Origin of the sequence: Pseudomonas sp. RIT623 (genome assembly GCF_004519305.1) — a bacterium.
Classification (GTDB): Bacteria; Pseudomonadota; Gammaproteobacteria; order Pseudomonadales; family Pseudomonadaceae; genus Aquipseudomonas.
The window spans coordinates 170162-218107 of sequence record NZ_SOZA01000003.1; the positions used below are offsets into that span (position 1 = coordinate 170162).

The 47946-nt window shown below is 66.1% G+C and carries 37 protein-coding genes, 2 pseudogenes and 2 riboswitches (1 of these 41 running past the window's edge); of the genes and pseudogenes, 17 read left to right on the forward strand and 22 right to left on the reverse strand.

Annotated features, from left to right (window positions below; translation table 11 throughout):
* The 3 genes in view from E3U47_RS04095 to cobW are tightly spaced (at most 3 nt apart) and all read right to left on the reverse strand, a layout consistent with a single transcriptional unit that may run on beyond the window.
* Positions 1 to 945, reverse strand: partial view of an ATP-binding protein gene (locus tag E3U47_RS04095; protein WP_134689732.1) — the 5' portion only. 54 nt of this gene lie to the left of the window's left edge; only the first 945 of its 999 coding nucleotides appear in the window; its start codon is at positions 943 to 945; its stop codon lies beyond the left edge, outside the window.
* A 2-nt stretch (positions 946 to 947) separates the two neighbouring features.
* Positions 948 to 4709: a cobaltochelatase subunit CobN gene (gene cobN / locus E3U47_RS04100; protein WP_134689733.1), complete on the reverse strand. Its 3762-nt coding sequence runs from the start codon at positions 4707 to 4709 to the stop codon at positions 948 to 950.
* Positions 4710 to 4712: 3 nt separating this feature from the next.
* Positions 4713 to 5780: a cobalamin biosynthesis protein CobW gene (cobW, locus tag E3U47_RS04105; protein WP_134689734.1), complete on the reverse strand. Its 1068-nt coding sequence runs from the start codon at positions 5778 to 5780 to the stop codon at positions 4713 to 4715.
* Between the two features lie 99 nt (positions 5781 to 5879).
* A riboswitch (cobalamin riboswitch) is annotated at positions 5880 to 6079 on the reverse strand.
* Positions 6080 to 6139: 60 nt separating this feature from the next.
* A riboswitch (cobalamin riboswitch) is annotated at positions 6140 to 6299 on the forward strand.
* A 101-nt stretch (positions 6300 to 6400) separates the two neighbouring features.
* Here cobW and E3U47_RS04110 point away from each other — a divergent pair.
* From E3U47_RS04110 to E3U47_RS04140, 7 genes are all read left to right on the forward strand, one after another.
* Entirely contained in the window at positions 6401 to 6586 is a 186-nt protein-coding gene (locus E3U47_RS04110) for a CbtB-domain containing protein (protein WP_134689735.1), read from the forward strand.
* A gap of 10 nt (positions 6587 to 6596) precedes the next feature.
* Positions 6597 to 7292 (forward strand): CbtA family protein, encoded by a 696-nt coding sequence (locus E3U47_RS04115; RefSeq protein WP_134689736.1) that lies wholly within the window; start codon positions 6597 to 6599, stop codon positions 7290 to 7292.
* Positions 7292 to 7702: a cobalamin biosynthesis protein gene (locus E3U47_RS04120; RefSeq protein WP_134689737.1), complete on the forward strand. Its 411-nt coding sequence runs from the start codon at positions 7292 to 7294 to the stop codon at positions 7700 to 7702. Before E3U47_RS04115 ends, E3U47_RS04120 begins: the two co-directional genes overlap by 1 nt.
* A 28-nt stretch (positions 7703 to 7730) precedes the next feature.
* Positions 7731 to 8483 (forward strand): precorrin-4 C(11)-methyltransferase, encoded by a 753-nt coding sequence (gene cobM, locus E3U47_RS04125; protein ID WP_134689738.1) that lies wholly within the window; start codon positions 7731 to 7733, stop codon positions 8481 to 8483.
* A gap of 64 nt (positions 8484 to 8547) precedes the next feature.
* The gene (locus tag E3U47_RS04130; protein ID WP_134689739.1) at positions 8548 to 8790 is read left to right on the forward strand and encodes a DUF1272 domain-containing protein; all 243 of its coding nucleotides are present in this window, start codon (positions 8548 to 8550) and stop codon (positions 8788 to 8790) included.
* Between the two features lie 173 nt (positions 8791 to 8963).
* Positions 8964 to 9578 (forward strand): response regulator transcription factor, encoded by a 615-nt coding sequence (locus E3U47_RS04135; protein WP_134689740.1) that lies wholly within the window; start codon positions 8964 to 8966, stop codon positions 9576 to 9578.
* A gap of 3 nt (positions 9579 to 9581) precedes the next feature.
* Entirely contained in the window at positions 9582 to 12860 is a 3279-nt protein-coding gene (locus E3U47_RS04140; RefSeq protein ID WP_134689741.1) for a transporter substrate-binding domain-containing protein, read from the forward strand.
* On the opposite strand, the gene E3U47_RS25380 is transcribed toward E3U47_RS04140, so the two are convergent.
* The 3 genes and pseudogenes from E3U47_RS25380 to E3U47_RS04150 all read right to left on the reverse strand — a co-directional run bounded on the left by E3U47_RS25380 (position 12835) and on the right by E3U47_RS04150 (position 15432).
* Positions 12835 to 13290: a methyl-accepting chemotaxis protein gene (locus tag E3U47_RS25380; RefSeq protein WP_372239474.1), complete on the reverse strand. Its 456-nt coding sequence runs from the start codon at positions 13288 to 13290 to the stop codon at positions 12835 to 12837. The genes E3U47_RS04140 and E3U47_RS25380 overlap by 26 nt on opposite strands.
* 81 nt (positions 13291 to 13371) lie before the next feature.
* Positions 13372 to 14193 (reverse strand): annotated as a pseudogene (locus E3U47_RS25385) (PAS domain-containing protein); the annotation flags it as partial.
* A 219-nt stretch (positions 14194 to 14412) separates the two neighbouring features.
* Positions 14413 to 15432: a LacI family DNA-binding transcriptional regulator gene (locus tag E3U47_RS04150; RefSeq protein ID WP_134689743.1), complete on the reverse strand. Its 1020-nt coding sequence runs from the start codon at positions 15430 to 15432 to the stop codon at positions 14413 to 14415.
* 208 nt (positions 15433 to 15640) lie between these two features.
* Here E3U47_RS04150 and E3U47_RS04155 point away from each other — a divergent pair, with 208 nt between their 5' ends.
* From E3U47_RS04155 to E3U47_RS04165, 3 genes are all read left to right on the forward strand, one after another.
* On the forward strand, positions 15641 to 16180 hold the full coding sequence (locus tag E3U47_RS04155) for a gluconokinase (RefSeq protein WP_134689744.1): 540 nt from the start codon (positions 15641 to 15643) through the stop codon (positions 16178 to 16180).
* 115 nt (positions 16181 to 16295) lie between these two features.
* Positions 16296 to 17648, forward strand: coding sequence for a GntP family permease (locus E3U47_RS04160; protein WP_062574186.1), 1353 nt, complete (start codon positions 16296 to 16298; stop codon positions 17646 to 17648).
* A gap of 106 nt (positions 17649 to 17754) precedes the next feature.
* Complete coding sequence (locus tag E3U47_RS04165; RefSeq protein WP_134689745.1) at positions 17755 to 18054, forward strand: hypothetical protein; 300 nt, start codon at positions 17755 to 17757, stop codon at positions 18052 to 18054.
* 138 nt (positions 18055 to 18192) lie between these two features.
* Here the strand turns inward: E3U47_RS04165 and E3U47_RS04170 are convergent, their stop codons facing one another.
* The 4 genes from E3U47_RS04170 to E3U47_RS04185 form a co-directional block, all read right to left on the reverse strand.
* Positions 18193 to 19620, reverse strand: coding sequence for a sigma-54 dependent transcriptional regulator (locus E3U47_RS04170; RefSeq protein ID WP_134689746.1), 1428 nt, complete (start codon positions 19618 to 19620; stop codon positions 18193 to 18195).
* Entirely contained in the window at positions 19589 to 21082 is a 1494-nt protein-coding gene (locus tag E3U47_RS04175; RefSeq protein WP_134689747.1) for a HAMP domain-containing sensor histidine kinase, read from the reverse strand. Before E3U47_RS04175 ends, E3U47_RS04170 begins: the two co-directional genes overlap by 32 nt.
* Before the next feature lie 278 nt (positions 21083 to 21360).
* Positions 21361 to 22797, reverse strand: coding sequence for an ATP-binding protein (locus E3U47_RS04180; RefSeq protein WP_134689748.1), 1437 nt, complete (start codon positions 22795 to 22797; stop codon positions 21361 to 21363).
* 106 nt (positions 22798 to 22903) lie between these two features.
* Positions 22904 to 23512 (reverse strand): lytic transglycosylase domain-containing protein, encoded by a 609-nt coding sequence (locus E3U47_RS04185; RefSeq protein WP_134689749.1) that lies wholly within the window; start codon positions 23510 to 23512, stop codon positions 22904 to 22906.
* A gap of 185 nt (positions 23513 to 23697) precedes the next feature.
* Between E3U47_RS04185 and gspG the strand changes: the two genes are divergently transcribed.
* From gspG to E3U47_RS04200, 3 genes are all read left to right on the forward strand, one after another.
* Positions 23698 to 24123, forward strand: a complete 426-nt coding sequence (gene gspG / locus E3U47_RS04190; protein ID WP_134689750.1) for a type II secretion system major pseudopilin GspG — start codon at positions 23698 to 23700, stop codon at positions 24121 to 24123.
* A gap of 11 nt (positions 24124 to 24134) precedes the next feature.
* Entirely contained in the window at positions 24135 to 25313 is a 1179-nt protein-coding gene (locus E3U47_RS04195; RefSeq protein WP_134689751.1) for a type II secretion system F family protein, read from the forward strand.
* Between the two features lie 67 nt (positions 25314 to 25380).
* Positions 25381 to 26535, forward strand: coding sequence for a diguanylate cyclase (locus E3U47_RS04200; protein WP_167659434.1), 1155 nt, complete (start codon positions 25381 to 25383; stop codon positions 26533 to 26535).
* Positions 26536 to 26550: 15 nt separating this feature from the next.
* Here E3U47_RS04200 and xerC read toward each other — a convergent pair whose 3' ends face one another.
* Positions 26551 to 27396, reverse strand: a complete 846-nt coding sequence (gene xerC, locus E3U47_RS04205) for a tyrosine recombinase XerC (protein ID WP_372239475.1) — start codon at positions 27394 to 27396, stop codon at positions 26551 to 26553.
* Between the two features lie 282 nt (positions 27397 to 27678).
* On the opposite strand from xerC, the gene E3U47_RS04210 reads away from it, so the two are divergent.
* Both E3U47_RS04210 and E3U47_RS04215 read left to right on the forward strand, forming a co-directional pair.
* Positions 27679 to 28860: an NnrS family protein gene (locus E3U47_RS04210; protein ID WP_134689753.1), complete on the forward strand. Its 1182-nt coding sequence runs from the start codon at positions 27679 to 27681 to the stop codon at positions 28858 to 28860.
* A gap of 113 nt (positions 28861 to 28973) precedes the next feature.
* On the forward strand, positions 28974 to 29621 hold the full coding sequence (locus tag E3U47_RS04215) for a DUF1345 domain-containing protein (protein WP_134689754.1): 648 nt from the start codon (positions 28974 to 28976) through the stop codon (positions 29619 to 29621).
* Here the strand turns inward: E3U47_RS04215 and E3U47_RS04220 are convergent.
* Positions 29547 to 30776, reverse strand: a complete 1230-nt coding sequence (locus E3U47_RS04220; protein ID WP_134689755.1) for a pyridoxal phosphate-dependent aminotransferase — start codon at positions 30774 to 30776, stop codon at positions 29547 to 29549. The two genes, E3U47_RS04215 and E3U47_RS04220, sit on opposite strands and share 75 nt — an antisense overlap.
* A 297-nt stretch (positions 30777 to 31073) precedes the next feature.
* Here E3U47_RS04220 and E3U47_RS04225 point away from each other — a divergent pair, with 297 nt between their 5' ends.
* Positions 31074 to 31337: a DUF1652 domain-containing protein gene (locus E3U47_RS04225; protein WP_134689756.1), complete on the forward strand. Its 264-nt coding sequence runs from the start codon at positions 31074 to 31076 to the stop codon at positions 31335 to 31337.
* On the opposite strand, the gene E3U47_RS04230 is transcribed toward E3U47_RS04225, so the two are convergent.
* Positions 31334 to 33421 carry a bifunctional diguanylate cyclase/phosphodiesterase gene (locus tag E3U47_RS04230; protein WP_134689757.1) on the reverse strand — a complete coding sequence of 696 codons (2088 nt, stop codon included), beginning with the start codon at positions 33419 to 33421 and terminating at the stop codon, positions 31334 to 31336. The genes E3U47_RS04225 and E3U47_RS04230 overlap by 4 nt on opposite strands.
* 286 nt (positions 33422 to 33707) lie before the next feature.
* Between E3U47_RS04230 and E3U47_RS04235 the strand changes: the two genes are divergently transcribed.
* Positions 33708 to 33989 (forward strand): hypothetical protein, encoded by a 282-nt coding sequence (locus E3U47_RS04235; RefSeq protein WP_134689758.1) that lies wholly within the window; start codon positions 33708 to 33710, stop codon positions 33987 to 33989.
* Position 33990: 1 nt separating this feature from the next.
* On the opposite strand, the pseudogene E3U47_RS04240 reads toward E3U47_RS04235, so the two are convergent.
* The 9 genes and pseudogenes from E3U47_RS04240 to E3U47_RS04280 form a co-directional block, all read right to left on the reverse strand.
* Positions 33991 to 34083 (reverse strand): annotated as a pseudogene (locus tag E3U47_RS04240) (alpha/beta hydrolase); the annotation flags it as partial.
* Between the two features lie 114 nt (positions 34084 to 34197).
* Positions 34198 to 35013: an ABC transporter substrate-binding protein gene (locus tag E3U47_RS04245; RefSeq protein ID WP_134689759.1), complete on the reverse strand. Its 816-nt coding sequence runs from the start codon at positions 35011 to 35013 to the stop codon at positions 34198 to 34200.
* 240 nt (positions 35014 to 35253) lie between these two features.
* Positions 35254 to 36738 carry an efflux transporter outer membrane subunit gene (locus E3U47_RS04250; RefSeq protein WP_134689760.1) on the reverse strand — a complete coding sequence of 495 codons (1485 nt, stop codon included), beginning with the start codon at positions 36736 to 36738 and terminating at the stop codon, positions 35254 to 35256.
* A complete protein-coding gene (locus tag E3U47_RS04255; RefSeq protein WP_134689761.1) occupies positions 36735 to 39845 on the reverse strand; it encodes a multidrug efflux RND transporter permease subunit in 3111 nt (1036 codons plus the stop codon). The genes E3U47_RS04250 and E3U47_RS04255 overlap by 4 nt, the downstream gene beginning before the upstream one ends.
* Positions 39842 to 42940 (reverse strand): MdtB/MuxB family multidrug efflux RND transporter permease subunit, encoded by a 3099-nt coding sequence (locus tag E3U47_RS04260; protein WP_134689762.1) that lies wholly within the window; start codon positions 42938 to 42940, stop codon positions 39842 to 39844. Before E3U47_RS04260 ends, E3U47_RS04255 begins: the two co-directional genes overlap by 4 nt.
* Positions 42937 to 44208, reverse strand: a complete 1272-nt coding sequence (locus E3U47_RS04265; RefSeq protein WP_134689763.1) for an MdtA/MuxA family multidrug efflux RND transporter periplasmic adaptor subunit — start codon at positions 44206 to 44208, stop codon at positions 42937 to 42939. Before E3U47_RS04265 ends, E3U47_RS04260 begins: the two co-directional genes overlap by 4 nt.
* 215 nt (positions 44209 to 44423) lie before the next feature.
* The gene (gene tpx, locus E3U47_RS04270; RefSeq protein WP_134689764.1) at positions 44424 to 44924 is read right to left on the reverse strand and encodes a thiol peroxidase; all 501 of its coding nucleotides are present in this window, start codon (positions 44922 to 44924) and stop codon (positions 44424 to 44426) included.
* A gap of 166 nt (positions 44925 to 45090) precedes the next feature.
* Positions 45091 to 46371, reverse strand: a complete 1281-nt coding sequence (locus tag E3U47_RS04275; protein WP_134689765.1) for a serine/threonine transporter — start codon at positions 46369 to 46371, stop codon at positions 45091 to 45093.
* A gap of 240 nt (positions 46372 to 46611) precedes the next feature.
* On the reverse strand, positions 46612 to 47808 hold the full coding sequence (locus tag E3U47_RS04280) for an amino acid aminotransferase (RefSeq protein WP_134689766.1): 1197 nt from the start codon (positions 47806 to 47808) through the stop codon (positions 46612 to 46614).
* Positions 47809 to 47946 lie beyond the last annotated feature (138 nt).

A 47946-nucleotide genomic window follows, 5' to 3' on the forward strand; every position in this document is an offset into this window, starting at 1 on the left:
CTGGGGTGGCAATGCGCCCCAGTCGCCCTGCCCGCCCTGGGCATCTTGCCCAGGCGCTGGCCCACCGGTTGCGGGGGGCGGTGCCTCTGCAGCATCGCCGCGGCGACGATGGCGCAAGGCGAATTCGGCAACCGCCTCGACGTCCGCCTCCTCGATCGCCTGGTTGCCGCGCCAGGCGGCATGGGCCCGGGCGGCGCGCAGCCAGACCAGGTCGGCACGCAGGCCATCGACTCCGGCGGCGAAACAGCGCTCGGTGATCCAGGCCAGGGCCTGGTCGTCCAGGGCGATGCCGGCCAGGCGCTCGCGGGCAACCTGGCAACGGTCGCGCAAGGCCGCTTGCGCGTCGGCCCATTGGCCACGGAATGCTTCAGGGTCGCTGTCGAATGCCAGGCGCCGGCGAATGATCTGCTGGCGCGCCTCGGGCGCCGGCAGGCCGTCCAGGGCGACATTCAAGCCGAAGCGGTCGAGCAGTTGCGGGCGCAACTCCCCCTCTTCCGGGTTCATCGTGCCGATCAGCACGAAGCGCGCCGCATGACGGTGGGAGATGCCGTCGCGCTCGATACGGTTGGTTCCGCTGGCCGCCACGTCCAGCAGCAGGTCGACCAGCGGATCGGGCAGCAGGTTGACCTCGTCCACATACAGCACGCCGCCGTCGGCATGGGCCAGCACGCCAGGCGAGAAACGCGCCTGGCCCTGGCCTAGGGCGGCATCCAGATCGAGGCTGCCGACCAGGCGCTCCTCGGTCGCCCCCAGGGGCAGGGTCACGAACGGGCCATCACCCAACAGGTCGGCCAGGCCACGGGCCAGGGTGCTCTTGGCCATGCCGCGCGGGCCCTCGATCAGCACGCCGCCGATCTTCGGGTCGATGGCGGACAGGCACAGGGCCAGCTTGAGGTCGTCGGCGCCGACAACCGCTGCCAGCGGGAATTGCACGGGTTCACTCATTTTCAGCTGTCTTCCTCGCCATCGAGCAGCTGTTGCTCGAGGCTGTCGCGGTAATCGCCCGGTTCCTGCCACAAACCACGCTGCTGGGCTTCCAGCAGGCGTTCGGTAAGGTCGCGCAGGGCCTCGGGGTTGTGCTCGCGCAGAAACGCACGGGTCGCCGGGTCGAGCACATAGGCGTCGGCCAGGCCTTGGTAATGGTGGTCGTCGATCAGGTGCGTGGTGGCGTCGAAGGCGAACAGGTTATCGACCGTCGCCGCCAGTTCGAAGGCACCTTTATAGCCGTGCCGCTTGGCGCCGTCGATCCACTTGGGGTTGAGGGCGCGGGCGCGGATCACCCGGTTCAACTCTTCCTTCAAGGTGCGGATGCGCGGTCGGTCGGCCTGGCTGTGGTCGCCGTGGTAACTGGCGCGAGCACTGCCGGCCAAGGTCTCGGCGGCGGCCAGCATGCCGCCCTGGAACTGGTAATAGTCGTTGGAGTCGAGCAGATCGTGCTCGTGGTTGTCCTGGTTCTGCAGCACAGCCTGCACCTGGCTCAGGCGCTGGGCGAAGCGCGCGCGCGCCGGGGTGCCCTCGTCGCTGGCGCCATAGGCGTAGCCGCCATGGTTGAGGTAAACCTCGGCCAGGTCGTCGCGGCTGTGCCACAGGCGTGCGTCGATGGCGTTCTGCACACCGGCGCCATAGGCCCCGGGCTTGGCGCCGAACACCCGCCAACCCGCCTGACGGGCCGCCTGCTCGGGGTCCAGGCCCTCGGCCAGCAGGGCTGCGCGCTCGGCGCGCACGCGGGCGGCCAGCGGGTTGTAGGCGTCAGGCTCGTCCAGCGCCGCCACCGCCTGCACCGCCGCGTCGAACAGGCGGATGAGGTTGCCGAAGGCGTCGCGGAAGAACCCGGAGACCCGCAGCGTCACATCCACCCGCGGCCGGTCGAGCAGGCTCAAGGGCAGGATCTCGAAGTCGTCGACCCGCTGGCTGGCGCTGGCCCAGACCGGGCGCACCCCCATCAGCGCCATGGCCTGGGCGATATCGTCGCCGCCAGTGCGCATGGTCGCCGTGCCCCACACCGACAGGCCCAGTTGACGCAGGTGGTCACCGTGGTCCTGCAGGTGGCGCTCGAGGATCAGGTTGGCCGAGGCGAAGCCCAGGCGCCAGGCGGTGGTGGTTGGCAGGTTGCGCACATCGACGGTATAGAAGTTGCGCCCGGTGGGTAGCACGTCCAAACGCCCGCGGCTGGGCGCGCCACTAGGCCCGGCCGGGACGAAACGCCCAGCCAGGGCTGCCAGCAGGCCGTCCATTTCGGCGCCGCCACAGGCATCGAGGCGAGGCGCGACATCGTCCAGCAAGGCCGCGAGCACTTCGCGCAGCGGTTGCCAGCACGGCGCTTGCGGCAGCTCGACAGCACCGCGCAATGCCTGCTCGATCAGGCTCGACGCCAGCAGCTCGAGGCGTTCGCGGGTATCGCCACACGTCCGCCACAAGGCCGCGTCCACCGCCTGCAGCGGCGCAGGCCGCGGCCCATCCCAGGCCTGCCCCAGGTCGCAGTCCAGTGGATCGAAGCCTAGCCCAAGCGCCTTGGCCAAGGTACGGATCAGGCTGGCGTTGGCCCCCTTGCCATCACCGCGCGCCACACGCAACAAGGCCAGCAAGGTATCGTTGCGCAAGCGCCCGGCCGGCGATTGGCCGAACACATGCAGGCCGTCGCGGATCTGCGACTCCTTGAGGTCACACAGATAGGTGTCCAGGCGTGGCAGCCACACCGCCGCATCGTCGAGCTGGCCTTCGAGTTGCAGCTCGCGGTCGATATGGTTGCGCTTGAGCAACTCGAGTATGTCCCGTTGCAGCTCCTGGGCCCGACGCGGGTCGAGCAACTGGGCTTCGTAGTATTCGTCGGCCAGCTGTTCCAGGTGACGCAACGGGCCGTAGGTTTCGGCCCGGGTCAGCGGCGGCATCAGGTGGTCGATGATCACCGCCTGGGTACGGCGCTTGGCCTGGGCGCCCTCGCCCGGATCGTTGACGATGAACGGGTAGATGTTCGGCAGCGGCCCGAGCAGCGCGTCCGGCCAGCACTCGGCTGACAGCCCCACGCCCTTGCCCGGCAACCACTCCAGGTTGCCGTGCTTGCCGACATGGATCACGGCATCGGCGGCAAAGCCGTTGCGCAGCCAGAAATGGAACGCCAGGTAGCCATGCGGCGGCACCAGGTCCGGGTCGTGGTACACCGCGCTGTGGTCCACCTGGTAGCCCCGCGCCGGCTGGATACCGACGAAGGTCAGGCCATAGCGCAAGCCGGCGACCATCATCCGCCCGCTGCGGAACATCGGGTCCTGCTCGGGCGTGCCCCAGCGCGCCAGCACGGCACGCTGGTTGGCCTCGGGCAGCGCGGCGAAGGCCGCCTGGTAATCGGCCAGGCTCAGGCTCTGGGCGCAGGGGCGCTGGTCGAGATGATCGAGGTCGTTGGTCACGCCACCCAGCAATTGGTGGATCAGCGCGGTGCCGCTGTCGGGCAGGCCGGCGACCGGGTAGCCCTGGCCCTGCATGGCCCTGAGTATGTTCAACGCCGCGCCCGGGGTATCGAGGCCCACGCCATTGCCAATGCGCCCGTCGCGGGTCGGGTAGTTGGCCAGCACCAGGGCCACGCGCTTTTCCTGGTTGTCCAGGCGCGCCAGCGCCACCCAGCGCCGTGCCAACTCGGCCACGAAGTCCATGCGTTCGGGGTGGGCACGGTAGCAGACCACGTCGGATTGACTGCGCTCGCTGCGCCAGGCCAGGTCCTTGAAACTCACCGGGCGGGTGATGATGCGCCCGTCAAGCTCCGGCAACGCAATGTGCATGGCCAGGTCGCGAGCGCCCAGGCCCTGCTCGCTCTGCTCCCAGCCGGGTTGGTTGTCCTGGGCGCAGATTGCCTGCAACACCGGCACGTCGCGGCGCAGCGGGCGCAGGTTGGGCTGTTCCGGGCTGGACAAGGCAAAACCAGTGGTGTTGATCACCACCTCGGCCTGCACCTCGTCGAGCCAGGCTTGCACCTGCTCCAGACAGGCCTGCTCCTTGAGGCTGGCCACGGCGATCGGCAGCGGGTTGAGCCCGCACGCCTGCAAGCGCTGGCAGAACACATCGATGAACGCAGTGTTGGCCGCCTGCAAGTGCGAGCGATAGAACAGCAGCGGTGCCACCGGGTACTCGGGGTTCCACTCGCCGTACCAGTCCTGCAGCTCGGCACTGGGGCGGGCCGGGTGATAGACCGCCGTGCGCGGCAGCGGCTGGGGCTCGTCCCAGCGGTAGTCACGCCCCAGCCATTGACTGGCCAGGCACTTGAACAGGTTGATCGCGTTGGCCTTGCCACCTTGGCGCAGGTAGTGCCACAAACGCTCGGCCTCGGCCCCGCGCAGCGTGCCCAGCTCGGTGAGCTCCGGGTCCGGGCGGTCGTCCCCCGGCACCAGGACCAGCTGCACGCCACGGCTGGCGAGGGCCACCAACTGCTCGACACCGTAGCGCCAGTAACCGACGCCGCCGTGCAGCGAGACCAGGATCAGCTTGGCATGGCGCAGTACCTGGTCGACATACAGGTCGACCGAGGCATGGTTCTGCACCTGCATTGGGTTGGCCAGGCGCACGCTGGGGAAATCGTCCGGCAACTGCTCGGCGGTTTCGGCGAGCAGTGCCAGATGGGAATCGCCGCTGCAGAGGATCACCAACTCGGCAGGTGTCTGGCCGAGATCGGCAATGCTGTCGTCCGGCACGAAGCCGCCGGGCTGGGTCCGCAGCAGGTGCATGGGTCAGGCGCCCAGGGCCTGGCGCAGGCGCGCTTCAAGCTGTGCGGCATCCAGGTCCTGGCCAATCAGCACCAGGCGGGTGATGCGCGCTTCATCGCTGCGCCAGGCACGGTCGAAGTGCTTGTCGAAACGGGTACCCACGCCCTGGATCAGCAGGCGCATCGGCTTGCCGGGAATGGCGGCGAAGCCCTTGGCGCGCAGGATGCCGAACTCACCGACCAGTTGGCTCAGGGCATCGAGCAGCAGGCTTTCGTCGGCCTCGGGCAGGTCGATGGAGATCGAGTCGAAGGCATCATGATCGTGGTCGTCGTGATCGTCACCGTCGTGGTGCGAATCATGGTGGGTGCGACGGCCATCGATATGCGCCTCGGACTCGGCGCCCACGCCCAGCAGCACGTCGAGTGGCAGGCGGCCACTGCTGGCCTCGATCACCTTGACCGCCGGCGGCAGTTCCTCGGCCACCTCGGCGCGCACCTTGGCCAGGCCGGCGGCGTCGATCAGGTCGGCCTTGTTCAGCACCACCAGGTCGGCACTGGCCAACTGGTCGGCGAACAGCTCGTGCAGCGGCGATTCATGGTCCAGGTTGGGGTCGAGCTTGCGCTGGGCGTCGACCTGCTCGGGGTAGGCGGCAAAGGTGCCGGCGGCCACCGCCGGGCTGTCGACCACGGTGATCACCGCATCGACGGTGCAGGCGTTGCGAATTTCCGGCCACTGGAAGGCTTGCACCAGGGGTTTGGGCAGGGCCAGGCCGCTGGTTTCGATAAGGATATGGTCAAGGTCGCCGCGGCGGGCCACCAGCTCGCGCATCACTGGGAAGAACTCTTCCTGCACGGTGCAGCACAGGCAGCCGTTGGCCAGCTCGAAGACCCGGCCCTGCGCCTCCTCCTCGGTGCAGCCGATGCTGCACTGCTTGAGGATCTCGCCGTCGATGCCCAGTTCGCCGAACTCGTTGACGATCACCGCGATACGACGGCCCTGGGCGTTGTCGAGCATGTGGCGGAGCAAGGTGGTCTTGCCCGAGCCGAGAAAGCCGGTGACGATGGTGACAGGGAGCTTGGCCAGTGTTTTCATGTCGCGTTGCCCTTGGCGGCTGTGGCGCGGGCATGCGGGACGGCGGCCGCGGCCATGCTGGCCGGGCGCGTTCGCCACCGGATCACCCCGCCCGGTTGAAAGTCGAAAACGTCGCGAGGCAGGTCTCCTGGCTTGCACCAATCCGGCGCCGGGGCCGGTGGATCAGCGCCTTCCCGCGCGCCTGCGCAGTGGCTGTGCCGAACCTTTCAGTGCCTACAGTTGCGGGGGCAGCCGCGGCTTGTACCGCGTTCCCATCTTAGCTCAGGCCAGGCCTGAGAACCTCGAAGCGGCAAGGCTACGCATCCACCCGACAACGGTCAACCGCCGCCGCGATTGACGCCGGCCACGCCCCGTGATTTGCTAGCGCACTGCCTTCAGGTGCCCCCAATTGGGGGTGAAACGGGAAACCGGTGCGACGCGGCCTCTACAACAGGCGCGGACAAAGCCGGTGCTGCCCCCGCAACGGTAAGCGAGCGATGCTCGCCAGCCCGGAGACCGGCCTGTGGTGCTCGATGAACAACCCCGCGGTGGGCGGGTGCTGTCGCATGCCCTGGGCCATCCGCGCCTGGGGGCGTCGCGCTTGCCCGTTGCCCAAAACAAAAGCAGCAGAGGAACGCGTCATGCCTATCACCAGTGCCAAGCACAGCATCGCCACCCCCGTCAGCCTCAGCCAGCGCCTGCTGGTCGCCGTGGGCGCCAGCCTGCTGGGCCTGAGCCTGGTGTACTTCGCCGGTTTCTCGCACATCGAGGCAGTGCACAACGCCGCCCACGACACCCGTCACAGCGCCGCCTTCCCCTGCCACTGAGTATCCCCGCATGATCACGCGTATTGCCCGCACCGCGGGCTTCAGCGGGCTGCTCGCCGCCCTGCTGCTGACCCTGCTGCAAAGTTTCTGGATCGCCCCGCTGATCCTCCAGGCGGAAACCTTCGAGAGCGCCGCCCCGGTAGCCGAGCAGCATGAGCATGCGCCAGCCGAAGCCGGCCACAGCCATGAGCACAACGCCGAGGCCTGGGCACCGCAAGACGGCTGGCAGCGAGTGCTGGCCACCACCGGCGGCAACCTGGTGGTAGCCGTCGGCTTCGCCCTGATCCTCGCCGCGCTGTACAGCCTGCGTGAACCTGGCCGCGTCAGCACCGGCGCGCTCTGGGGCCTGGCCGGCTTCGCCGTGTTCTGCCTGGCGCCCACCCTGGGCTTGCCGGCCGAGCTGCCAGGCACCGCCGCCGCCGACCTGGGCCAACGCCAGGCCTGGTGGATCGGCACCGCCGCCGCCACCGCGGCCGGCCTGGCCTTGCTGGTGTTTAGCCGGCATTGGTTGTTCAAGGTGCTGGGGGTCGTGCTGCTGGTGATCCCTCACCTGATCGGCGCGCCACAACCGGCAGTGCACGCAAGCCTGGCCCCAGAGACCCTGGCCACCCAGTTCAAGATCGCTTCCTGGCTGACCAACGCCGCGTTCTGGCTGGCCCTGGGCCTGCTCAGCGCCTGGCTGTTCCGCCGCGCCAACCCGGCCTGATGCTCGATTTCAGCCCGCAGCCCGCGCTGTACGCGGGCTTTGGTTGTCGCCGTGGCTGCCCCGTCGAGACCCTGGCGGTACTGCTGCGCCAGACCATGGCCCGCCACGTCCTGCCCCTGTCGGCCTTGCGCGCCATCGCCAGCATCGACCCGAAGGCCCGCGAACCGGGCTTGCTGGCCCTGGCCGAGCGCCTTGGCGTGCCGTTCCTGTGCTTCGACGCCGCGCACCTGCTGGCTTTCGAACCGTTGCTCAGCCAACGCTCGGCCACCGCCTACGCCCAGACCGGCTGCTGGGGCGTGGCCGAAAGCGCCGCCCTGGCCCTGGCTGCCCGCGTCGCGCCACAGCCCAGCCTGCACGTGCCGCGACAAGTCCTTGCCGGCGCTACCCTGGCGCTGGCCATCGGCGGATAATCCGCTTCTTTATCTGCAAGGAACCGCCATGACGGTCTACTTCATCGGTGCCGGCCCCGGCGATCCGGAACTGATCACGGTCAAGGGCCAGCGCCTGATTCGCCAGTGCCCGGTGATCATCTACGCAGGCTCCCTGGTCCCGCCCGCGGTGCTCGAGGGCCATAACGCCCGAACCGTGCTCAACAGCGCCGAACTGCACCTGGAGCAGATCGTCGAGGCCATGCGCCAGGCCCACGCCGAAGGCCTGGACGTGGCCCGGGTGCACAGCGGCGATCCCAGCCTGTACGGCGCCATCGGCGAACAGATCCGCCACCTGCAGGCACTGGGCATCGACTACCAGATCATCCCCGGGGTCACCGCCACCGCCGCCAGCGCCGCGCTGCTGGGCTGCGAGCTGACCCTCCCGGACGTGGCGCAGACGGTGATCCTCACCCGTTATGGCGACAGCTCGCCGATGCCGCCAGGCGAGCAGCTGGCCGATCTGGCCCGGCATGGCAGCACCCTGGCCATCCACCTGGGGGTCAAGCACCTGGCGCGCATCGTCGACGAGCTCTTGCCGCACTATGGCGGTGACTGCCCGATTGCCGTGGTGCACCGCGCCACCTGGCCGGACCAGGATTGGGCTCGTGGCAGCCTGGCGGATATCGTCGAGCGGGTAGCGGCCAAAGGCTTTCGCCGTACCGCGCTGATTCTGGTCGGCCAGGTGCTGGGCGATGCGCCGTTCGCCGAATCCGCGCTGTACCGGGCCGGGCACGCCCACTTGTACCGGCAGGGCAACTGAAGCGATTGCCGTCGGGGGCGGTGGCGTTGCACACTGCGTGCAACTTGCCAACGGAATGCCTGCCATGCTCGAACTGCGCCCCAACTGCGAATGCTGCGACCGCGACCTGCCGGCCGAAAGCCCGGATGCACTGATCTGCTCGTTCGAGTGCACCTTCTGCCGCGCCTGCAACGACCGCCACTTCCAGGGCCAGTGCCCCAATTGCGGCGGGCAACTGGTGACCCGCCCTACCCGCACCGGCAAGGCCCTGGCCAACAACCCGGCAACGACCCAGCGGGTCAACAAACCACACGCTGCTTGCGCTTGAGGTGTATTTGTAGGATTTTTCAGCAAGAGTTCGTAGGTTTATCAACACACCTATACTCGCCTATTACCAAGGCTCCTGATTCTCCGTAAGGTGCGCGCAGCCCAGTTGGCCCGCCACCTTGCGCATGCAGTAAAACGCAGGACGCGGGCTGCACTTTGACAGGAGTTACCCAAATGACATCCGTGTTGCTGGTTGATGACCACCATATTGTTCGATTGGCGGTGCGCATGCTGCTCGAACGCGAACGCTTCACCATCGTGGGTGAAACCGACAAAGGCAAGCAAGCCAAGGACCTGGCCGCCAAAACCAAGGCCGAGGTCGTCATCCTCGACATTGGCCTGCCCGACCTCGACGGCATGGAGGTGATCAAGCGCCTCAAGGTGCTGGATCCCGCGCCGAGGATCATGGTCTACACTGGTCAGCCTGCCGATCTTTACGTGCGCCGCTGCATGGACGCGGGCATCTCCGCTTTCGTCAACAAGGACGAAGACCTCGACGCCCTGATGTTCGCCCTCAAGGCCTTGGTCAAAGGCTATTCGACCTTCCCGCAGATGGCGGTCAACAGCAATACACTGGAGAGCGAAGGCGCCCGGCTGATGCTGCTGTCCAATCGGGAAATGGAAGTGCTGCGTCGACTCTGCGCGGGCCAGTCCAACAAATACATTGGCGAACAGATGAACCTCAGCGCCAAGACCGTCAGTACCTACCGCGGGCGAATCATGGAAAAGCTCAAGGTCGAGTCGCTGGTTGAAATGGTCGACCTGGCCAAACGCAACAACGTGGCCTGACCCATGATCGGGCGCACGCTGCTGTGCCTGGTGTTGGCCCTAGCATGGCCGTTGTCCGCCCCTGCCGCCGTGCAGGGCGAAAGCCGCCACCTGCTGGCGCGAGCCTTGAGCGCCGCGCCCCCGTTGCAACTCGACGACAGCGACCGGCGCTGGCTGGCGCAGCGTAAAGAGCTGGTGCTGGGAAGCTCGCGTCCGGACTACCCACCATTCGACATCAACACCAGCCAGGCCGACTACGAAGGCTTGAGCGCCGACTACGCCGGGCTGATCGGCGAGCAGCTCGGCGTGCCGGTGCGGGTGCGCCGCTATGCCAGCCGCGCCATGGCCCTGGCCGCGCTGCGCGCCGGCGAAGTCGACTTGCTGGGGACGTCCAACGCCTTCGAGGCCAACGATGCCGAGCTGGCCCTCAGCCACTCCTACGCCGACGATCTGCCGGTCATCGCCTCGAGCCATTCCCGCACACTGCGCGAAAACAGCGACCTGGCCGGCCTGCACTTGGCCATGGTCGACCACTACCTGCCGATGCAGACCGTGCAACAGCTGTTCCCACAGGCCCAGCTGCGCCTCTACCGCTCGACGCTGGCCGGTATAGCGGCGGTAGCTCTGGGCCAGGCCGACGCCTACCTGGGCGATGCCATCAGTACCGACTACGTGATCGCCAAGGGTTACCAGGGGATGGTCAAGGTCGACCACTTCGTCAAGGCGCCGGTCGGCACCTTTGCCTTTGCCCTGGCCCGCGACAACCCGCGCCTGCTGAAACTGGTGAACCTGGCCTTGGCCAGGATCGCCGACAGCGAGCGGCTGAACATTCTGCGCCGCTGGACCAGCGGCAGCACCAGTGTCTTGCTCGATCGCCGCCTGGCCGCCCTGACCCCGGAAGAGCGCGACTGGATCGAGCGACACCGCCAGGTCAAGGTCATGATCAATACCACCCTGGCGCCGCTGAGCTTTACCGATGCCCAGCAAAACCCCCGTGGCATCGCCTTGGACCTGCTGGAACGTATCAGCCTGCGCACCGGCCTGCGCTTCCAGATCGTCGAGTCCGAGTCATTCCAGGACATGGTCGAGCAGACCGCCCAGGGCCAGGTCGACATGATCGGCGCCATCGGCTATGGCGTGCACCGCGCCTTGCGCCTGCGCTACACCCGGCCCTACATGATCAGCCCGCGGGTGCTGGTTACCCGGCACAATGCTCCGCCACTGATCGGCGACCAGCCGTTGAGCGGCCTGCGCGTGGCGCTGCTGCGCGGCTCGCCGCTGCGCGATGGCCTGACGCTCCGGGCCAGCGGCATCCAGCCGATCGAGAAGGAGAACCCCTTGCAACTGATGGAGGCCGTGGCCAACGGCGAGGCGGATGTGGCGATCAGTTCACACATCAACGCCGCCTACTTCATCAACCAGGTGTTCAAGGGCCGCCTGAGGATCGCCGGCCTGCAAGGTGACGAGCCGGCCCTGGCGGCATTCGCCGTCAGCCCGGCGCAGCCGCAGTTGCAGGCGATCCTCGACAAAGCGCTGCTTAGCATCCCGCCGGACGAACTGGAACAACTGGTCAACCGCTGGCGTACCAATGCCGTGGTCAGCGACAGCCCCTGGCGCAACTACCGTACCCTGGCCTTGCAGGTACTGGTGCTGGCCGCCGTGCTGCTGGCCGGCGTGGCGTTCTGGAACACCTACCTGCGCAAGCTTATTCACCAGCGCACCGAAGCCCAGCGGGCCTTGCAGGAGCAGTTGGCACTCAGCCGCAGCTTGCTCGAACAATTGCGCCAAGCCAAGGACGATGCCGAACGGGCCAGCCAGGCGAAAAGCACCTTCCTCGCGGTCATGAGCCATGAAATCCGCACGCCGATGAACGCGGTCATCGGCTTGCTTGAGCTGGCCCTGGAGGACAGTCACCACGGGCGCAGCGACAGCCACGCGCTGAAAACCGCCCACGACTCGGCACTCGGCCTGCTCGACCTGATCGGCGATGTGCTCGATATCTCGCGCATCGAGTCCGGCCATATGACCCTGCAGCCCCAGCCGGTCGAGTTGATCGAGCTGGTTCAGGTGACCTTGCGGGTGTTCGAGGGCAATGCGCGGGCCAAGGGCATCCAACTGCACGGCGCATTGCCCGAACCGCCCTGCTGGGTGCGGGTCGATGCCTTGCGCCTCAAGCAGGTGCTGTCGAACCTGGTCAGCAATGCCATCAAGTTCACCGACCGTGGACAAGTCGACGTGACCCTCACCGCCACGGCGCTTGACGCCCAACGGCTGCGCATCAACCTGCAGGTCCGTGACAGCGGCATGGGCATCAGCGCTGCCAATCAGGCGCGCCTGTTCAACGCATTCGCCCAGGCCGATGGCAGTCAGGGCCGCCAAGGAGCCGGGCTGGGCCTGGTGATCAGCCGCGAACTGTGCGAGCTGATGGGCGGCCAGCTGAGCCTGCAAAGTCTCGAGGGCCTAGGGACCCAGGTCGATATCCTGCTCACCTTGCAGGTCTGCCCCCCACCTAGCCGGGAGCCGGTGAGCGGCATCGGCCGGGAGATCGCCGGCGGGCCGTTGCAGGTGCTGGTGGTCGACGATTATCCAGCCAACCTGCTGCTGCTCGAGAAACAGTTGCGTTCACTCGGGCACCAGGTAGTGCTCGCCGACCAGGGCGAGGCGGCCCTGGCTTTGTGGCAGGCCGGGCATTTCGATGTGGTGCTCAGCGACTGCAGCATGCCCGTGATGGACGGCCATGAACTGGCCCGGCGCATCCGCGCCGCGGAAAAACAACGCACACGGCCGGCCTGTCGCATCATCGGCATCACCGCCAACGCCCAGGCTGAAGAACGCCAGCGTTGCCTGGACAGCGGCATGGACGACTGCCTGTTCAAGCCAATCGGTCTGCAGGCCCTGAAAGGCTGCCTGGCTCACCTGCGCAGCATCGACCCAGCCCCCTGCCCCACGGCGCGTGCCAGTGGTTTCGACCTCCAACAGCTGCGTCACCTGACCCAGGATGACGAGCAGTTGATCATGCGCCTGCTGGAGCAGTTGGCCGCCAGCAATGCCGAGGACCTGCAGGCCTTGCGGGCGCTGGGAAGCTCGCCGGCCAGCGAGGCGCTTGGCCCGGTGGTACACCGGATCAAGGGTGGCGCCAAGATGCTCAAGGTCAGGACCGTGGTGCAGGATTGCGAAGCCCTGGAGCAGGCCATCGCCCACCGCCAGCCGCTCGCTTCGTTGCTCGAACGGCTGCACGCCAGCCTGCACAGCCTCGAACGCGAGCTGCGGGAAAACCTCAGTGCAATTGCAGGGTCGAGCTGATCTGGCTGATCGCGTCCACCACGTGCCGCGAACCCTGCTGAATTTCCATGATCACCGTGCCCGCCTCGTTGGCCAGCTCCACCCCGAGCCCGGTACGGGTCAGGCTCGACTGCATGCTGGCCACCGCCGTCAGCGACAGGTCGTGGTTCTGCCGTACCACCTCGACGATCTCCAAGGTGGCCTTGCTGGTGCGCGCCGCCAAGTTGCGCACTTCGTCGGCCACCACCGCGAAGCCGCGGCCATATTCGCCGGCCCGCGCCGCCTCGATCGCCGCATTGAGCGCCAGCAGGTTGGTCTGGTCGGCGATGCCACGGATGGTCAGGACGATCTGGCCAATGGCTTCGGACTGTTTGCTGACGGCATCGATGCTGCGCGCGGCCTGGTTGAGTTCGGCGGAAATCTGCTCGATCACCTCGACAGTCTGCTGCACTACCTGGGTGCCCTTGCGCGCGCAGGCGTCGGTCTGTACCGAGCTGGCATGGGCGGCATCGGCGGCGGTCTGCTGGGTACTGACCTGGTTGGTGATGTCGCTGGCGAACTTCACCACTTTGTACAAGCGGCCCTTGTTGTCGAAGATCGGGTTATACGAAGCCTCCAGGTAGACGGTCTGGCCCTGTTTGTTGATGCGTTCGAAGCGGTGCGAATGGTACTCGCCGCGGTTGAGCGAGGCCCAGAAGTCTCGGTACTGCGCCGACTCACGCTCGTGGGCCAGGCAGAACAGCCCGTGGTGCCGGCCCACCACTTCCTCCAGGCGGTAGCCCATGGTGTCGAGGAAATTCTGGTTGGCCTTGATCACCCGCCCGGCCGGGGTGAACTCGATCACCGCCATGGAACGGCCGATGGCCTTGAGCAAGCTTTCGCTCTCGTGTTCTTCATTGACATGGCGGGTGATGTCCGAGGCCACCTTGATCACACTGGTGACCTGTTGGCGCTCGTCGATCACCGGCATGTAGCTGGCTTCCAGCCAGACCTCTCGACCGGTCTTGTCGAGGCGCTCGAAGGTACCGCTGATGGCCTTGCCCTGTCCCAGTTCGCGCCACAGCTGCTGGTACTCGGCGCTCTTGGCATAGGCCGGGTCACAGAAGATGCGGTGGTGCTTGCCGCGAATCTCCTCGGCGCTGTAGCCCATGGTGCTGCAGAAGTGCTCGTTCGCATCGAGGATCGTGCCGTCTGGCGCGAACTCGATCATCGCCATGGAACGGCTGATCGCCGCCAGCTTGGCCTCCATGCCCGCCAGGGCCTGGCGGCAACGCTGGATCTCGACCAGATCGGACTTGCGATGGTATTCGAACATGAGCCGGGGCTCCTTCTGCTCTGGGATGAACCTGAGCATAGATCGGCGTTTTCACCGTGCAAGCGAACTGATATCACTTTTGAATTAGCTATTTGCGCCCGTTTGTCTGGTGGTTTTTGCCGATGATCTGCCACCGTTGCCGGCCAACCCGACGACGCAGTGGATGGCACCGACGCGCCCCGCTCCACCTGTAGGAGCCAGCTTGCTGGCGAACCAGGCGACACGGTAGCCGGCTCCTACGCGCCGTGCCCGGCCAGCTCAGGAACTCTCGCGCACCATCAACTCGAAGCCCAGGTCCTGCTGCCCATCCGCACCACGCTTGCCGTCGAGCATGCCCAGCAGGGCCTGCGCCGCGCCGCGCCCCACCGCTGCCCGCGGCGTGCGGATCGAGGTCAGCCGCGGCACCATGTGCGCCGACCCCGGCAAGTCGTTGAACCCGACCATCGCCACCTGCCGAGGCACCTCGACGCCCTGGCGCAAGGCTTGCAAAATCGCGCCCTGGGCCAGGTCGTCGTTGCAGAAGAAAATACCATCGACATCCGGCGCCCGAGCCAGCAAGCGGCTGAACAACTCGCCCCCCAGGCCGATCGACGACGGCTGCGGGTCGAGCATTTCCAGCTCTGGCGCCTGCAAGCCGGCTTGCGCCAACGCCTGGCGGAACCCCTCGGCCCGTTGCATCACCCGCGGGTCCAGTTGCGCGGCGATGAAGCCCAGGCGCCGCCGCCCACGCTCGATCAGGTGCCGCGCCGCCGCACGCCCTGCCTCGTACTGGGAAAACCCGACCGACAAGGCACCGTCTGCGCCACCCAGCTCCATCATGTGCACGCAGGGCACCTGGCTGGCGGCGAGCATCTGCCGCGAGGCTTCGCTGCGCTCGAAACCGGTCAGCAACATGCCGCACGGCTGGTAGGCCAGATAGTTGCGGATCAGGTTCTCTTCCTCGGCGATGTCGTAGTGGTAGTTACCTATCAGCACCTCCAGCCCACGGGGCCGCATCACCTCGTGGATCGCCTCGAGGGTGTCGATGAACAGTTGGTTGGAGAGCGAAGGAATCAACACTACCACCGACTGGCTGCGCGCCGAGGCCAGGGCTCGCGCCGCCGGGTTGGCGACATAGCCCAGGCTGGCCGCCGCGACCTTGACCTTTTCCACCAGCTCCGGGGCGACCGTGCTGACCCCGCGCAGGGCGCGGGAGGCGGTGATGGGGGAAACCCCGGAAAGCCTGGCGACTTCTGCCAGGGTGGGACGACCAGTGGTACGCGAGCCGATACGGGACATGGGAATTGGAGTTTTTCCACTTGCAGGAAGAGGGAACGGTCACTAAGGTAGCGCTGTCTCTGGATGCAGGCAATGCAATCCTGGTAGCAGTCATGCCTTATACGTCCATACTGCCAAAGACAAGATCAATAACACCCGGGAGGGTGGCGCTTACCTGTCTGGTTCAACACCGCAAAGACAGCGCTATCTCACCCAGCAGGAGGTACAGATGAACCCTTCCCTGTCCGCGATTGTGGTCATGGGCGTGGCTGGATGCGGCAAGAGCTGCATCGGCGCGGCCATTGCCGCGCGCAGCGGCGGCCGCCTGATCGAAGGCGATGCCTTTCACCCCGCCGCGAACATCGCCAAGATGAGCGCCGGTATTCCCCTGGACGACGACGACCGCGCTGGCTGGCTGGTGCGCCTGGGTGAAGAGCTGCAGAACGTGATCAGCGCGGGCGAACGCCCGATCCTGACCTGCTCGGCGCTCAAGCGCCGCTACCGCGAGACCTTGCGCCAGGCGGTACCCACGCTGGGCTTCGTGTTCCTCGAACTGACCCCGCAGGAAGCCGAGCGGCGTGTGTTGGCCCGTCCTGGCCACTTCATGCCGGCAAGCCTGATCGAGAGCCAGTTCGCCGCCCTGGAGCCGCCCCACGGCGAACCCCAGACCCTGGCGCTGGACGCCACCCGCTCGGTCGAAGCCCTGGCCGAAGCCGTGCACACCTGGCTAAAGCCCGGTGGTGAGCGGCCCCTGGCGCGTACTGCCTGAATCGACGGTATTGCCAGCTCACCCAAGATAGCGCTGTCTCTGTACCTTGCGGCAAGCAACGACCAAGAAACACGCTCCACCAAAACAACAACGACAAGACCGAGGCTAACGATCCATGTTCGGACTAGCTACTGATACCTTCCTGCTGCTCGACGCACTGGTCACCATCGTCGGGCTGATCCTGCTGATCACTCATTTCAAGGTCCATCCCTTCGTTGCCCTGACCCTGGCCGCGGGCTTTCTCGGCCTGACCTCCGGCATGCCGGTGGCCAAGGTGATGAAGTCGTTCCAGGACGGCTTTGGCGGGGTACTGGGCTTCGTCGGCATCGTCCTGGCCCTGGGCACCATGCTCGGCAAGCTGATGGCCGACTCCGGCGGCGCCGACCAGATCGCGCAGACGCTGATCCGCGCCTTCGGCAAGCAGAAAGTGCACTGGGCGATGATGTTCGCCGCCTTCCTGGTGGGCATTCCGCTGTTCTTCGAGATCGGCTTCGTGCTGCTGATCCCGCTGGTATTCATCGTTGCCCGTCGCTCCGGCGTGTCACTGGTGAAGATCGGCATCCCGCTGCTGGCCGGCCTTTCCGTGGTTCACGGCCTGGTGCCTCCACACCCGGGCCCGCTGCTGGCGATCGGCATCTTCCACGCCGACATCGGCAAGACCATCTTCTATGGCCTGCTGGTGGCTCTGCCCACCGCGGTGATCGCCGGTCCGCTGTTCGGTAACTTCATCTCCCGCTACATCCCGGGCAATCCGTCCCAGGAGCTGATGGACCAGATTGCCCGCGAGTCGGACCAGCAGAACCTGCCCAGCTTCAGCGTGACCTTGATCACCGTGCTGCTGCCCGTGGCGCTGATGCTGCTCAAGACTTTCGCCGACGTGGTGCTGCCAGCCGAGCACATCGTGCGCCAATGGATGGACCTGATCGGCCACCCGATCACCGCCCTGCTCGCCGCCCTGCTGCTGGCGTTCTACACCTTCGGTTCGGCGCGCGGCTTCAACCGCCAGCAGATCATGAAGATGCTCGACCAGAGCCTGGCACCCACCGCGGCCATCGTGCTGATCGTCGGCGCCGGCGGCGGCTTCAAGCAGATGCTGGTGGACACCGGGGTCGGCAACGTGATCGGCCAGATGGCGGTCCAGGCCGAGATCTCGCCGATTCTGCTGGCCTGGCTGGTGGCGGCGGTGATCCGCATCGCCACCGGTTCCGCGACCGTGGCCACCATCACCGGCGCCGGCATCGTCGCTCCGGTGATCGACCTGGTGCCGGGGGTCAACCGCGAGCTGCTGGTACTGGCCACCGGGGCCGGCTCGCTGATTCTGTCCCACGTCAACGACGCCGGGTTCTGGCTGGTCAAGCAGTACTTCAACATGACCGTCGCCGAAACCTTCAAGACCTGGAGCATGATGGAGACCATCCTCTCGGTGGTCGGTATAATCTTCATCATGTTGCTGTCGATGGTGGTGTGACCGTCGGTCGCCGTGATGGCACCAAGCTAATCGACTCAAGGCCCAAGTGAGACAGCGGCCCTGCGCAGGCAGGGCCGTTTTCTTTCCTCGCCAAGGAGCCTGCCCCATGAAAGCTGCCCTGCTGCTCGCCGCCCTGCTCGCTTCGCCACTGGCTCTGGCCGCCGGAACCGGCGCCACCTACCCCGATGACCCGCACAGCCCGGCGCCCAAGCCAGGTGTCGACAGCACCCTGAACCCCGTCGAAAAGCCCATGCCGCGCGATACCGACCCGCGGATCAAGGGCAACGACCCCGACAGCCCGCCGGCCGAGCACAAAGATGAGCGCGACTTGCCCGGCATGGGCGGCAGCGGTTCGGAGGGGATGGGACGTGGTGGCGATGGCTCAGGGGGTACGGGCAAGCCTTGAGGCCTCAGCCCCACATACCCCGGTAGGAGCGGCCTTGTGTCGCGATGGGGCGCAAAGCGCCCCCACAATCTCAGTGTCGCCGCGAAGAGGGCCGGGGCGCTGTGCGCCCCATCGCGGCACAAGGTGATCGCGCCCAGGTCACCATTGGCGCTTGTCTGGCCGGCTCAGGCCAAGCTTCTCGATCTTGTAGCGCAGCATGTCCCGTGACAGCCCCAGCAAGCGCGCCGACTTGGTGACGTTCCAGTCGGTGCGGTCGAGCGTGCGACAGACCATGTCGCGCTCCATGTCCGGCAAACTGCCGGTCGCCTCCGGCTCGTGGCGATGCGCCTCGTACACGGCCATCGGCGCGGGCGCAGCCAGGGGCTCATCGACCAACGTCATGCACAGGTTCAACTGGTGCGCGCCAATCACCTCGCTGGGGGCCAGCAATACGGTCTGCTCGAGCATGTTACGCAGCTCGCGCACGTTGCCCGGCCAACTGTAGCCAAGCATCAGCGCCTCGGCTTCGGCGCAAAACCGTAGGTTAGGCTTGCCATAGCGCCGCCCGTGATGGGCCAGGAAGTGTCGGGCCAGGCGCAAGATGTCCGGCCCCCGGGCATACAGGCGCGGCACCTTCAGGGCGATGATGCGCAGGCGGAAGAACAGGTCGCGGCGGAACTTGCCCTGCTGCACCATTTGCTCGAGGTTGCAGTTGGTAGCGCTGATCACCCTCAAGTCCACCTTGCGTTCCTTCACCGCGCCGATGCGACGGATGCAGCGATCTTCCAGCAGCTTGAGCAGCTTGGCCTGCAGCACCAGGTCCATCTCGCCGATCTCGTCGAGGAACAGCGTGCCGCCATCGGCCGCCTCGACCAGCCCCACCCGGCGCTCCTTGGCGTCCGTGAAGGCGCCCTTCTCATGGCCGAACAGCTCGGCCTCCAGCAGGTTGGCCGGAATCGACGCGCAGTTGAACTCGATGAACGGCCCTTTGGCGCGGCTGCCGTCAAAGTGCAGGGCACGGGCCACCAGTTCCTTGCCGGTGCCGGTCTCGCCCTCCACCAGTACCGGCGGCAGGTCGTCGCTGGCCATGCGCCGCTCGGCATCGAGCAACTGGCGCAGGGTGTGCTTGAGGTCGAGCATCACCGGCGACTCGCCAATCAAGGCCTGCAACCCCGACTTCTGTGCCTCGCGCTCCTGGTAGAACGACAGCGTGCGCTCCATGCGTTCGGCGGCCAGGGCCTTGTCCAGCATCAGCTTGAGCTCGGCGAGCACCACCGGCTTGGTCAGGTAGTGGAAGGCGCCCTCCTTCATGGCCAGCACGGCGTCCTCGACGTTGCCGTAGCCGGTCATCATGATTACCTTCAACGCAGGCACCTGGGCCACCAGGGCACGCAGCAGGTCGTGGCCGCTCATGCCGGGCAACGAGTTGTCGGTCAGCACGGCGTCGGGCTGGGCGCGCTTGATCTGCTCCAACGCCAGCTCCGCGCTGTGGCACACCATGACCTCGAAGCCCTTGAGGCTCAGGTAGGTGCGAATGTTGTCGGCAAGGATTTCATCATCCTCGACCACCAGGATGCTGTGTTCCATGGTCCCCTCCCGCTGCGATATTGAAAGTCAGGCTGACGCGGGTTCCTTCCTCTTCGCGGCTGGTCAGTTCGACCGCGCCGCCAAAGCGTTCCATGATCCGTTTGACCAGGGCCAGGCCGACACCGAGGCCGCCCTGCTTGGTGGTGAAGAAAGGCTTGAACACCATGCGCCGTTGTTGCTCGCTCATCCCTTTGCCGGTATCGCTGAGCTGCAACTGGGCCTGCTGGCCATCCACCTGGTGCACCTCGGCGCGCAGCTCGCCACCCTGGGGCATGGCCTCCAGGGCGTTGGCGAACAGGCTGTTGAGGATCTGCGTCAGTTGCAGCGGCTGGCTGGCCACCCATTGCACGACCGGGCCGGCGAAGCTGAAACGCACCTGGTTGCGCTCGATCTGCAGGGCGAAGGTTTGCCGGGCATCCTCAAGGGCGGCCACCAGGTCCACTGCCTCGGGCTCGTCGCTGGTCGGGCGCAGCGAAACCAGCAGGTCGCGCACCCAGCGCGACATGCGGTCGACCTGGGTGATGATGTCGACGATGTTCTTCTGCGCCGCGGGGCTGGCGATATCCTGGGCCAGCTCGGCGCTGGAGCGGATGTTGGCCAGCGGGTTGCGCAGGCTATGGGCCACCGCCGAGGACATCTCGCCCAGGGCCACGTAGGTTTCGCTGGCCACCAGTCGCTCCTGTTGGTGCTGCAGCAAGCTGGCGGCGCGGCGCACGATCCAGAACAGGCCGAAGTAGATCAATGTTCCCCCCACCAGGGTCGAGGCCCAGATCAACACGTAGCCACGGTGGATGCGCCGCACCAGGTCCTGCGGCTCCTTGTAGATCTCGACCATGCTCAGCACCTGCTCGCCCTGGCTGTCGAACAGCGGGATGTAGTTCTCGATGAACAGGTGCCGCGGCTCGCGCTGGAACTTCTGTTCCTCGCGTTCCTCGTCGGCCTTGTGATAACTGGCCGACACCGACTTGCGCGAATGGAAGGCCTGCTCCAGGTCGTCATCCTCCTCGATGCGCTGGCCGATCAACTGCGGGTTGGTCGACCACACCACCGTACGGTCACGGGCGTAGACGTTGGCCAGCAGGGTATCGGGCAGGTGCTCGACATGGTCGAGAAATTCCACCCGGGTGGCTTCGGCCAGCTGTGGGGTGAACTGCAGATGCTGCTGGTCCAGGCGCGGGTCGAGCAGCTCGCCCATGGTCACCCCCGGCGGCAACTGCGAATGACGCACCTCGGCCTGGGCCATGGCCTGGATGAACTGCGCGGTGAGCATGGCATCGCGCTCGACGCTGTCGCGTACCACGAAGCGCGTCGACACATAGCCCAGGCCGCCGGCCACTGCCGCGATGATCAGCAGGCTGACCAGCGAGAACCAGCGCAGCAGGTTGAACTCGTGCAGCGGCGTGGCCAGCCCGGCGGAGGCTGCAGCAGTTTTGTCGATGGCTTGGTTGTCGAGCGTCTGCATCGCGTCGTTCCCGCCTTTGAGCCAGTGAGGCCACCGGCACGCTGTCGCTACCGGTGGTAGCCCTGTAACGGCCGACAGTCATGACGAACTGGCGGCCCTGGTGAGGTGAAGCAAAAACCCGGCCATTCCTTTTAAAAAAATAAAATCTCTTTAAAAACAATTAGTTATTAGATTTTTGTAAAGTTTATTCTTGAAAAATCCCCCATATTCGGGGAAACACCAAAAAATAATAAATTCAATTAAAACAATTAGTTATAGAACTATTCTAATCTAGAAAATCAACTATTTACCACCCGGAAATTGAGCGAAACCCGCGTCCCCAGCCCAACACGGCTGCTCAATCTTACCGACCCCCCATAGCGCTCCATGATCCGCTTGACCAATACCAGCCCAACCCCCAGGCCGCCCTGCTTGGTGGTGAAGAATGGCCGGAAGGCCAGGCGCTGTTGCTGCTCGCTCATGCCCTTGCCAGTGTCCGAGAGGCGCAGGGTCAAGCCACGCCGATCATTGCGCGCCACCTCCACGCGCAGTTCGCCGCCCGGCTCCATCGACTCCAGGGCATTGGCGATCAGGCTGCTGAAAATCTGCCCCAGCAGCACCGGCTGCCCCAGCACCTGGACCCGCGGCACCTCGGCCACGCTCAAGCGGATGCCACCCCGCGCCAGCGCCGTGGCGAACGCCTGCAGGCTGTCATCCAGCGCTTGGGCGACATCCACCGGTTGCGCCTCGTCGTTGAGCGGCCGCAGCGACTGCAACAACTCGCGAACCCACTGCGACATGCGGTCGACCTGGCTGATGATGTCATTGATGTTCTTCTGTGCCGGCCCCTCGTCGAAGGCCTGGGCCAATTCGGCGCTGGAGCGGATACTGGCCAGCGGGTTGCGCAGGCTGTGGGCCACCGCCGACGACACCTCGCCCAGGGCGACGAAGGTTTCATTGCCGATCAGGCGCTTCTGCTGCACCGCCATCAACCGCGCGGCCCGGCGCATGATGCCGTACAGCCCGACATAGACCACGCCCGCCCCCACCGCGATGGCCAGCCAGATCAGCAGTAGGCCATGCTCGATGCGCACGATCAGGTCGTGGGGTTCCTTGTAGATCTCGACCATGGCAGTGACGTTCTCGCCATCGGCGTCGAACAGCGGGATGTAGTTCTCGATGAACAGCTGTTCGGGCGGGGTGACGAACTTCTGTTCGCTGCGCGCCTGCTCGAAGTCGTGGTAACTGGCCGAGACCCGCATCTTGTACTCGAAGGCCTGGTCCAGGTCGTCGTCCGATTCGATCAGACGGCCGATCAAGGCCGGGTTGCTCGACCAGATCACCGTGCGGTCCGGGGCATAGATATTGGCCAGGAGCATATCCGGCAAGTGGGCGATATGGTCGAGGAACTCGCCCCGGGCCTTGCGCCGGGCCTCGGGGTCGACATCCGGCATGCCGTGGTCGGTGCGCGGGTCGAGCAGTTCGCCCATGGTACGCACATTGGGGATCGACACATGGCGCACCTCGGCGTCGGCGATGGCGGTGATGAACTGGGCGGTGAGCAAGGCGTCGCGCTCGACGCTTTCGTTGATGATGAAGCGGCTGGAGATCAGGCCCAGCCCCGCCGCCACCGAAACGATGATCGCCAGGCTGACCCAGGCGTACCAGCGCAGCAGGTTGAACGACTTGCGCCCGGTACTGGCGTCGGGTGTGTCGGGGCGGGGGGCGAGGTCCATGGTCGGGCTCCGCGGCTGGGCACGTCTACAGGTTATAGCCCAGAGTTGGAGGGCCAGGGGTGTTGGCGGCTCATAGCCGCCGCAACCCCAACGCCGAACCTGCTGATCACAGCGGCGAATCCTCAGCCAACCCCCGCAGCAGGCGATACTCGCGCAACACATTGGGTACATAGCGCTGGGTCTCGGCAAACGGCGGCACCACCCGTCCGCGGCTCAACACCGCATCTGGCCCGGCGTTGTAGGCCGCCACCGCCAAGGTGATGTCATTGTCGAACAGTTTCAGCATTTGCTTGAGGTAACGCGCTCCGCCGCGCACGTTGGCCTCGGGGTCGAGCACATCCTTGACCCCCATCTCCTTGGCCGTGTCCGGCATCAGCTGCATCAGCCCCGCCGCCCCCTTGGCCGAGCGTGCCTTGGGGTTGTAGCCGGACTCGGCCTTGATCAACGCATGTAACAGCGCCTGCGGCACATCGCTGGCCAACGCGGCGGCAGCCACCACATCGGCGTAGGGTCGCCCGGTGACCAGTTGCGCATTGACCGGCCCGCCGGCGATGCCGGTCTCGCTGATCACCCGATCATAGTGCCGTCCTGGCCGATGCACGTTGGACAGCACGAAGCCGCCCTTGCCGTCACGAGAGATGTACACATCGGCCTGGGCGCCCAGCACCATCAGCCCCATCGCCAGCCCGCTCACTCCCAGGATCAGTCCACGCATGTCGGTCGCCTCCACGCCGTGTGCCCCAATGTTGGGGGAAATGCCCCGCGAAGCCGGGCTTTGAGGCTGTGACGCAAGCAGCGTGCCGCCTGCCATCGCGCCTGCGGCAAGGGCCCGAGGCAGACGTGCACGGCTGTTGCATGGGGTCTGTTGCGCAAGCCTGCCCACGCACCGGAGGACTCACCATGCAGCGCAACAACCCTCGCCAACGCGGCTTCACCCTGCTCGAACTGTTGGTGGTGCTGGTGGTGCTCGGCCTGTTGGCCGGCATCGTCGCGCCCAAGTACTTCGCCCAACTGGGCCGTTCCGAGGCTAAGGTGGCGCGGGCGCAGATCGAAGGCCTGGGCAAGGCCCTGGACCTCTACCGCCTGGAGGTCGGCCACTACCCCAGCAGCGAGCAGGGCCTGCAGGCACTGGTGGCTGCCCCCAGCGGCGAGGCACGCTGGTCTGGCCCCTACCTGCAAAAGGCCGTGCCCCAGGACCCCTGGGGGCGGCCATACATCTACAAGCAGCCTGGCGAGAGCGGCGGCGAATACGACCTGTTGTCGATGGGCAAGGACGGCCAGCCCGGCGGCGACGGGGAAAACGCCGAGATCACCAGCTGGCAATGAGGAGCCCGACCATGCGCTACCAGCTCAAGGCCCTGGGCAGCCAGGGCGTGGTGCAACTGCAGGTGGACGCCGAGGACATCGAGCAGGCCCGCCGCCAGGCCGAGGACCAGGGCCTGCGCGTGCTCAGCGTGCGCAGCCGCGGCCTGGCCTGGCGGCGCCGCGCCGCGGCGTTCGACCTGGTGCTGTTCAGCCAGGAGCTGAGCACCCTGCTCAGCGCCGGCCTGCCGCTGATCGACGCCCTCGAAAGCCTGGCCGAAAAGGCGCCTGACGGCACCGCGCGCAAGACCCTCGAGCAACTGGTGCGCCAACTCTACGAGGGCCGCTCGCTGTCCCAGGCCCTGGCCCTGCAAGCGCAGGTGTTCCCCGCCCTGTACGTGGCCCTGGTGCAATCCAGCGAGCGCACCGGCGCGCTGGGCGACGCCCTGGGCCGCTATATCGGCTACCGGCAACGGCTCGACCTGGTGCGCCAGAAGCTGATCGGCGCGTCGGTCTACCCCTTGCTGCTGTTGCTGGTCGGCGGCGGCGTGGTGCTGTTCCTGCTGGGCTACGTGGTGCCACGTTTCAGCCTGGTGTTCGAGGGCATGGGCAGCGAGCTGCCGTGGCTGTCCCAAGTGCTGATGCAAATCGGTCTGTTCCTGCATGCCCAGCAGGTGCCGCTGGGCCTGGGCAGCCTGGCCGCTATCGGTGCCCTGGTCGCTCTTCGCCGCCACCACGCGGTACAGCGCTGGAGCAACCGCCAGTTGCGGCGCCTGCCGGCCTTGCACCAACGCCTGGTGATGTACGAGCTGGCGCGGTTCTATCGCTCGCTGGGGATCCTCCTGCAGGGCGGCATTCCCATCCTCACCGCCTTGGGCATGGCCCGCGGCCTGCTCGGCAGCGCCGGCGCCGAAAGCCTCGGACAGGCCAGCCGGCGGGTCGCCGAAGGCTTGGCGCTGTCGGATGCACTGGAAGCCGCGCAACTGGTGACACCGGTGTCGCTGCGCCTGCTGCGCGCCGGCGAGCAGTCGGGCAACCTGGGGGAAATGCTCGAGCGCTGCGCCGACTTCCACGACCAGGAGATCGGGCGCTGGGTGGAATGGTTCGTCAAACTGTTCGAGCCGTTGCTGATGACCTTCATCGGCCTGCTGATCGGCCTGATCGTGATCCTGATGTACATGCCGATCTTTGAACTGGCGTCGAGCATCCATTGAACAACGGTAGCAACTGGCCATGCGCTTGGCTTAGCATGGTACGTTTTGCCGCCGAGAGCGCCTGCCCGTGTCGCTGAGCCTGCCGACCCTGATCCTGGTCGCCGTTTTCATCTTCGCCCTGATGGGCATCCTCACCCTGCATGCCTGGCGGCGCTGCGCCAGCGACCCGAGCCTGGGCTACCTGGGAGCGATGCTGCTGACCTCGGGGCTGGGGGTGGGCCTGATCGCCCTGCGTGGCCTGGGCATCGACTATCTGGCATTGGTGCTGGGCAATATCGTCCTGCTGACCGGTGCTGGCCTGGGCTGGACCGCCATGCGCGTGTTCGGCGGACGCCGCCCGCACTGGCCGCTGCTGCTGGCCGGCGCGCTGTTCTGGTGGCTGTTCAGCCTGTGGCCAGGTTTTCACGCCGACCTCGGCCTGCGGGTGAAGCTATATTCGCTGCTCACCCTGGGCTATACCCTGTTGTGCCTGCGCGAGCTGTGGCGACCGCGGGTGCGCCTGCAGGTGTCCTACACCCCGGCGCTGATCCTGACCGCCCTGCACGCCTCGATCTACCTGCTGCGCGCGCTGATCGACGATGGCCTGGCGCTGGACCAGGCGATCAACAACGGCGGCCCGCGCCCGGCGTTCTTTGCCTTGATCCTGTTCGAGTCGATGCTGTTCGCCATCGGCATTTCCTACATCACCCTGGCGATGGTCCGCGAACGCGCCGAAATCCAGCTGCGCGCCGCGGCCTACAGCGACCCGCTGACCGGCATCGACAACCGTCGGGCGTTCATGGAGCGCGGCGGGCAACTGCTGCTCGAGTGCGCCGCGCGGCGCGAGCCGGTGGCCTTGCTACTGTGCGACCTGGACCATTTCAAGCGGATCAACGACCAGTTCGGCCACCCGATGGGCGACCAGGTGCTGCTGGCGTTCGCCAGCGAGACCAGCCGGCACTTACGTCGTGGCGATCTGTTCGCGCGCATTGGCGGCGAAGAGTTCGCCTGCCTGCTGCGCGGCGTCGACGAAGCCGCCGCCGAGGTGGTGGCGCAACGTATCTGTACCGGGTTCGCCGGCATGCCACTGCTGGAGCCCGGCATGCTCGGAGTCAGCATCGGCATCGTCAGTCGTCCGGCGGGGGAATGCGAGCTGTCGCGGTTGCTGTCGATGGGCGACCACGCCTTGTATGCGGCCAAGCAACAAGGCCGCGGCCGGGTATTGCAGTACGGTGTCGCCTGATAACGCCCCACGGGCTCAGTAGTCGAACCGCTCCACCGCCCGGCGCCGCTCGTTGTCGTCGCGTCGGTCATACCCGGCGGTGGTCTGGATATTGGCGTGGTGCGCCAGCTTCTGCGCGATCGACAGGTCGTGCTCCTCGATCACCCGGGTGATGAACGCCCGGCGAAAGTCATGGGGCATGATCTTCGCCCCTACCTGCGCCCCGCGCTGGCGGGCAATGTAGTAGATGGCATGCTTGGTGATACGCGCCCGGGTGATATGGCTGCCGCGGCGGATACGGTTGAACAGGAAGCTGTCGTCGCGCTCGCCCGCCGGCAGTTGCTGGCGACGCAGGTCGAGCCAGGCCTGCAGCTTTTCGAAAGCCCAGGCCGGAGCATATTTGATCAGTTGCCGATTGCCCTTGGCCAGCACCTGGATACTGCGCTCCTGAAAATCCACCTGGGCCAGGTCCACGTCCACCGACTCCGACTTGCGCATGCCGGTGCCATACAGCAGCGCCAGGATCGCCGCATCGCGCACGCCCTGCGGTCGCGGGTCGGCCGCGCAGACGTCCATCAGCTCGCGGATCAGGCTGCGTCGCAGGTTGCGGCCCGCTGGCAGGCGGCTGCCACTGGCCGGCTTGATCTCGCGGATTTTCAGCAGTTGCTCATGCTCGATCAGGCCTTGGCGCCAGGCCTCGTTCATCACCCCGCGCACGGCATTGACGTACAGCGACGAGGTGTTGGGGGCATAGCCATCGGCGCGCAAGGCCGCCACCAGGGCGATCACATGGCCTGGCTCGAGGTGATGCCAGGGCACCTCGACGATGTCGCAGTCGACGAACCCCAGGCGATCGGCGGCATCCTGGAGGATATAGCGCATGGTCAACTGGCTGGATGGCGCCAGGCGGGCAAGGTATTGCAACAGCGGGTTACGCAGAAGCTCGGTCACAACGGGATCCTGTAGCGAGGCGACCTGGCCAGGTTGAGCCGAGGTCGCGCAAATCGAGTCCAATTGACAACCGTCAATGTCAAAGGGACTACAAATACCTGGAGTCATAATGACTCGATAAAGTGCCATCACCCTGATATGCAAGGGCTTTGCCGGTGGCACGGTTCGTGATGGTACCCCATTCACCCTTTCTGATCGAACCAAGGTCCCGCCATGCTCGTCCAGCCCGTTACCGCTCGTCCGCGCCAGGCACTCTGGGCACTGGGTTTTCGCCCATTCTTCCTCGGCGGCAGTCTGTTCGCCCTGCTCGCCCTGCTGCTGTGGGCCGGGGTACTGGCCGGCGCGCTGCAACCCGAGCCGCCCGGCGGCATGTTGGCCTGGCATCGCCACGAGATGCTGTTCGGCTTCGCCACCGCCATCATCGCCGGCTTCCTGCTGACCGCGGTGCAAAACTGGAGCGGCATCCCCGGCCTCAGCGGCCGGCCGCTGCAAGGGTTGTTCCTGCTCTGGCTGCTGGGCCGGGCCAGCTGGTTCCTGCCCTTGCCGGCCTGGCTGGTGCTGCTGATCGAGGGTGCCTTCCTGCCCCTGGTGGCCGTGACCCTGGCCCGTCCGATCATCCAGCGGCGCCTGCGCAACAATTACCCGATCGTCGTCCTGGTACTGCTGATCGCCGCCTGCCAGTGGCTGACCCTGGCCGGTTGGCTGAACCACAACGAGCAGTGGCAACGCCGCGGCGTGCTCGCCGGGTTGTGGCTGGTGGCGGCGATGATGAGCATGCTGGGCGGCCGGGTGATCCCGTTCTTCACCCGGCGCGGCCTGGGCAACATGAGCCCGACGCCGGTCCGGCCCTGGTTGGACCGCGCCTGCCTGGTCGGCAGCGTGGCGCTGCCGCTCAGCTATGTGCTCGGCCTCGGCGACCGGCCACACCCGGCGCTGGCCCTGCTGTTCGCTGCGCTGGCGCTGCTGCATGGCACGCGCCTGGTGCTATGGCATGACCGCGGCCTGTGGCGGGTGCCGCTGCTGTGGTCGCTGCACCTGGCCTACGCCTGGCTGATCCCGGCCTGCCTGGGCCTGGCCTTGTGGCATGCCGGAGTGGCGATCAACCCGAGCCTGGCGGCCCATGCCCTGACCGTGGGCGCCATGACCGGACTGATCGTGGCAATGATGGCGCGGGTCAGCCTGGGCCACACCGGGCGCCCCTTGCAGGTGCCGCGCAGCATTGTCTGGGCGTTTGCGCTGATCCAGCTGGCGGCATTGGCGCGGGTGCTGGTGGCACCGTTCACGCCGGCGGGGTTGGGGTTGTCGGTGCTGTTCGGCAGTGGCGCGTTGCTGCTGTTCCTGTGGCATTACCTGCCGATCCTGGCCCGGCCACGGGTGGATGGCATGCCGGGTTGAGCCCGAGTAGCGCAATCTGCCGGAGCCGTTGTAGGAGCCAGCCTTGCTGGCGAAGCAGGCAGCGCCAAGGCCATGGTCTACAGTTGCACAAACTCCCCCGGCAACGAGGCAGCATGGCTTTTCTTCGACTCACCCGCACCCATCCGCGCCTGAGCTTCGCCACCCTGGCCGGCCTGCTCGGCGGCTGGCTGATCCCCGCCGACGATACCGTGCAGCGCATCCTCGCCGGCTGGAACCTCGGCGTCTGGCTCTACCTGCTGATGGTGCTGTGGCTGAGCCTGCGCGCCAGCGCCGGGCAAGTGCGCAAGGTTGCCCGCCTGGAGGACGAGAACGCCGGCCTGGTGTTGATCACCGTGTGTGTCTCGGCCATCGCCAGCCTCGCCGCGGTCACCTTGCAACTGGTCTCCAGCCGTGGCCTGGAGGGCAGCGCCCTGGCCCTGCACTACCTGTACACCGGGCTGACGGTGGCAGGCTCATGGCTACTGATCGGCTGCATCTTCAGCTTGCACTATGCCCGGCTGTTCTACACCGGCGAGCGCCACGAGCCGCCGCTGCGCTTCGCCGACGGCGAACGCAACCCCGACTACTGGGACTTCCACTACTTCTCGTTCACCATCAGCGTCGCGGTGCAAACCTCCGATATCGGCGTCGCCGGCCGGGCCATGCGCCGGGTGGTGCTGGCGCATTCACTGGTAGGTTTCGTGTTCAATACGGCAATCCTTGGTTTCACCATCAACATCGCCGCCGGCCTGCTCAACTAGTATGCGCTGGGCGCACGCCGCAATGCGCCGGCACACCACCTCCAACGCCTCGACCGCCAGTACCAACCCCAGCCGTACATGCCCCGCCGTGCTTGGGCCAAAGGCATCGCCGGGCAGCAGCGCCACGCCCTCCTCGTCCAGCAGGCGCTGGGCGAAGGCCTGGGCGCCGAGCCCGGTGCCACGGATATCGAGCATCACGAACATGCCGCCAGCCGGTCGATGGGCGTACACCCCTGGGCAATCTTCAAGCAAGGCGCACACGCGGTCACGTCGCTGCCAATACGCCTGGCGCATCTGCCGCACCTGCGGCCCTGCCTGCGCCAGGGCCACGCAGGCCGCCTGCATGACGAACTCCGGCAGGCCGAACAACATGGCCATCACCAGGTTGCCCAGGTGCTCAGCCAGCGCGGGCGGGCCAATCACCCAGCCAACCCGCCAACCGCTCATGGCGTGGGACTTGGACAAGCTGTCGATGACCACGCAGCGCTCGGCCATGCCTGGCAGGCTCAGCGGGTCAGGCGCCTCGCCATCGTGCAGCAAACCCCGATAGACCTCGTCGCATACCAGCCACAGGTCATGGGCCTGGCACAGCTCGGCCAATTGCCCGAGCGTCGCGGCATCGATGGCCGAGCCGGTGGGATTGTGCGGACTGTTGAGCAGCAACCCGCGGGTACGCGGCGTGATGGCCCGCGCCACGGCCTGCGGATCCAGGCGAAAGCCGGTTTGCGCCGTCATCGACACCTGCACCGGCCGAGCGCCACAGGCGCCAAGCACGGCGTGGTAGGTCACGTACATGGGCTCGACGACGATCACTTCGTCACCGGCCTCGAACAGGCACTGGCAGGTGGCATACAGGGCACATTGGGCCCCGGCGGTCACCACCACCTGCCGCGGGTCCAGCCCCAGGCCTCTGTGCCGCACGATAGCCTGGCGCAAGGCCAGGCTGCCGCGCACATCGCTGTAGTGCGTATCCCCCCGACGCAGGCTGGCCACCGCAGCCTCGACCACCGGGGCCGGGGTGTCGAAATCCGGGTCGCCCACCGACAGCAGGAATACCTCGCGCCCCTGCTCGCGCAGGGCCAGGGCCTGGTAGTGGATATCCCAGGCCGCGGCGGCTTCGCCCGCGATCCGTTGGGTGAGCGTGGAATATCGCATGGCTGCCTCCCTGTCTGCCCGCTCGGCACCGCTGGTCCGAAAAGCGCTGCCGGTAACCTTAGCAGAGCGACACCCCTTGCCCGCCCTCGGCCCTAGAGGAAAACGTTTGCCCTGGCCAATGGCCGCCAACTGGTCGGCGTGACAAGACTGTGACAGCCGTCATGCATTAGTACATTTGCCATATTTTCCAGGGAACACTGCCATGGCAGGTGCTATGTTTAGGTTCCCATGGCCAGGATGGCCACACTGGCATCACTGCGCACTCACCGCGTTCAGGACACGAACAAGGAGGCTGGCATGAACAAGATGACGTTCCCCAACGCCTGCCAGGTGATGCGTTGGCATTTCCATCCGCTGGGCTTCGAAGCCAGCATGGACGCGCCACGCAGCATGGTCGCCCGGCTGTTCGACCGGGCCACTGGCGAAACCCTGCTGGCAGTAGCCGGCATTCCCTGCGCCACGGTCATGCCCGCGGCCGATGTCGAGCGGATCATCGAGGCGGTCGAAGCCGAGATGGACACCTTCGACCTGCTCGCCAGCCCGCTGCGCAGCGCGATTTAACCCGCCTGCTGCTGGCGCGCGCGCAGCGCCTGCAACCCCGCCATGAACTGCTCGGCCGGCACGGGCTGACCAAGCAGGTAACCCTGTAGCGAATCGCAGCCCAAGCGGGTCAGGAAGTCTTGCTGGCGGTCGGTTTCCACCCCTTCGGCGACAATCCGCAAGCCCAGCGCCTGGCCCAGGGCGACGATGGCCGAGACGATCGCCGCATCATCGCTGTCCTGCTCCAGGTCGCGGACGAAACCACGGTCGATCTTCAACTCGTTGGCTGGCAGGCGCTTGAGGTACATCAGGCTGGAATAACCGGTGCCGAAGTCGTCGATGGACAGGTCCACTCCCATGTCCGACAAACGCTGCAGCACATGCAGGCTGGCATCGGCGTCGCGCATGGCGGTGGTCTCGGTGATCTCCAGGGTCAGGTGGTTGGCTGGCAGGCCGTTGGCGGCCAACGCGGCGGCGACGCTGTCGACCAGCCCGACATGACAGAACTGGATAGCCGAGAGGTTGACCGCGATGCGCCAGTCATCATTCCCCTGGTCCATCCACTGGCGCATCTGCCGGCACGCCTCGCCCAGCACCCATTCGCCGATAGGGATGATCAGGCCGGTTTTCTCGGCCAGGCCGATGAAGCGGTCCGGCAGCATCAGCCCATGTTGCGGGTGCTCCCAGCGCAGCAGCGCCTCGGCGCCGATGGGCTGGCGCTGCACGGCGTCGAACTTCGGCTGGTAGTGCAGGCGGAACTGGTTTTGCTCCAGCGCCGTGCGCAGGTCCTGCAGCAATTGCAGCTGCTGGCGCGCGTTGCTGTTCATCGAGACGTCGAAGAAGCTGTAGCCGTTCTTGCCGGCGTTCTTGGCGTGGTACATCGCCGCGTCGGCGTTGCGCAGCAGTTCATGCTGGTCCAGGCCGTTGCCCGGGTACAACACGATGCCGAGGCTGGCCGACAGTTGCAGGTCGTGTTCGGCCACGCGAAACGGCCTGGCCATCAGGTTGACCTGCTTGACCGCGACATTCATGGCGTCGTCCGGCTCGTCCAGTTCCACCAGCAGCACGAATTCGTCGCCGCCGATCCGCGCCAGGGTGTCCTGGCTGTGCAGGTGGCCACGCAGGCGTGCCGCCACAGCCTTGAGCAACTGGTCGCCAACATGGTGGCCAAAGGCATCGTTGACCGGTTTGAAGCCGTCCAGGTCGATGAACATCAAGGCAAAGCAGCCACCCTGCTCCGCCACCCGGCCAATGGCCTGCTCGATACGATCGGCCAGCAGCGTGCGGTTGGGCAGCCCGGTCAGGGTGTCATGCAGGGCCAGTTGGGTCAGTTCCTGGTTGGCCAGGGTCAGCGAGCGGGCCAGCTCGGCAGTCCGCGCCTCCAGGCGCGCGTCCAGCACCGAGGTCAGCAAGGCCACTGCCAGCACTGCCAGGGTGGTGATCAGCACCAGGTAGTCCAGGCCATCGCCGGCCAGGCCCGTGGCCAGGGCGCCACAGAAACTGCCCTCGGGGAAATTGGCCGCCGCCATGCCGGTGTAGTGCATGCCGACGATGGCGATACCCATCACCACCGCCGCCACCCCACGGATCTGCCGCACATACGGCGTGTGCTGGCGCAGGCGGAAGGCGATCCACAGCGCGGCGGCCGAGGCCCCCACCGCGATGCCCAGCGAGGCACCGAACAGGGTCGGGTCGTAGTCGATGCCCGGCTGCATGCGCAGCGCCGCCATGCCCATGTAGTGCATGCAGGCGATACCGGTGCCCATGATCAACGCGCCGAACGCCAGCTGCAGCCACGGCAGTTTCGGCTGGCTCACCAACCACAGGGCGAAACCCGACGAGGCCACCGCGATCAGCAGCGAAAACGCGGTGAGCGCCGCGTCGTAGCCCAGCTCGATGGGCAGGCTGAAGGCGAGCATGCCGATGAAGTGCATCGACCAGATGCCGATCCCCATGGCGAACGCCCCACCGCCCATCCACAGGTACACCGCCCGGCCCTTGGCCGTGGCGATGCGTCCGGTGAGGTCCAGAGCGGTGTAAGAGGCAAGAATGGCCACGCACAGCGAGATCAGCACCAGCGAGGAGGAATAACTACCAATCAGCATGCGTACTTCCAGGAGCAGGCCAAGGGAGGCCCGGAAAAGCCGATAATTGTACTCAAGCTTTAGCGAAACGCACGGGGTTTTCACTGCCCTGGATGGATCCAATGTACGGCTGCAAGCGTTGGCGGCCTTGAGGTAGAGCCGTTTCGCGGGACAATAAAGGCATATTGCCACTTATCGATTGATGTCCCTGAGCTCAGGTGCATGCCGCAATCCACCACCCCAAGCGAAGCGACTCCCGCTAGACTAAGCAGGCCAACACTCGAAGACAAACCTTCAGGAGCTCGCGATGGCCACCCTGCCCGGGCGCATCCCCTTGCTCGTCATCACGCTGCTTGCCATGGCCGTGGTCACGGGCTGTTCCAGCAAGCACAGCAACAACCGTTACGCCGCCCAAGGTGCCAAATGCTACGCCAAGGCCCTGCCCAGCAGCGGCGAAGGTGGCCTGGCGTTCGGCCCGACCTTGGCCATGGCCAGCAAGAAGTCGCTGGACAGCTGCGTGCGCTACGCCAGCCGTTCGGGCGGTACGCCTCGCACCTGCCAGGTGGTGCTGGCCAAGTGCAAGGGCTGAGCTAGCCGAGCGCCTCCGCGATCAGCCCGGCGATCTCTTTTGCCCTGGACGCCAAGGAGGCATGGCTGGCGTCCAGGGTGATCATGTACGACGGTCGGCCTGCTATTCATCAAGGATGAGCCTCAGTGAGTGATGGTGCGCGTGGCAAGAGCATAGGCCAGCCCTCCAAGGGCATTAGAACAAGGACATTGGCGCCGGCCTTGGCTACTTACCGGGCCGACTCGGCTTGCTGGCGTTGCCAGCGCCGCAGGTTCTGCTCCACCAGTTGCCCCGGCAGCGGCCCGGCGACCAGCTCGGCCACCTTGCGGGCCAGCTGTTCGCGCAGCGCCGGCACATTGCAACCAGACTTGCGCGACAGCGCCAGGTACAGGCCCTCGCTGGAAATCGGCGGGTCGAGGATGTCCAGCGCCTGGTCCTTGTCCAGGGTACGGGCCAGCGCCAGCCCGGGGTAACGCTCGAACAGCACGTAGTCGCTGCGCCCCAGCAGCAGCTTCTGGAACGCCTGGGAGGCGCTCGGTACGGCTTCCAGGTTCAACTGTGCCCGCGCATAGTCGTCGAAAGCCTGGCCATGGCTGTTGTTGACCAAGGTCCCGCCACGCCGGCCCTTGAGGTCAGACCAGTCGTGGTAGGTGAAGCCTTCGCCCTTGCGTACCCAAGCCACGCTGGAGGTGTACAGGAACGGCGGGCTGATGAAGTCGGTCACCAGCGCCCGCGCATTGGTGCGAAAATACCCGGCCAGCAGGTCGACGCGGCCCGTGTTGACCTCTTCCTGCGCCCGCGACCAGGGCCCCACGTACACGACATCCACCACCAGCCCGAGCGCCTTGGCAACATGCTGGAGCAGGTCGGCGTTGGCGCCGATCAGTTGCTGGGGATTTTGCGGGTCACGCCAGAGGTACGGGGGGTATTCCGGGTTGCCGGTGGCGCTGAGCTGCCGGCAGTCATCCGTGGCCAGCGCGGCCTTGGGCAGCCAGGCCAGGGCGAGCACCAGCAGCGCAGGCAGGGCCAGACGACGTCCGCTCATGATGGTCCTCGCACGGTGAAATCACGCCACTGATAACGTGGCTTTACACAGTGTGCACGAGAAATGGCCGATCGCCACGTTTTGTCTGCGCGCGATGGTGCGGTACAGCGTCACGTGCCGGGCGCCCACAGGTTTAAGGCAGATCGCAGACGGCGTAGGAGCCGGCTTGCCGGCGAACACCGGCGCTGCCGGTGCCAACCTGCGCGGCGCCTGCTTCGCCAGCAAGCTGGCGCCTACGGGTCATTGTTCGGCCAGCGCCGCCTGGCTGTCCCAGCCGCCGCCAAGCGCCGCGATCAACTGCACGCTCGCCACCAGCCGCCCCTGCAGCAACGTCAGCACGCTACGCTCGTTGCTCAAGGCTGTGGTCTGCACATTCACTACATCCAGGTAGCCGATCAACCCGGCCTTGTACTGGTTCTCGGTCAGGCGCAACGACTCGCGCGCCGCCTCCAGCGCTTCCTGGCGCACCACCGCCTCATCGCCGTACACCTTCAACTGCACCAGGTAGTTCTCGACCTCCTTGAAGCCATCCAGCACGGTCTGGCGGTACTGCGCCACGGTCTGGTCATACACCGCCACGGTGCGGTCCACCTCGGCGCTGCGCTTGCCGGCATCGAACAGGTTCAGCGCCAGTTGCGGACCGACCGACCAGTAGCGGTTGGGCAGTTCGATCCAGTTCTTGAAGCTGCTGCTGGAATAACCGCCACTCATGCTCAGCGACAGGTCAGGGAAGTACGCGGCGCGCGACACGCCGATATTCGAGTTGGCCGCCATCACCTTGCGCTCGGCGGAGGCGATGTCGGGGCGGCGCTCCAGCAACTGCGACGGCAGCGTCACGGGAATCTGTGGCAACGCCGGGATGTCGTTGCTCGCAGCCAGGGCGAAATCGGCTGGCGCCTTGCCCATCAGCACGGCAATGGCGTTTTCGTACTGCGCGCGCTGCCAGGCCAGGTCGATCAGGTCGGCCTGGGTGGTCTTGAGCTGGGTGCGCGCCTGGGCCACGGCGTCCGGCCCGGCCACGCCGGCGCGGTACTGGTTCTGGTTCATTTTCAGCGACCGTTCGTAGGCCGCCACGGTGGCCTCGAGCAGGCGTTTCTGTTCGTCGATCACCCGCAATTGCAGGTAATTCTGCACCAGCTCCGACTGCTGGCTGAGGCGGATCGCCGCCATGTCGGCCAGGCTGGCTTCGGCGCTGGCCTCATTGGCATTGAGGGTGTCGCGCAGCTTGCCCCATAGGTCGATCTCCCAACTGACGCCGAGCTGGGCGTTGTAGGTGTTGCGAATACCGCTGCTGTTGTTGGACAGGCTGGAACTGGAACTGCCGGTGCCCTGCGCCGAGCGGTTCTTGCTGGTGGTCAGGTCCAGCGAGGGGAACAGCGCCGAACGGCTACTGCGCACCAGGGCCTGGGCCTGGCGGTATTGCGCCTCGTACTGGGCCACGGTCTGGTTGCTGCGATTCAGTTCCTCGATCAGGCCGTTGAGCTGCGCATCGCCGTAGATTTCCCACCAGGCGCCGCGGGCGATGGCGTCCGAGGGGTTGGCCTGGGTCCAGCCTTCGGCCTGCTTGAACTGCGCCGGGGTGCTCAGTTCTGGCCGCTGGTAGTCCGGGCTCAGGGTACAGGCACTGAGCATCGCCACGCACAAGCCGGCGCCGAGCAGGCGCGAGCCACGCCCCTGGGTCAGCAGCTTGAGGGCGCGGTGGATGCGGGTATGGGCAAAGTTCATAGCGGGGTATCCAGGGCAGCGTCGGTGCGCACGCCGCGCCAACGGTTGAAACGGTGGCGCAGGCGGTCGAGGTACAGGTAGACCACCGGCGTTGTGTAGAGGGTCAGGAGCTGGCTGAACACCAGCCCGCCGATGATGGTCAGACCCAGCGGCTGGCGCATTTCGGCGCCTTCGGCGCGGCTGAGCAGCAGCGGCAGCGCGCCGAGGATGGCCGCCAGGGTGGTCATCAGGATCGGTCGCAGACGCAGCAGGCAGGCGCGCCGGATCGACTCTTCCGGCGACAGGCCATCATGACGCTCCAGTTGCAGGGCCAGGTCGATCATCAGGATGGCGTTCTTCTTCACCACGCCGATCAGCAGGAACAGCCCCAGCAGCGAGATCAAGCTGAACTCGCCGCCGGTCAGGTACAACGCCAGCAAGGCGCCGACCCCGGCCGACGGCAGTGTCGAGAGGATGGTCAACGGGTGGATGTAGCTCTCGTAGAGGATGCCCAGCACCAGGTACACCAGCAGCAGCGCGCCAAGGATCATCAGCGGCTGCCCTTCGGCGGTCTTGCTGAAGGCATCGGCGGTGCCGCCGAGCTTGGCGATCACCGACTCGGGCAGGCCCAGCTTGGCCACCGCGCGCTCCAGCGCCGCCATGGCCTGGTCGGGGCTGTAGCCTTCGGCGACGTCGAAGGCGATGTCCTCGGAGGCGAACTGGTCTTCATGGCTGACCCGGTCGTTGGCCAGCGAGTTCTCGTAGCGGGCAAAGGTCGACAGCGGCACACGGGCGCCATCGGCGGTGATCACCTGCACCTGCTCCAGGGTGCTGGGGTCCCAGGCATGCTTGGGGTTGATCTCCAGCACCACCTGGTACTGGTTGAGGCTGTCGTAGATGGTCGAGATCTGCCGCTGGCTGTAGGCGTTGTTGAGCACCGCGGTGACCATGGCCATGTCGATCCCAAGGCGCTTGGCCTGGTCGCGATCGACCACCAGGGTCACCTGCTGGGTGCCGGCGCCGTCATGGGCGTCGATGGCGGTCAGCTCGGGCAGCTTGCGCAGTTCGGCGGTGACTTTCGGGAACCACTCGCGCAGTGCGGCCAGGTCGCCACTCTGCAAGGTATAGAAGTACTGCGAGGTGCTCTGGTCGCGGCCGCCGCCACCCAGCTGCAGGTCCTGGTCGGCCATCAAATACAGGCGCCCGCCCGGCACCTTGGGCATTTCCTTGCGCAGGCGTTCGATCACCTTCTGCGCGTTCTCCTTGCGTTCGGCGATGGGTTTCAGGCGCACCAGCATGAAGGCATTGTTGGTGCCACTGTTGCCGCCGATGAAACCGGCCACGCTCTGCACCGCCGGATCCTTGAGCAGTGCCCGGCGGTAGATCTCCATTTTCGGCTGCATCACGGTGAACGACAGGCCATCGTCGCCGCGGATGAAGCCTTGCAGCTGGCCGGTGTCCTGCTGCGGCATCAACGTCTTTGGCACCACCACGTACAGGGCGATGTTGAGGCCGATGGTCGCCAGCAGGCTGAACAGGGTCAGGCGCCTGTGCCGCAGGGCCCAGCCCAGGCTGCGGTCATAGCCGGCGACCATGCGCTGGTGAATGCCGTCGCTCCAGCGCTGCAGGCGCGTCTGCTGCTGCGGGCCATGGACCTTCAACCAGCGTGAGCAGAGCATCGGCGTCAGGGTCAGCGACACCACCAGCGAGACGATGATCGCCGCCGCCAGGGTGATCGAGAATTCCTTGAACAAGCCGCGAACGATACCGCCCATGAACAGGATCGAGACAAACACCGCCACCAGCGAGACGTTCATCGACAACAGGGTGAAGCCGACTTCCCTGGCGCCCTTGTAGGCGGCCTGCATTGGGTTCTCGCCGTTCTCGATATGCCGGGAGATGTTCTCCAGCACGACGATGGCATCGTCCACCACCAGCCCGGTGGCGAGGATCAGCGCCATCAGCGACAGGTTGTTCAGCGAAAAGCCGCACAGGTACATGACTGCGAAGGTACCCACCAGCGACACCGGCACCGCCAGGCTGGGGATCAGCGAGGCGCGGAAATTGCCGAGGAACAGGTACACCACCAGGATCACCAACACCACGGCGATCAGCAGGGTGTGCTCGGCTTCCTTGAGGGTGGCCTTGATCACCGGCGAACGGTCCATGGCCACGTTGAGCTTGACGCTGGCCGGCAGCAGCGATTGCAGGGCCGGCAGCTCGGCCTTGATCTGCTCGACGGTCTGGATGATGTTGGCCCCGGACTGGCGATTGACCACCAGCAGCACCGCGCTTTCATCGTTGAAGAAGCCGCTGTTGTAGCGGTTTTCCACGCCGTCGCTGACCCGGGCCACGTCGGCCAGGCGCAGGATCGCGCCGTTCTGCTGGCGGATCACCACCGGCTTGTAGTCCTCGGCCTTCTCCAATTGGTCGTTGGCGCGCACCTGCCAATTGCGCTCGGCATCCTCGACGAAGCCCATGGGCCGGCGCTGGTTGGCGTTGGCCACCGCGCTGCGCACGTCGTCCAGGGCCAGGCCGTACTGGTTGAGCAACTGCGGCTCCAGCTCGATGCGCACGGCGGGCAGCGAGCTGCCGCCGATCTGCACCTCCCCTACCCCGGTGACCTGGGACAGGCTCTGCGACAGGATGGTGTCGGCCAGGTCGTACAACTGGCCCTTGGACAGCACCTCGGAGGTCAGCGACAGCACCATGATCGGTGCCTGGGACGGGTTGATCTTCTTGTAGGTGGGCATGCTGCGCATGCCGCTGGGCAACAGGTTGCGGGTGGCGTTGATCGCCGCCTGCACCTCGCGAGCGGCGCCGTCGATGTCGCGGCCCAGGTCGAAGCCGATGATCACCCGGGTCGAGCCCTGGTTGGAGCTGCTGGTCAGGGTGGTGACCCCGGCGATGCTGCCGAGCTTGCGCTCCAACGGTGTGGCCACGGTAGAAGCCATGACCTCGGGGCTGGCGCCGGGCAGGCTGGCTTGCACCACAATTACCGGGAAATCCATCTGCGGCAGTGGCGACACCGGCAACAGGCCGAAGCTCACCCCGCCCAGCAGCATGATCGCCAGGCTCAGCAGCATGGTCGCGACCGGCCGGCGAATGAAGGGTCCGGAGAGATTCATGCTTCAGCCTGCTGCCGCTCGCCAGCCGGTCGCCAACGCCGCGCCAGGCGATCGAAGTACAGGTAGATCACCGGCGTGGTGAACAGCGTCAGCACCTGGCTCACCAGCAGGCCGCCGACCATCACCAGGCCCAGCGGCTGACGCAGCTCGGCCCCCGAGCCGCTGGCGAGCATCAGCGGCACGGCGCCGAACAGCGCCGCCAGGGTGGTCATCAGGATCGGCCGGAAGCGCAGCAGCGCCGCTTGGTAAATCGCCTCACGCGGGCTCATGCCCTGGTGACGCTCTGCTTCCAGGGCGAAGTCGATCATCATGATGGCGTTCTTCTTGACGATGCCGATCAGCAGGATGATGCCGATGATGGCGATCATGCCCAGGTCGTTGCCGCTGAGCAGCAGCGCCAGCAAGGCGCCCACCGCCGCCGAAGGCAGCGTCGAGAGGATGGTCACCGGGTGGATGTAGCTCTCGTAGAGCACCCCCAGGACGATGTACATGGTCACCACGGCGGCGAGAATCAGCAGCAAGGTGCTCGACAACGAGGCCTGGAACGCCTCGGCGGCGCCCTGGAAGCGGGTCTGCACCCCCAGCGGCATGCCGATGTCCCGTTGTACCTGCTCGATCACCTGCACCGCCTCGCCCAGGGAGGCGCCGGGGGCCAGGTTGAACGACATCATCACCGAGGGGAACTGGCCGATGTGGGAAATGGCCAGCTGCGCCTGGCGCTGCTCGATGCGCGCCAGCGCCGACAGACGCACCTGGCCGCCGTCGGCGGCCTTGACGTGGATCGACTCCAGCGCAAGCGGGCCAAGGCTGGCGGCGGTCTGCGACTGCAGCACCACGCGGTACTGGCTGGCCTGGGTATAGATGGTCGAGATCTGCCGCTGGCCGAAAGCGTCGTACAGGGCGTTGGTGATCTGTGCCACGCTGATCCCCAGGCGGCTGGCCATGTCGCGGTCGATCACCAGGTACACCTGCAGGCCTTTGTCCTGCAGGTCGCTGGCCACATCCTGCAACTCGGCGCGATCCTTCAGCGCGCGCGCCAGCTTGCCGCTCCACTCGGCCAGCAGGTCGGCGTCGGGGGACGACAGGCTAAACTGGTACTGGGTGCGGCTGACCCGGTCCTCGATGCTCAGGTCCTGGACTGGCTGCATGAACAGGCGGATGCCCACCAGCCGGTCGAGTTGCGGCTGCAGGCGGGCGATCACCTCGGCGGCGCTGACGTCGCGCTCGCCATGGGCCTTGAGGTTGATCAGCAGACGGCCGCTGTTGAGGGTGGCGTTGTCGCCGTCCACGCCAATGTAGGACGACAGGCTCTGCACCGCTGGGTCTTCCAGGATGACCTTGGCCAGCGCCTGCTGGCGCTCGCTCATGGCGCTGAACGAGGTGGCCTGGGGGGCTTCGGAAATGCCCTGGATCACGCCGGTGTCCTGCACCGGGAAGAAGCCCTTGGGCACCATCAGGTACAGCACCACGGTCAGTGCCAGGGTGGCCACGGCCACCAGCAGGGTCAGCGGCTGGCGCTTGAGCACCCAGCTCAGGGCCGTGCCGTAATGCTCGATCAGCCAGTCGATCCAGGCCCCGCTGGCACGGTAGAAGCGGCCTTGCTCATGTTCCTCGGGCTCGCGCTTGAGCAGGCGCGCGCACATCATCGGCGTCAGGGTCAGCGACACCACCAGCGAAATCAGGATGGCCACCGCCAGGGTGATGGCGAACTCGCGGAACAATCGGCCGACCACGTCGGCCATGAACAGCAGCGGAATCAGTACCGCGATCAGCGAGAAGGTCAGCGAGATCAAGGTGAAGCCGATCTGCCTGGCGCCCTTGAGCGCGGCCTGCAACGGCGTCTCGCCCTCTTCTATGTGGCGGGAAATGTTCTCCAGCATGACGATGGCATCGTCCACCACGAAACCGGTGGCGATGGTCAGCGCCATCAGCGTCAGGTTGTTGATCGAGAAGCCGGCCAGGTACATCACGCCGAAAGTGCCGACCAGCGACAACGGCACGGCGATCGACGGAATGATCGTCGCCGAGACGCGGCGCAGGAACAGGAAGGTCACCATCACCACCAGGGCAATGGCGAACAGCAGCTCGTGCTGCACGTCGCGCACCGCGGCGCGGATGGTCTGGGTGCGGTCGGTGAGCACGCTGACATCGAGGCCGGCCGGCAGGTTGTCGGTGATCGACGGCAGCAGGTCCTTGATCCGGTCGACCACTTCGATGACGTTGGCCCCGGGCTGGCGCTGGATGTTCAACAGCACCGCCTCGTTGTGGTTGGCCCAGGCGGCCAGGCGCTCGTTCTCGGCGCCATCGACGATCTCGGCGACGTCTTTCAGGCGCAACGGCGCGCCATTGTTGTACTTGAGGATGAGCTCGGCGTACTCGGCCGGCGAGCGCAGCTGGTCGTTGGCGTCGAGCATCGATACCCGGGTCGGGCCGTCGAAGTTGCCCTTGGGCTGGTTGACGTTGGAGGCGCCGATCAGCGTGCGCACGTCGTCCAGGTTCAGGCCGTTGGCGGCCAGGGCATCGACATTGACCTTGATGCGCACCGCCTGGCGCTGGCCGCCAGCGATGCTGACCATGCCCACGCCGCTGATCTGGGCGATCTTCTGCGCCACGCGGGTGTCGACCAGGTCGTTGAGTTTGGGCAGCGGCATGGTTTTCGACGAGATCGCCAAGGTCAGCACCGGGGTGTCTGCCGGGTTGACCTTGTTGTACACCGGCGGCGCCGGCAGGTCGCTGGGCAGCAGGTTGCTGGCGGCGTTGATCGCCGCCTGCACCTGTTGCTCGGCGACATCCATGTTCATGTCGAGGTTGAAGCGCAGGGTCAGCACCGAGGCGCCGCCCGAGCTGGTCGAGGCCATCTGCTCCAGCCCCGGCATCTGGCCGAACTGGCGCTCCAGCGGCGCGGTCACCGCGCTGGTCATCACCTGCGGGCTGGCGCCGGGATACAGGGTCATGACCCGGATGGTCGGGTAATCGACCTGGGGCAAGGCCGCCACCGGCAGCATCTTGTAGGCGATCAGGCCGGCCAGGACGATGGCCAGCATGCTCAGGGTGGTGGCGACCGGCCGCAGGATGAACAGGCGCGAGAGGTTCATGCGCCCGCCTTGGAGCTCGACTCACCGACCTGGACCGAGCCCTTGGCATCCTGGCCCTGCAGGTGCTGGCCGGGGGTGGTGGGCACTTGCGAGCTGTCGTCGACCACTTCGACCTGGGTGCCTTCGCGCAGGCGGTCGGTGCCTTCGAGCACCAGGCGCTCGCCGGCGGCCAGGCCCTCGGCGATCACGCTGCGCTCACCGTCGCTGGCGCCGACTTTGAGCTTGCGGATAGTGACCTTGCTGTCCTTGTCGACCACATAGGCGAAGGTGCCATCGGTGCCGAACTGGATCGCCGCGGCCGGCGCCAGCACCACCTGCTTGAGGGTGTCGGCCAGCAGGCGCACGTTGACGAACTGGTTGGGGAACAGCGCGTGGTCGCGGTTCTGGAAGGTGCCCTTGAACTTCAGGGTGCCGGTGGTGATGTCGATCTGGTTGTCGAGGCTGCCCAGCACGCCGCTGGCCTGCAGCTTCTGGTCGCCGCGGTCCCAGGCCTCCACCGCCAGGCTGGCGCCGCTGCGGTAGCGGGCCAGTACGGTGTCGAGCTGGGTTTCCGGAAGGGTGAAGGCGACGCTGATCGGTTCGGTCTGAGTGATCACCACCAGCGCGGTGGTGTCGTTGGCTGCCACCAGGTTGCCCAGGTCGAGCTGGCGCAGGCCGACGCGACCGCTGATGGGCGCGCGGATCTGGGTGAAATCGAGGTTCAGGCGGGCATCGTTGACCTGCGCCTGGTTGGTCTTGACCAGCCCGAGGAACTGCCCCACCTGCGCCTCGGCGGTGTCGAGGGTCTGCTTGGCGATGCTGTCCTCGGCGTACAGGCCTTTATAGCGGGCCAGGTCGACCTGGGCGTTCTTCAACTGCGCCTGGTTCTGCGCCAGGGTGCCCTCGGCCTGTTGCAGGGCGATGCGGTACGGGCGCGGGTCGATTTCGGCGAGCAGGTCGCCGGCCTTGACCTGCTGGCCTTCCTTGAAGTGGATCTTGACCAGCTCGCCCGCCACGCGGCTGCGCACATTGACCGTGCTGGTCGCGGTGACGGTGCCCAAGGCCTTGTAGTACAGCGGGAAGTCGCCCACCCGCACCGGCTCGACGCGCACCGGCACCGGGTCGGCGGAGGCGCCGAAGCCCGGCCGCCCACCCTTGCCCGGCCGCCCGCTCGCCTCCTTGTGGGTCGGGGTTGCAGGCCACAGCCACCAGGCCAGCAAGGCCACCAGCAGCAGGATCAGCAGGCCGAACAGCCAGCGACGGGGGGAACGGGAGTTGGAGGCATGCATGGGTCGAACGAACCTTGTTCAGAGAAAGACGGCGTGAAGAGCGTGAACGATAAGCACTGGCATCGTTTTAGCAAAGGGGCTTTACCAGTGCTTTACCTTTGGCTGACGTTGGCAAAAGCGGCAATTTTAAATGAAAACGGCCTGGAGCAGGGTCCAGGCCGTAACCGCGTGTAACCAGGCCCGCGGGCAAGCCCGCGGCCACAGGGTGGCGCGACTTACTTCAGCACGGCCAGCACCGCCTCGTAGTTCGGCTCGTCGGCGATTTCGCCCACCAGCTCGGCGTGCAGCACCTTGTCCTGCTCGTCCAGCACCACAACAGCACGGGCGGCCAGGCCGGCCAGCGGGCCATCGGCGATGGCCACGCCGTAGTTGTGCAGGAACTCGACACCGCGCAGGGTCGACAGGTTCTTCACGTTCTCCAGGCCTTCGGCGCCACAGAAACGTGCCTGGGCGAACGGCAGGTCGGCGGAGATGCACAGCACCACGGTGTTGGCGAGGTCATTGGCCTGGGCGTTGAACTTGCGTACCGAGGTGGCGCAGGTCGGGGTGTCGACGCTTGGGAAGATGTTCAGCACCTTGCGCTTGCCGGCGAAGTCTTTCAGCGATTTGTCGGACAGGTCGCCGGCAACCAGGGAGAAGGCTGGCGCCTTGGCACCGACCTTGGGCAGCTCGCCTTTGACCTGTACCGGGTTGCCTTTGAGAGTCACTTGAGCCATGGCGGAAATCCTTATGCGGGTTTGGAAATAGACCCCGAGTTAAGCATGAAGCCGCGCAAGTGCCTATAAGCAAAGATGAAATTGTTGCATTGCCAGACAATTATCGTGGCCAAAAAAATGCCCAGGTGGCGACAAGCCACCTGGGCATTTCGCCGTCAGCGCGGTATCAGGCCAGCAGGCCGTACACCACCGAGGTCAGGGCCACCAGGCCAACGACCACCACGAACAGGTTGGACAGCGCGCCGCTGTACTGGCGCATCGAGGGTACGCGGCGAATGGCGTACATCGGCATCAGGAACAGCAGCACGGCGATGATCGGCCCGCCGAGGGACTCGATCATGCCCAGGATGCTTGGGTTGAGGGTGGCGACGATCCAGCACACCACCAGCATCAGCGCGGCGACCACACGATCCAGGGCCTTGGCGCCCGGGCGCATGCCGGCCTTGGTAATCATGCCCTTGAGGCCTTCGCTGGCACCGATGTAGTGGCCCAGGAACGACTTGGCGATGGCGATGAAGGCGATCAACGGCGCGGCGAAGGCAATGGCCGGTTGCTCGAAGTGGTTGGCCAGGTACGACAGGATCGACAGGTTCTGTGCCTTGGCCTCGGCCAGTTGGGCGCTGTCGAGGGTCAGCACGCAGCTGAACACGAAGAACAGCACCATCAGCACCATCAGCAGGTGGGCGCGACGCAGGATCTGGCCGCTGCGCTCATCGGCATGCTCGCCGTAGCGGCGCTTCTGGTCGACGGCAAAGGCCGAGATGATCGGCGAGTGGTTGAACGAGAACACCATCACCGGGATCGCCAGCCACACGGTATGCAGGAAGGCCGACCCCGACGGCACCTGGGTGGCGGTGTCGAGGATGCCACCGGTCCAGTGCGGCACCAGGTACAGCGCCAGCAGCGCCAGGGCGACGATGAACGGATAGACCAGCAGGCTCATGACCTTGACCGTGGCCTGCTCGCCGCAGCGCACGATACCCAGCAAGCCGAGGATCAGCAGGAACGACAGGATCGCCCGCGGCGGTGGCGCCATGTGCAACTGGTGCTCCATGAAGCTGCTGACGGTGTTGGTCAGGGCCACGCTGTAGATCAGCAGGATGGGGAAGATGGCGAAGAAGTACAGCACGGTGATCAAGGCACCGGCAGTGATGCCGAAGTGCTCCTCGACCACGTCGGTGATGTCGCCGCCCTTGCTCCCGGAGAGCACGAAGCGGGTCAGCCCGCGGTGGGCGAAATAGGTCATCGGGAAGGCCAGCGCGGCGAGCACCAGCAACGGCCAGAAGCCGCCGAGGCCGGCGTTGATCGGCAGGAACAGGGTCCCGGCGCCGATGGCCGTGCCGAACAGGCCCAGCATCCAGGTGGTGTCTTGACGCGACCAGCTGCCGAGGGTGGCGGGGGTCGATTCTACAAAGCGTTGTTCAACGCTTGGGGCCTGCTCATTCATTCCGGGTGAAGCTCCACTCGCAAGACTGCAACAGGCTGAGAATGGCGAAATAGACGTTTCGCCCAACTCAACCGGGGAAGAGAGGCGCGATTGTGCATGCAAAGGTTGCACTTGGGGAAGCCCCGCCCGAGGGACGGTTGCACTTGTCTTTACAAGAAAGGAAAACCCGGACAGCCTCGTTCGCCGGCAAGCCGGCTCCTACGGGACGCGTAGGAGCCGGCTTGCCGGCGAACGGCTGGGTTACTTCTGCACGGCGGCAAACGCCTCGGCCACCTGGCGCAGGTTGGCCGGACGCAGGCCGGACATGCACACCCGGCCGCTGTCGATCAGGTACACCCCGAACTCGTCACGCAGGCGACGCACCTGCTCGACGCTGAAGCCGGTGTAGCTGAACATGCCGCGCTGGCGCAGGAAGAACTGGAAGTCCTGGCCCGGCAGCAGCTCGCCAAGCAGGTCGACCAGGCCCTGGCGCATGGCCAGGATACGCGTGCGCATCACTTCGACTTCCGCCACCCACTGGGCGTTGAGGCCGGCATCGCCGAGCACGCCGGCCACCAGTTGCGCGCCAAAGAACGGCGGGCTGGAGTAATTGCGGCGCACGGTGGCCTTGAGCTGGCCGAGCACGCTGGCGGCGCTGTCGGCGTCGTCGCAGACCACCGACAAGCCCCCTACCCGCTCGCCGTACAGCGAGAAGATCTTCGAGAACGAGTTGCTCACCAGGCACGGCACGCCGGCACGGGCCATCTCGCGGATGGCGTAGGCGTCGGCCTCCAGCGATTCGCTGAAGCCCTGGTAGGCGATGTCGAGGAACGGGATCAACTGGCGCGCCTTGACCACTTCGATCACCTGCTGCCACTGCTGCTGGTCGAGGTCGGCACCGGTGGGGTTGTGGCAGCACGGGTGCAGCAGCACGATGCTGTTGGCCGGCAGGGTCTGCAGGGTGTCGAGCATGCCGGCGAAATTGACGCCACGGCTGGCCTGGTCGAAGTACGGGTAGCTGTGCACCTTGAAACCGGCGCCTTCGAAGATCGCCCGGTGGTTATCCCAGGTTGGGTCGCTGACCCAGACCTCGGAACCGGCGAAGTAGCGCTTGAGGAAATCGGCGCCGACCTTCAGCGCGCCGGAGCCGCCGACGGTCTGCACGGTGGCCACGCGGCCAGCGCTGACCGCGGGGTGCTCGGCGCCGAACAGCAGGGCCTGGATCGCCTGGCGGTAGCTGGCCAGGCCTTCCATGGGCAGGTACAGCGAGGCTTCGTGGGGTTGCCCGGCCAGGCGCTTTTCCACCTCGGCCACCGCCGCCAGCTGCGGTACCACGCCCGCTTCGTCGTAGTACAGGCCGATGCTCAGGTTGACCTTGTCGGCGCGGGGATCGGCCTTGAAGGTTTCCATCAACGAGAGAATCGGGTCGCCGGCATAGGCATCGACATGTTTGAACACAGCGTGCAGCTCCTTGGTACGGATGGGTCGCGAATAGAAGATGACATCGAGAATACCGCCTGCCAGCGCGGGTTACATCCCCTGGCCGGCAATCGTCTATGGCAGCGTTGCAATGAGCGGCTGTCAACTCGCGTTCAG

What these genes read in the sequence shown, in the direction of transcription:
- E3U47_RS04175 (WP_134689747.1), bottom strand. Translation starts at nt 21,082, where the DNA reads ATGCAGACGCTCGACAACCAAGCCATCGACAAAACTGCTGCAGCCTCC.
- E3U47_RS04155 (WP_134689744.1), top strand. Translation starts at nt 15,641, where the DNA reads ATGAACCCTTCCCTGTCCGCGATTGTGGTCATGGGCGTGGCTGGATGC.
- E3U47_RS04220 (WP_134689755.1), bottom strand. Translation starts at nt 30,776, where the DNA reads ATGCGATATTCCACGCTCACCCAACGGATCGCGGGCGAAGCCGCCGCG.
- E3U47_RS04150 (WP_134689743.1), bottom strand. Translation starts at nt 15,432, where the DNA reads ATGTCCCGTATCGGCTCGCGTACCACTGGTCGTCCCACCCTGGCAGAA.
- E3U47_RS04275 (WP_134689765.1), bottom strand. Translation starts at nt 46,371, where the DNA reads ATGAATGAGCAGGCCCCAAGCGTTGAACAACGCTTTGTAGAATCGACC.
- xerC (WP_372239475.1), bottom strand. Translation starts at nt 27,396, where the DNA reads ATGCGCTATATCCTCCAGGATGCCGCCGATCGCCTGGGGTTCGTCGAC.
- E3U47_RS04110 (WP_134689735.1), top strand. Translation starts at nt 6,401, where the DNA reads ATGCCTATCACCAGTGCCAAGCACAGCATCGCCACCCCCGTCAGCCTC.
- E3U47_RS04230 (WP_134689757.1), bottom strand. Translation starts at nt 33,421, where the DNA reads ATGCTGATTGGTAGTTATTCCTCCTCGCTGGTGCTGATCTCGCTGTGC.
- E3U47_RS04135 (WP_134689740.1), top strand. Translation starts at nt 8,964, where the DNA reads ATGACATCCGTGTTGCTGGTTGATGACCACCATATTGTTCGATTGGCG.
- E3U47_RS04255 (WP_134689761.1), bottom strand. Translation starts at nt 39,845, where the DNA reads ATGAATCTCTCCGGACCCTTCATTCGCCGGCCGGTCGCGACCATGCTG.
- E3U47_RS04120 (WP_134689737.1), top strand. Translation starts at nt 7,292, where the DNA reads ATGCTCGATTTCAGCCCGCAGCCCGCGCTGTACGCGGGCTTTGGTTGT.
- cobM (WP_134689738.1), top strand. Translation starts at nt 7,731, where the DNA reads ATGACGGTCTACTTCATCGGTGCCGGCCCCGGCGATCCGGAACTGATC.
- E3U47_RS04180 (WP_134689748.1), bottom strand. Translation starts at nt 22,797, where the DNA reads ATGGACCTCGCCCCCCGCCCCGACACACCCGACGCCAGTACCGGGCGC.
- E3U47_RS04170 (WP_134689746.1), bottom strand. Translation starts at nt 19,620, where the DNA reads ATGGAACACAGCATCCTGGTGGTCGAGGATGATGAAATCCTTGCCGAC.
- E3U47_RS04115 (WP_134689736.1), top strand. Translation starts at nt 6,597, where the DNA reads ATGATCACGCGTATTGCCCGCACCGCGGGCTTCAGCGGGCTGCTCGCC.
- E3U47_RS04195 (WP_134689751.1), top strand. Translation starts at nt 24,135, where the DNA reads ATGCGCTACCAGCTCAAGGCCCTGGGCAGCCAGGGCGTGGTGCAACTG.
- E3U47_RS04140 (WP_134689741.1), top strand. Translation starts at nt 9,582, where the DNA reads ATGATCGGGCGCACGCTGCTGTGCCTGGTGTTGGCCCTAGCATGGCCG.
- E3U47_RS04165 (WP_134689745.1), top strand. Translation starts at nt 17,755, where the DNA reads ATGAAAGCTGCCCTGCTGCTCGCCGCCCTGCTCGCTTCGCCACTGGCT.
- cobW (WP_134689734.1), bottom strand. Translation starts at nt 5,780, where the DNA reads ATGAAAACACTGGCCAAGCTCCCTGTCACCATCGTCACCGGCTTTCTC.
- E3U47_RS04250 (WP_134689760.1), bottom strand. Translation starts at nt 36,738, where the DNA reads ATGAACTTTGCCCATACCCGCATCCACCGCGCCCTCAAGCTGCTGACC.
- E3U47_RS04245 (WP_134689759.1), bottom strand. Translation starts at nt 35,013, where the DNA reads ATGAGCGGACGTCGTCTGGCCCTGCCTGCGCTGCTGGTGCTCGCCCTG.
- E3U47_RS04225 (WP_134689756.1), top strand. Translation starts at nt 31,074, where the DNA reads ATGAACAAGATGACGTTCCCCAACGCCTGCCAGGTGATGCGTTGGCAT.
- E3U47_RS04210 (WP_134689753.1), top strand. Translation starts at nt 27,679, where the DNA reads ATGCTCGTCCAGCCCGTTACCGCTCGTCCGCGCCAGGCACTCTGGGCA.
- E3U47_RS04265 (WP_134689763.1), bottom strand. Translation starts at nt 44,208, where the DNA reads ATGCATGCCTCCAACTCCCGTTCCCCCCGTCGCTGGCTGTTCGGCCTG.
- E3U47_RS04235 (WP_134689758.1), top strand. Translation starts at nt 33,708, where the DNA reads ATGGCCACCCTGCCCGGGCGCATCCCCTTGCTCGTCATCACGCTGCTT.
- gspG (WP_134689750.1), top strand. Translation starts at nt 23,698, where the DNA reads ATGCAGCGCAACAACCCTCGCCAACGCGGCTTCACCCTGCTCGAACTG.
- E3U47_RS04185 (WP_134689749.1), bottom strand. Translation starts at nt 23,512, where the DNA reads ATGCGTGGACTGATCCTGGGAGTGAGCGGGCTGGCGATGGGGCTGATG.
- E3U47_RS04160 (WP_062574186.1), top strand. Translation starts at nt 16,296, where the DNA reads ATGTTCGGACTAGCTACTGATACCTTCCTGCTGCTCGACGCACTGGTC.
- E3U47_RS04260 (WP_134689762.1), bottom strand. Translation starts at nt 42,940, where the DNA reads ATGAACCTCTCGCGCCTGTTCATCCTGCGGCCGGTCGCCACCACCCTG.
- E3U47_RS04215 (WP_134689754.1), top strand. Translation starts at nt 28,974, where the DNA reads ATGGCTTTTCTTCGACTCACCCGCACCCATCCGCGCCTGAGCTTCGCC.
- tpx (WP_134689764.1), bottom strand. Translation starts at nt 44,924, where the DNA reads ATGGCTCAAGTGACTCTCAAAGGCAACCCGGTACAGGTCAAAGGCGAG.
- E3U47_RS04130 (WP_134689739.1), top strand. Translation starts at nt 8,548, where the DNA reads ATGCTCGAACTGCGCCCCAACTGCGAATGCTGCGACCGCGACCTGCCG.
- cobN (WP_134689733.1), bottom strand. Translation starts at nt 4,709, where the DNA reads ATGCACCTGCTGCGGACCCAGCCCGGCGGCTTCGTGCCGGACGACAGC.